The sequence below is a fragment of the Nonomuraea candida genome (assembly GCF_000725485.1).
GTDB classification, from domain to species: domain Bacteria; phylum Actinomycetota; class Actinomycetes; order Streptosporangiales; family Streptosporangiaceae; genus Nonomuraea; species Nonomuraea candida.
Genome location: NZ_JOAG01000007.1, coordinates 170,742 through 225,060, shown reverse-complemented (window position 1 = coordinate 225,060; position 54,319 = coordinate 170,742). Strand labels below are relative to the sequence as shown.

Sequence of the window (54,319 nt, the reverse complement as noted above, 5' to 3'; positions counted from 1 at the left end):
AGCGGCACCAATGCCGGCGGCCTCCCCTTCCTCGGCAGCCAGATCATCGGCACCGGCTGGCAGGGCCTCACCATCGCCTCCGCCAGCACCTGAACCACCAAACCCCAGACGATCGAGCGCCACCCCGAACGGTGCCTCCCTGGTTTCCAGGGAGGCACCGTTCGGCGTTTCCGTGGGTCCGTGTGGGATGGGAACGCGGCCGGTCGGTCTCTGTCACGGCACGTTCTGGCCGTAGCGCTTCTGTTACGGCGAGGTCAGGCTGTAGCGCTTGGCTTCGACCCTGGTCGGGAGGGAGGCCAGGACGTTGCCGCCGGCGTCCAGCGCCGTACCGGTGCCCGTCGCGGTGAAGGTGTCGCTCGCGGTGACCTGGCCCTCGTTGACGCTGCGCAGCTCCCACTCGAACGCGCCCTTGAACCGGTCCGGGTTTCTTGGAGGCCCTGAAGCCAGCATGATCGTGCTGGCGGAAGGGAGAATCACACGCGATGCCAGCCCCGAGGAAGTACCCGCAGGAACTGCGCGAGCGCGCGGTGCGGATGGTGTTCGAGATCCGCGAGCAGAGCGGCAATGCGCCCGGCGCGATCGCCCGTGTGACCCAGCAGCTCGGCGTGCATCGTGAGGCGCTGCGCGGCTGGGTCCGCCAGGCCGAGGTCGACGGCGGGCAACGGCCGGGCACCTCAACCGCCGATGCGCAGCGGATCGCCGAGCTGGAGCGGGAGGTCCGTGAGCTGCGCCGGGCCAACGAGATCCTCAAGTCCGCGGCCGCTTTTTTCGCCCGGGAACTCGACCCCCGACCGCCCAGATAGTCGCCTTCATCGACGCCCACCGCGACCGGTTCGGCATCGAGCCGATCTGCCAGGTCCTGCAGGTGGCGCCGTCGACCTACTATGCCGCCAGGAGCCGGCCCCCGTCGGAGCGGCAGCGGCGCGACGAGCAGCTGACGGCCGAGATCCTGCGGCTGTGGCACGACAACTTCGAGGTGTATGGCGTGCGCAAGATGTGGAAGGCGCTCAACCGGCACGGTGTGCGGGCGGCCCGCTGCACGGTCGCCCGGCTGATGCGCCGCTCAGGACTGTCCGGCGCTGTCCGCGGTGATCACAAACGGCGCACCACCGTCGCCGAGCCGCTGAGCCCGCGCCCGGCCGACCTGGTCGAGCGCGACTTCGCCGCGCCGGCACCGAACCGGCTCTGGGTGAGCGACCTGACCTACATCCCCACCTGGTCCGGGTTCGTGTACGCGGCGTTCGTCATCGACGTCTACTCCCGGATGATCGTCGGCTGGCGGCTGACCGACCACCTGCGTACCGACCTGCCGCTGGACGCGCTGGAGATGGCCATCTGGCGCCGCGGCGGCCGGATCGACACGCTGGACGGGCTGGTGCATCACTCCGACCGCGGCTGCCAGCTGTACCTGTCCATCCGCTACACCGAGCGGCTGGCCGGCATCGGCGCGGTCAGCTCGGTCGGCCTCCACAGCGCCTGCCAGAACCTGCCGCCCGCCGAATACGAAGCCCTCTACCGAACAGAGATCAACCCAGCTACTCTCACCCCAGCCAGATAATCCGGCCTCCATCAAACTCGGCGCGGTTCACCGGTTGATCTCGATCTTTCGAAGCAACGGAACCAGTAACGGCACCAGCATCGCCACCGCTGCCACCCCGCCGCCGGTGACGGCCACCGCCGTCGTTCCGAACGCCGCGGCCAGGAAGGGGGTGGACAACTGTCCGATGGGGATGGACACAAAGGACCAGAACTCGTCGTGGGCGCCGACCCGGGAAAGCAGCCGCTCCGGGATGTGGGTGTTATGAACGGTCTCCCACACGACGGTGAAGAACCCGGCGACCACGCCCGCCACGAATGCCGCCGCAGCCAGCCAGAAGGTGCTCGCACCGGCGCCGAGCAGGATCAGCGGGACGGCGGCCAGCGACATCGAGGCCAGTGCCGGCCCCATCGGCCGCCGCACCGTCAACTTCACCATGACCGCACTGGCCAGTAGTGCCCCGACACCGCGGGCGCTCAGCACCACTCCCCAACCCGCAGCGCCGATCGTGCCCTTGGCAATCACCGGGCCCAGGATCTGCCAGACACCCATGTTGAAGCCGTTGAACACGGCAAAGGCCAACGTCACCGTCCAGATCCACGGCTGTGAGCTGAAGTAGTCCCAGCCCTCCCGCAGTTCGCCGAGCATCGTCGAGCCGCTCTCGCTGCGCGGCGGCGGCAGGTCCGGCAACGACATCCGGGCGAAGCACGCGGCCGCCAGGAGGAAGGACACCGCGTCCACGGCAATCGCCCAGCCGCCGCCCACAGAAGCGGTCAACAGGCCGGCTGCCGTCGGCCCGATGATCTGCGTGGCGTTCCTGACGGAGGCCAGCAGGGAACTAGCCGACTGAATGCCGCGTCCTGCCGTCAGATTCGCGATGATGCCGCGCAGCGCCGGCTTGGTCAGTCCCTGAAAGATGCCGTTGAGGGCGGACAGCGGCAGCAGAAACGCCGGGTGCTGGTGGGTCAGGAGGAGGAGCGCGACGCCGACCTGAGTGAGGCCGGCGCCCAGGCTGGTGAGGCACAATACGGTGTCGCGCCGATAGCGGTCGGCGATACCGCCGCCGAGTAGGAGCGCCCCGACCATCGGGACCAAGGCCGCAGTGATGACCGCCGACAGCCAGGCCGCACTGTCGGTGACCTCCAGGACGCCGAAGGCCAGGGCCACAGGCGACATGGCACTGCCAACCGTAGAGATCGACTGGCCGCCCAAAAACCACCGGAAGGCGGCTGAGCGGAGCGGCCGCCCGGACGCGGGGCCAGTATGAGATACCGGTAACGCGTCCCTTTCAGATGGTTCACGATCTCGGCTCTCTGGCGCATCTGGTGCAGGCACAAGCGGCCACCGTGCCAGCGTATGCAGGAAACCTCAAGTGGTTTTCGCAGAGCGGCCGTGCTGCTCCGAGGCGCGACCACCACTCAAACTTCGATGAGAAACGCTCAACCTTCACTGCGGAGAGATCACACACCATGACCCCGCTCAGCACATCCGGCGGGGTCATTTCACGCGACTGATAGACCTCTCGACGGTCCATTGGCGCGGCGGCTGCGGGCAGCATACTTGCCTGACGTGACTGACAGGCCTTCAAGCCGCTGACCAGCTAGAACGCTTCACAACCCCAGATAATGATGGTGCCGCCGGGCGGCGTGTAGTGCGAGCCGGTCGGGCGGTCGCGGCGGATCAGCGCGACATCGTGGCCACAGAACACCAGGGCGCCGGTGCGGATCTTGACGCGGGGGAAGGGCGTGGTCGGGTCCGTCATGGAGGCAAGCCTTGCCGAGTGCGGGTCCGGACGCCCGGTGAATGGGTGAGCGTCTGTGGAGAGGCGAGCCATGTCGTCGGTCGCGCCAGCGACCCTGGTTCAGTCGATCGCGCCCACCTGCACGCCGAACAGCTCCAGGCACTCCTGCACGCCCTCGACGGCGATACCGGGCAGCCGGTTCGACTCCCAGGCCGCCGTGTCCAGCAGCAGGCAACGCTCGACAACCCGCATGCCGTCCTGGGCGTAGACGCGACGGCCGTTGTCGACATAGCCAAGTTTGCGCGAGACCCGCTCCGAGGCCCCGTTGCCCTCCACGAAACTGGTGCGCGCCTCCAGCGCGTGCAGGTGGGCGAACGCCAGCTCCAGCACGGCAGCCCGCGCCTCGGTCCCGTACCCGCGCCCCTGGCAGTCCTGCGTGATCCAAGACCCCGTCTCGACCGACCTGACGATCGCGAAGTCGCCCGCCCACATGTTCTGCACACCGACCGCGAGGCCATCGACGCGGACGGCGAGCTGCAGGTTCCAGCTTTCCGGCCGCCAGTGGGCCAGCGCCCGCCAGTGCAACTGCAGCAGGCGCCGCTCTCGCTGCGGCGAGGGCTCATACAGGAACGCCTGCTGAAAGCGGGGCTCGCCGGCGGGTTGGAGGTCGCCGGAGGCGCGAGCCAGGTGGAGCAGATCCCGGGTGTCGGGAATGGCCAGCTCCACGCGCGGGGTCGTGATGCGGAGCCCGAGCAGCGGCCACAGGCCGGCCAGGTCGTCGCTCATGGCAGCCCGGCTACGCCGTCAGATCCAGGAAGGTGCTGACCACCGGCGTGTCTCGGTGGTCGAGCAGTCCGCCGCGCAGCTCGCGCAGGGCGCTGCTCCCGCGGGCTGAGTCGACGCCGCCCATCAGCTGCAGGACCTGCTCGGCGACCTGCACCGCGGCGTCCAACTCGCCGAGCGCCAGGTACGCCTCCGCCCGGCGGGCCAGGTAGATGGCGGCGCCGCGCGCCTCCTGGCCGCTGTCATAGGCGTCCTCGCCGTGTACGGCGGCGTCGAAGTGGTGCAGCGCCCGGCCGGCTTCGCCCAGGGTCAGGGCGGTGCTGCCGGCGAACTGGTGCAGCTCTCCGGTGTTGAGCCAGTAGAGTGCGGCCAGGTCGCCCTGGGCGGGGCCGGCCTTGCTGAAGGCGGAGAACGCCGCCTCGAGTGCCCGGTACGCCTGCAGTGGCTCGCCCATCAGGGAGAAGGCCCTGGCGCGGCGGGCGTGCAGCAGCGCCAGCACGCGCGGTGAGCTGATCCGGCGGGCGGCGAGTGCGCCGTCCAGTAGGGCGAGGGCGCCGCGCGGGTCGCCGCAGGCGTAGCGCTGGTTGGCCCAGAAGGTGAGGGTGAGCGCGCCGATCGTGTCGTCCGCGGCCGAGGCTGCGGAGCGCAGCGCGGCGATGAAGTGGCATTCGGCGTCGGCGTGGTGGCCGCTGTCGTAGGCGCACCAGCCCGCCAGGCGGCACGCCTCGGCCGCCGCGCCGTGCAGGCGGCGGCCGACCTGCTCGCTGTGGGAGGTGTCGGCGAGCAGACGGCGGATGAGCCGGATCTCGGTGGTGGCCGCGTCGTACACCCCAGTGGAGCCGATCTTGTCGTCCAGGCGGCGCAGCGCGGCCAGCCGGGCATCGAGTTCGGTGGCGACCTCGGCGCCGATCCGGCGGCCCGCCGTGGCGGCGGGCGCGGGGGCGGCCGTCGACCACTGGGCGACCAGGGCGGCGAGCGTGCCAGTGGATGTGATCAGAAAGCCTCGTCGATCCACCGGCCCTCCTACCTCGCCCAGTACTGTGAGGCTACCCGCCGGGGTCCACGGCGACTCCATAACGGCGCAATCGTCGCGAAAGGCCAGCTAGAGCCAGTCGGGCCAGCCACGTGCGTCCACCTCCTGCCGGGAGATCTGCAGTACCTCGGCCATGGCGTACTGGGTAGTACCCTCCGGCCTGTTCGCCCCGGAGACCCACCGGGACACTTTCTCCCGCCGGACGGCCATCCCGCCGAACCCCAGCGCGCGGTGCCGGTCAGCCACCAGGCGCAAGAACGTCCCGGCTGTCCAGCGCCTTCGCTTCAGAAGCGCTGCCAGCGGATGCTGCTGCGTCGCGGTGTCCACCGGGGTCGAGGCTCCCCTGGTCGAGTCGCCACCAGTGTGGTCCGCCTGGACGGCTTCGAAAAGCCCCGCCTGCCGAAAGGCAACTAAAAGCAACTAGAAGGCAACCCAAGGCAACGCTGCGGCTATTCCAGCGGCGCCGCTTCGGGGTGACCGTGAGGAGTGAGCCCGCCCCCACCGGCGCCCACCACGACGTCGGTGGGGCGGGGAGGCCCACAACCCCCAGGAGGTCCTCATGACCGTCCCCTCGGCAGCCGAGCGGTACCAGCCCCCGGCCGGCGGATGGCGCGACCCCCGCACGTTCGTCGACCCCGACGTCTGGGAGCGGCAGATCAAGCTCCTCGTCCGCGACCACCCGTGGGACGAGGTCATGGCCGAGCGGTGCTTCGGCCAGGCCATCGCCTACCTCATCACCGCGATGGAGAAGTGGGGCCAGCGCCTGGAGATCGGCTGCGGCCCGCTGATCGACCGCGCGGTGCACGCCTTCATCCTCGACACCCGCAACTATGCCGCCTTCTGCGCCAAGTACTTCAACGGCGAGTTCCTGCACCACGTCCCCGAGATCGAGTTCAAGGTCGACGGCTCGGTCGAGAAGACCGCGCACATCGTCGCCGGTAACGGCTTCGAGGTGGACTGGTCGCTGTGGGCGGCGACTTCGCCAAGTGCACCCCGTGTGCGCCGGGCACCGATTGCCACTAGGACACCAGTCGGCCAAGGGGGGCCGGACTCCACAGGGAGCCCGGCCCCCTTTCTGGTGTCGAGGTCCGGTCAATCCCCGGTGATCATCGCGCTACCCGGAGTACCGTAACGCGGGTCCTGTCACCCCCGCCCCAAGGTGCCCACCATGCCGCCTGCCGTCACCGATCGCATCGCCTACTGGGACCGCTACGCCCTCGGCATCCGCAAGAACCACGACACCGCCGAGGAGGCCCTCAAGGACGCCTTCGGCTGGACCCAGTACAGCGGCCACGGCCCTGGAGACGAGCTCCTCGGCGACCCCGCGACCGCGCTGGAACTGGGCTGCAGCCGCGGGCACGCGGTCGCCGCGCTGGCCACCAAGGGCATCTCCGCCACCGGTGTGGACCTGTCACCTGTGCAGGTCGACGGCGCCCGCCAGCAGTGGGGGCACCTGCCGAACGCGCACTCCATCTTCGGCGCGCTCTGGTTCACCGACCCCGAGCAGTGGATGCCGCTGGTGCACCAGCGCCTGGCCGCCGGCGGGCGGCTGGCGTTCTCGTGCGCCCCGGCCGTCCCGGGCAGCTACGGCATCCAGGGCATGTACGGCGCGGGCTTCACCGGCCCCCGCACGTGGATCTACCGCTGGGCCTACGAACCCGAGACGTGGGCTCAGATGCTCGTCGAGCACGGCTTCAGGGACGTCGACGCGCGCGTGGAGCCTGCACCTGATCCGGCGAATGTGGGGACGCTGCTCGTCGTGGCCAGCAGGTGAATGTGGATGGCGGACATACGGGACATCCCCGACGTCCGGCAGCCAATCACGGCGCGCACACCAGTTGACGAATCTGCAGCCGAGTCTCTACACCCTTGATCACTTGCTGCCCTTGGGGCGGCCGCGCTCGGCGGCGCGCAGCTGCTCCAGCTCGGCGCGCAACTCGATGAGCTGCGTGCTCAGCGCGGCCTGCTTGGCGCTCGCCTCCTGCAGCGCGGTGCGAGTGGCGCGGAGCTGCGTGTCCAGGTCCTCACGGGCGGCGCGCTCTCGGTCGGCCTCCTGCTCGGCGGCGTCGGCTCGGCGAGTGTGCGCGTCGCCGGCGGCGGTCAGCGCGGTGATTTCGGCCTGGTGCGACCTGAGCAGCGTCTCCCGTTCCCGTTCGGCGGCCTGCTCGGCGCGTTCGAGTGCCCGCCGGGCGTCGGCCGCGCTCTGCTCGGCGCGGGCCTGGGCGAGCTGGGCGGCCTGGATGTCGCGGGCGGCCTCGTCCCGGACGGCGCGTACCGTGTCGGCGGCCGTCGTCTTGGCCTGCTCGGCGTCGGCCCGGGCGGCTTCGGCGTCGGCGCGGGCCTGACGCACGTCGTCCTCGGCCTGGTCCTCGGCGTCCCTGGCGAGTTGGGTGGCGTGCTCGATCTTCCGCTCGGCCTCCCGCCGAATGGCGTCGATCTCCTGCTGGGCGGCGGCGCGAGCCTGCGTGGATCATGACCGAGCCGCCAGAGATCTTCCAGCGGGACGTCCTGCGCCGCCACGCGCTGCCGGACCAGTGCGCCGAGCAGGGGCCGCGCCCCGGCGACCCGACGCCGGCTATGGAGCGGGCCTGGCTGGCCCGGATCGTGGCCGCCCAGAAGGCCGCCCAGGTCGCACCCGAGGACGAAAACCTCCTGCGGCGACGAAAGATCGGCCGTTTCGCCGCAGGTGACTTCGTTGGATTCTTCGCCCTTACTACCGGGACCCCATCCCGGGGGCGCCTTCTGGCGATCCACAGGCAGACCGAACCGCTGTGTTAAGCTACACGCCGACTTCTCACCGTTGGGCTTTCCGCCTCGCCAACCAGCTTCACCCGGGTCCCGATGACGCGGGGAAGGTGGAAGTCACTCACCACATCCTGGAAAAGGGTGTTCTGTGATGGTGGCGACTCGCGTCGACCCTTGTGGTCCTTTCCGAGCTCCCGGAGATCTGCCGGGGACCGTGTCCTGGCGTTAGCGCTGCTTTGGCCTCAGTGGCTGGGCCCGTGTCACCACCTAGCAGACGCTTCCCTCAGGGAGGTTCCGGAGTGCCGGAAGTCAAATCCGCTGCACTACCGGCCACGCAGCATCCGTGGCTGGTCCTCGCGATCATGTGCGTCGGCTTCTTCATGTCGTTGCTCGACGGATCCATCGTCAACGTTGCCATCCCCACGCTGATCCACAGCATCAACGCCTCCTACGACCAGGTGCTGTGGGTCATCGACGGCTACCTGCTCGTCTTCTCGGTGCTGCTGATCACCACCGGGCGGCTGGGGGACATCTTCGGATACCGCCGGCTGTACGTGATCGGCATCATCACCTTCACCGTCGCCTCGGCGCTTTGCGGGCTGGCCGGCTCACCGCCCCAGCTGCTGACCGCCCGGCTGCTGCAGGGGCTGGGCGGAGCGCTGCTGTTCCCGCAGGTCATCTCGTCGATCCTGACGATCTTCCCGCCGCATTTGCGGGGCCGCGCGTTCGGCCTGTTCGGCGCGATTGTCGGCTTCGCTCCGATCGTTGGCCCGGTCCTCGGCGGCTTCCTGCTCACCCATCTCAGCTGGCGCTGGATCTTCTTCATCAACGTGCCCATCGGGATCATCACAGCCGTGCTGGCGCTGACCTTCGCGCCGCCCATCCGCCCGGGTCGGCAGCATCGGCTCGATGTGGTTGGCGTCGCGCTGGCCACCACTGGGCTGGGCGGCATCGTGTTCGGCCTGATCGAGGGAGAACGCTACGACTGGGGTGCCATCACCGGGCCGATCAGCATCACCTCGGTCATCGTCGTGGGCGTCGTGCTGCTGGCGGGGTTCGTTCTCTGGCAGCACCGGCAGCGGGAGGAGCCCCTGATGCCGCTGGCCCTGTTCAGCACGCGTAACTTCGCGGTCGGTAACGGGGTCGGTTTCGTCTTCCAGCTCGGCATGATCGGCATTATGTTCGTGCTGGTGCTGTACCTGCAGATGGCGCGCGGGTACTCGGCGCTGGAGACCGGCCTGGTGGTGCTGCCAAACGCCGTGCTCACCGCGGTCGGCTCGGCGTACGCCGGGCGGCTGTCGGACAGGTTCGGTGGCAAGTACATCCTGATGATGGGGATGACCCTGCTGGCCGTCGGCCTGCTGATGCTGGTTCTCATGGCCGGTTCCGTCAGCACCGTGTGGAGCCTGCTGCCCGGTTTGGCTGTCATCGGGATCGCCAGTGGTGCCGTTCGCACCACTGCAGCAGGCCACTATGGACGACATCGATCCTCGGCTGGCCGGGGCGGCCTCCGGCGTCTCCAGTACCACTCGGCAAGTCGGCGGCGTTCTCGGCACGGCCGTGCTGGGCGCCCTGCTGTCGGCCCGCCTCACCTCGAGCCTGCGGAGTGAGGCCGAGAAGCGCGCCGGTCAGCTACCGGAGAGTCTGCGCGCCCAGTTCATCGACGACAGCACCGCCGCCGCGCAAAACTACAGCCCGCCCACGCCGCCAGGCGGCCTGAACCCCGCCACGACCAGCCTGTACGAACGCGTTACCGCCGATACGTTCGCCACCGGCTTCGTCATCGCGATGCAGACCGCCTTCGTGGCGTGTGCCGTGGTCCTGGTAGCCGCCGCCCTGCTCTGCTTTCTGTTCAGCCCGCACAAGAAGTCGACGACCGAGCCCACTGGAAGGCAGGGCAAAACCGCACCGCAGGACTGACCCAGCAATGACCATGGTCGCGGCTTGATGGCCGCGACCATGGTGAGCTCCCGATCGGCGAACGCATCGCCACCGTCATCTGCCGCAACGCGCAGGACTTCGGCGGCCTCCCCGAAATGGCCACCTCTGATCAAGGCGTGAGCTCGGGTGACCGCACCCGGTGGCGTTGCCACGGTTTCCTCCTGGTAGTCGCGAGGTGATCAAACATAGTTGGGGAGCCTCTTGCGTAGCGGTCGCTAGCACATCCGGCTCCAGCCGGGCCTCCGAGCCGTTCGGCGCCGCGTACGCGAGGTCGAAGTCACTCGCTAAGACGGGCTCGTCAACGGCCGGCAGGACGGTCATAGCTGTCATCCTGACGCAGGCCGGGCGGCGATGGCCAAGACGGCCACGCTCGTGGGCCCAGCAGTGCCGGAGAGTCCGGCGCAATCGAGCAAGCTCACCCGCATCCTCGAACGGCTGAACCTCATCCACCCGGCCCGGCCGACGTGCGGTGGTTCCTGCAGCGAGCGGCAGAGTGCGGGCTGCTGGAGCACCACGGGGACCCGGGGGCCGCAAAGGCCAGGCGTCAGCACAACCGGGCCTACGGTGCGCCACTCCGCCATACCCGGCTGGCCCGGGCCAAGGCCCTGCGGCAGGAGTTGGTGGATTCGGGTAGTTGATCATCTCGCGTGACCGGACTCATGCGTCTCCTCCTCGACAAACGAGGCGACACGATAGCGACCGATCACGACGTTTTCCGATCGAACGCCCGATAGAACCACCCGCCCCACAGCCGCCTGGGGACTCATGATCCACAGGTCTTGACTCTTGCTCGCACGCCGGCCGTTCTTCACCCTGCATTTCGACGGACGGCAGCATACGCACGAAGGCCCGGCCCTTTGGGCCATGTGACGATTACCTCCAGATGCAGGGCACTGCGGACACGATCAGAGGGGATCCGTCAGCTTCAGTCCAGCCGCTTCACGAACGGCCCAAGTGTTCCTGGGGGATCTGCGGGAAGGGCCGTGGGGCAGCGTGCCGATCACATGGCTCTCTTGCGGCGGGCGGTCGGCAGTACGCGGGGACGCAGCTGGGTGCGCACATCGTCCATGATGTCGGCGAGCTGGGCGATCTGCTCGTCGGTCAGGAGGTCGACCAGGCCGTCGCGGACCGCTTGCACATGTCCGGGCGCGGTCTTCTCCAGCAGCCGCCGGCCGTCGTCGGTGATGACGACCATGGCCCTGCGCTCGTCGTCGGCGTCGGTTTCGCGGCGCAGCAGGCCGGCTTTCTCCAGCTGGGCCACCTGGTAGCTCAGGCCGCTGCGGGAGGTGATCATCAGGTCGGCGAGGTCGGTGATGCACCGGCGCTGGGGGGCGCACTCGTTGGCCCAGTGCAGGATCTCGTACTGGATCATGGTGAGCCCGGCATCCTGTCGAAGCTGCCGCTCCACGTGGCGCTGGATCAGGCCCGAGGCTTCCAGGAAGCCGGTCCAGGCGCGCATCTGCGTCTCGTTCAACCACCGCGGTTCACTCATGGGGAGAGCCTACCGGAGTTGCGTCGAATTCGACGCAACCGTACGATCATCGCTGTTGCCCAGGTGCGTCGAATTCGACGCATATGGGTGTCATCGCATCCCATCGCGAAGGGCTCTCTCATGAAGATCAGCATCATCGGCCAGGGCAACGTCGGCTCCGCTCTGGCGCGCCGTCTTGTCGCGGCCGGGCACACGGTCACCACGGCGAACTCCTCCACCGCCGCCGACCAGGTCGCGGCGCAGGCCGCCGAGGCCGAGGTCACCGTGCTCGCCGTGCCGTTCACCGCCATCGCCCAGCTCGACGCTCAGGTCAAGACCGCCCTGCGGGACAAGGTCGTGATCGACGCCACCAACCCGCTGGCGGCCGACTTCATGTCGCTGACCATCGGGCACACCACCTCGGCGGGCGAGCAGGTCGCCGCCGCCCTGCCCGGCGCCCGGGTGGTCAAGGCGTTCAACACCGTGTTCGCCGCCACCCTGGACACCCCCGGCTTGTTCCTGCCAGTGGCCTCCGACGACGAGGCCGCCAGGAAGACCGTGCTGGAGCTGGGCACCCAGCTCGGCTTCGACGCCGTGGACGCCGGCCCGCTGGCCAACGCCCGCTACCTGGAACCGGCCGTGGAGCTGCTGATCCAGCTCGCGTACGGGCGCGGGATGGGTGCGGGCATCGGCTTCACCCTGGCACGGGCGTGACGATCCCGACGGGGACGATGGGATTCCGCTCGGCGGGCGCCAGCCCGTACGAGCGGATCTCGTCCCGCGCCTGCGGCGAGAAGGCCACCCGTACGACCGAGAAGTGCGCGGGAAAGGACGAACAATGAACGATCACGACCTGTCCAGCAGGGTGGCCCTGCTCACTGGAGCCTCAGGCGGCATCGGCCAGGCACTGGGCCGGCACCTCATCGCCGCCGGCGTGAAGACCGCCTTCGTCTACGGTTCGCACGCCGGCCCGGCCCACGAACTGGTCACCCAGGCCCAGAACGCGGGAGTCGGCGCGGTCGCGCTCGCCGGCGACCTCGCCGACCCGCACGTCCCGGCCAGGCTGCTGGACCAGGCCGCCGACGCGCTCGGCGGCCCCGTGGACCTTCTGATCCCCAACGCGGGTCGCGCGCTCCAGCAGGACTACACCACGCTCGACGTGCAGGCGTGGGACCGCACGCTCGCGGTCAACCTGCGCGCCCCCTTCCTGCTGGCCCAGCACGCACTGCCGGGCATGGCCGCGCGCGGGTACGGGCGCGTGCTGTTCATGTCCTCGGTCGCCGCCTTCACCGGCGGCGTGATCGGCCCGGACTACGCCGCCTCCAAGGCCGGGCTGCACGGCCTGACCCACTTCCTGGCCGCCCGCGTCGCCTCACGCGGCGTGACGGTCAACGCCCTGGCGCCCGCTCTGATCGCCGACACGCGCATGCTGCCCGGCGACGCCGATCCCCGCGCCCTGCCCGTCGGCCGGTTCGGCCGGCCCGAGGAGGTCGCCGACCTGGCGCTGGCCGTCCTGCGCAACGGATGAACAGGGCCTGGTAGATCGCCTCGTGCGAGATGCGCATGGACTCATCATCGGGGAAGTCCACCTTGAGCCGGTTGGAGATCTGCTCAGGACTCCACGACAGCGCCCACCGGCGGTCTCGACGCCGGGGCTTGTTCCGGCCCTTCCAGAGTGAGGACCGCGGGCCGGCCACCGGTTTGCCGTCCGGCCCCTGGAGCGGACCGGCCAGCCGGGCCTGCACGTATTCCCGGAGCCGGTCATTGGCCACCAGTTTCGGCATCTTGGGGCGCCGCGCCATCAACTCGGCTTTCCACTGCGCGATCGATGCCCGGTAGTCCAGGCGGCCACCTCGCGTGGCGGCGTTACGCCGCAGTTCGCGCGAGATGGTCGAGCCGCCCGACCCCGCTTTGGGTCCGGCCTTCTTCCCGGCGAAGACCAGGTCGGTCTTCTTGGTCACCGACACGGTGACCGCCGCACCGAGCGCTTCGAGCCCCGACCGTGGCCGTCTCGAAGGACAGAGACTCGAACTCCCCCGCGAGCGCGATGCTCGTGTCGTTGACGCCCCTGGTCCTCACCACACCTCGATGTCCGTGCCGGTCGTAATGATCCGCAGGGCGCTCAGCGCGTGCCGGTGCGGATCCTCGAGCTGGGAGAGCAGCGACAGCACGGCGCTGACGTTGCCGTGCGCCGCCGCTTGAAGGGTCAGGTCGCCAAGCGCGCGGTCGCGCTGGGCACGCGGCACGTCCCGCAGGGCTGCATGCGCCGTGGCCAGCTGGTCGTCGGTCTGCTCGTCCGGGGAAAGCAGGTCATCCACCGACCGGTGGACCTGGCCCCAGAGCCGCAGCAGGTCCTCCTCGCCCAACGCGGCGATGATCTCGGGCGCATCGTGGGTGTCGAACCACCTCAGCCGGGACGGGAAGGCACCACGACTGTTGATCAGCAGCTTTCTCACCAATTGCGTGCGGCCGGTGCGGAGCAGGTAGGCCAGCCACGGATTCACCTCGAACGGCGACGTCGGGACATCTTCCCCGGCGTCTAGCAGCGCGCGGGCCTCGTCGTCCCGACGTCGTTCGAGCAAGGTCCAGACGTGCCAGAGGCGTGCGGTCCAGCCCTCGTCCTCGCGGGCTCGCGCTTTCCACCGAACGGCGTCGACGCGGCGGCCGAGAAGTTCGCAGGCGGCCGCGACCACCGTCGCGAAGCCCGGTTCCTGTTCAGCGTCGGCGAGGGCGGAGTCGTCGTAGTGGAAGATCGCGGCAGCCTCCGAGCGATGTCCGGCCGCGCCGAACGCGACGGCGAGCTTCGCGGCGTGGAACGGACGGCGGTCGCTCTCCGGGATCATCGCGGCCAGATCGCGGGCCGCGGCCGCTTCGCCGCGCCTCAGCCAGATCATCGCGGCCTGCTGGAGTGCCTCGTCGTAGCGCTCGGGATGAGCCTTGGCGGCGCGCATCGCGCGAATGAGGTCGTCGATCGTCGCGGTATTGGGCGGCGGCCATGTCCCCGGTGTGAGCGGCTGAGCGCCGCGTCCGCGGAAGGGCTCGAACGGTCCGCCAATGTGCTCGGCCGCGCTGGTGGCGTCGGGATGGACCTCCAGGTCACCCCAGTGGGCGGGCCAGGCGAAGCGCCGGTCGATCGTCCAGGCCAGCAGGCGCGACAGGTCGCCTTCCCGGCCGGGCGGGACGATCACGGTGCCGTCCTCGAACGCGGCGGCCCAGGTGTCGGCGTCCAGCGCGAGCGTCGCTTCGGGGAAGCGGTCCCTGCCATCCAGCTCGAACGGGCGAGGTACGACGGGTTCGTGGTGGAAGGCGAAGTCTCCGATGATCTCGCCGGTCTCGGCGCGGACGAAGCGCACCGCCTCCCCGCCCACCATCACGAGCACGTTGTCCGGAGTCCATTCGAGACCGAAGTAGGGGAGGTGCCCGCCGGTCTCGGGGAGTCCGTCGATGACGCGCAGGCGTTCCGGCAGCCCGCCCAGCTCCCAGATCTCGACGCGGCCTTCGCCGTTGACGAGTGCTGCGCTGCGGCCGTCCGGAGACCAAGCCCAGGGAAGCGGGTCCCAGCCGCGCGGGTGGGCGCGGTGCACGCCGATGTCCAGGTCGTGGAGCCGTTCGCCGGTCGTCCCGTCGAGGACCGTCACCCGGTCGGACGTCACGACGGCGAGCCGGCCCTCCGGTCCCCAGCGCAGGAACTCGGCCTGGGAGGGGGCGGGACGTTCGGTCAGCGTCTGGCCGGTGCCGGCATCGGCGATGACCAGCTTTCCGTCATGCTGGTAGGCGAGCAGGCGATCGTCGAGGCTCCATTCGGGCGGATCGCCGTTATGGTCGGCTCCCGTCTCCAGGATCCAGACGACCTTCCGTTCGTCGGCGTCGAGGCAGACGATCCAGCCGCCGCGCATTTCGCCGTAGATGCGGGAGCCGTCGCGCGACCAGAAGATACGGCGGAGCAGAAGTTCCGGTTCCTCGCCCCACTCGTCCTCGTAATCGCCCGGCAGGGGGCCGGTGAACTCCAGCGGCTCGGGCCCCATCTCCTCGCCGTCCGGCGGCCCGGACACCGACCCCTGTTCCATCGAGACGATGACCTGCCACATGAAGTCCGACTCGCCGCCGTAGACGAGCGCGCGCATGCCATCAGGCGCGAGCGCCATCCCCAGCGGCCTGCCGCCGCCAAAGAAGAACGCGTCGGCGATCGGCTTGTTGCCGGCGCCGAACGGGTCCCACACGCCGGTCGCGTTGGTGTTGAACTCCAGCGCGATGCGCGTGCCGTCCGCCGACCATTGCAGGCTGCGCGTGTAATCGGGGAAGCCGACGCCGCCCGCGATGCCGTCGATGGCGTTGACGCAGCGGCCGGTGGCGACCTCGAAGATCTGCAGGACGCCACCGGCGTCGTAGTTTCCTCCGGTGCCGCTGCCGACGGCGAGATATCGGCCGCACGGGCTGAGCGCGTAGCCGTTCAGCCCGCCATGGTGCACGTCGGGATGCCGCAGCCAGGCACCCGCCGCGCGGATGCGGGCGGTCGCGAAGCGGTGCGCCTCGGTGACGCCATGGACGCGCTCGAGTTCAGCGAGCGCGTCCCGCAGGGTCACGGTGTCGCGCGCGGGGTCGTAGCGGGACCAGTCGGTGGCCCGCAGGGCGGCGAGCGCCGCGGCGAGGCCGCCCGCCGGGTCCAGGGAATCGATCATGCTGGCCGACGATAACGAAGATCTCCGACATTCGCCCCCAAAGGGGGATACTGGCAGAAACGCGTCATGATCCCCCACGCACGTGGCTGGCCCAGGCGTCACCATCACGACCTCGTCGGGGTCGAACCCTTTGAGGTCCGTTGAGGCACTGCTGCGATCTTGTACGGAATCGAACGTTTCTCGACGAGATCACCAAGGCGGCTCCGATCTCATGATCAACGCCGCCGGAGTGTCGAAAAACGTGTCGAATCCGTTGATGAGGGTGGATGCCCTCCAAAAGCTTTCGGTCATGAACACTTTGATCGAGCTGATCAAGTACGCATCTGCGAACACGACCGGTTGCCTCGTAGGCTCCGCACCTCTCATCGAGTATGGCGGGCAAGAGTGACGGCGCTCCATCTCACGAAGCCCTCAGCGAGCCTGCGCGCGCCGTGTATCGGGTAACAAGTGCAGCCTCGACGGCTCCGATCTGTACGGGCAGGCTCAATTGTTCAGGGTCTTCTGGGTGTCCCTGGAGCGGCACCCGGAGAACCCCGAGCTTGCGCGGGCGTCTCTCAGGTTTCGGGTGCGGACCGGGCCCGGCCCGCGCCGGCGGCCGGTGGCCCTTGCGGGCGTCTGTCCCGCTATCGTCGTACTGGATCGGCGACGACTGCGCCAAGGACACGACCGCGGAGGATGGCTGATGGTGTGCCGTACGGACAAGGAGACCGGATGACCACCGCGCTCATCGTCGGCGACCTTCAGGCGGGGATCGTGGACAACCACCCCTTCGCCGCCGGCGTGCTCCCCGTCGTGGAGAAGGCCCTCTCCGCCGCCAGGGCCTCCGGAATCCCCGTGATCTTCATCCGGTTCGGGCTCCGGGCCTCCGGCCTGGACGTGGCCGAGGGGAACCGGCTGATCCGTGGCCTGCACGGGGCGGGGACGCTGTTCCACGAGGAGTCGCCCGAGACGCTCGTGCATCCGCGGATCGAGCCGTTGCCGGGCGAGGCCGTCGTCCTGAAGCGCCGCGCCAGCGCGTTCGCGGCGACCGACCTCGATCGGCTGCTGCGCGCCCAGCGCGTCGACTCGATCGTGCTGACCGGGGTAGCGACCGGGGCGATGGTCGCCGCCACCCTCTACGACGCCTCCGACCGCGACTACCACGTGACCGTGCTCAGCGACGCCTGCGCCGACGGTGAGCCGGACGTGCACGACTTCCTGGTGAACCGCGTCTTCCCGGCCAGGGGCGCCGACGTCCTCACGGGCGAGGAGTGGATCGCCCGCCTGTGACCGGCCGTCGGCCGTGAAGAGGTGACGTCGGCGTCGGCGGTCGGCGACGGTGTCGAAGGCGGGCGGTGTCGAAGGCGGGCGGTGTCGAAGGTGGGCGGTGTCGAAGGTGGGCGGCGTGGTGCGGCGCGGGGTCAGGCGTCCCAGGTGACCGGGAGGCTCTTGACGCCGTAGATGTCGGCGATCTCCGGGCGCAGGGCGACCTCTTCCGCCGGTACGGCCAGGCGCAGCGTGGGGAAACGGTTGAACAGCGCGGGGAAGGCGACCCGCATCTCGACGCGGGCGAGCTGCTGGCCCAGGCACTGGTGGATGCCGTGGCTGAAGGCCAGGTGGCCGCCGTCCTGGCGGTGGATGTCGAGCGCGTGCGGGTTCCGGAAGCGCTCGGGGTCGCGGTTGGCGGTGTTGAGGGCCAGGACGACCGTCGTGCCGGCCTCGATGGTGTGGCCGGCCAGCTCGACGTCCTCCAGCGCGACCCGGAAGAACTGCTTGGCGACGGTCAGGTAGCGCAGCAGCTCCTCCACGGCCTGGTCGGTGAGGGAGGGGTCGGCGCGCAGGGCGGCCAGCTGGTCCGGGTTCCGCAGCAGGGCGAAAGTGCCCAGGGCGAGCATGTTGGCCGTGGTGTCGAACCCGGCCGACAGCAGGATCAGGGCCATGCCCTGCAGCTCCTCGTCGGTCAGGTCGCTGTCGAGCAGGTCGCTGAGCACGTCGTCGGTGGGGTTGGCCCGCTTGGCGGCCACCAGCTCGGCGAGGTACTGCTGGGTCTCGACGTAGGCGGTGCCGATCTCCTCGTCGCTGGCCTCGCCGCCGAGGAAGAGGTCGATGTTGTGCTGGAAGCGGCCCCGGTCCTCGTACGGCACCCCGAGCAGCTCGCAGATCACGATGGCGGGGATGGGCTTGGCGAACGCGGTCACCAGGTCGGCGGCGGGACCGGCCTGCTCCATGGCGTCCAGGTGCTCGGCGGTGATCTGCTCGACGCGCTCGGTGAGCAGCCGCATCCGGCGGACGGTGAACTTGCCGACCAGCGGCTTGCGGTAGCGGCCGTGCTGGGGCTCGTCCATCAGCAGGAACTCGCCGGGCGGTGCCGGGGGCACCTCGATGTCGCCGTAGTCGATGACCGGGTGGTGCTTCATGAGCTCCCGGCGGGAGCTGAAGCGCGGGTCGGCCAGGATGGCCCGGGTCAGGTCGTAGCCGGTGACCACCCAGCCTTGGTGGCCGTCGGGGAAGGTGAAGCGGCTGATCGGGGCGTGCTCGCGGGCCTCGATCAGCTCCTTGGGCGGGTCGAAGGGGCAGCCGGCCTGCCGCTGGGTCGGCATCGTGGCGAGGGTGTGGAGGGAGTCGGTCATGAGAGGTTCCTTCTAGGAGATCTTGCGGCGGTAGGTGTTCATGGCGAAGGCGTAGGCGACGACGAGGATGCCGGCGCACCAGGCCAGGGCGATCCAGATGTCGGAGCCGACCGGCTGCTCGGCGAACAGGGCGCGGATGGCGTTGACGATGGAGGTCACCGGCTGGTTCTCGGCGAAGACGCGCAGCGGGCCGGGCATGGTGTCGGTGGGCACGAACGCCGAGCTGAGGAAGGGCAGGAAGATGAGCGGATAGGAGAACGCGCTCGCACCCTCCATGGTCCTGGCCGACAGGCCCGGAATGACGGCGATCCAGGTCAGCGCCAGGGTGAACAGCACCAGGACGCCGGCGACCGACAGCCAGGCCAGCACGCCGGCGCCGGAGCGGAAGCCCATGAGCAGGGCCACCAGCATCACGACCACGAGCGAGACCAGGTTGGCGACCAGCGAGGTCAGCACGTGCGCCCAGAGCACCGACGACCGCGCGGTCGGCATCGACTGGAAGCGCTCGAAGATGCCGCCCTGCATGTCCATGAACAGCCGGTAGGCGGTGTAGGCGATGCCCGAGGCGACCGTGATGAGCAGGATGCCGGGCAGCATGTAGTTGACGTACGACGAGTCCGAGCCCGTCCTGATCGCGCCGCCGAACACGTAGACGAACATCAGCATCATCGCGATCGGCATGATCGCGGTCGTGATGATGGTGTCGGGGCTGCGGGTGATGTGGCGCAGGGACCGCCCCAGCAGGACGGTGGTGTCACCGAGGAAATGCTTGCTCATCGTGGGTTCCTTCTAGGCTTTCGCGCCGACGAGGGAGAGGAAGACGTCCTCCAGGGTCGGCTGCTTCTCGATGTACTCGACCTTGGCGGGCGGCAGCAGCCGCTTGAGCTCGGCCAGGGTGCCGTTGACGATGATCCGGCCCTCGTGCAGGATCGCGATCCGGTCGGCGAGCTGCTCGGCCTCGTCCAGGTACTGGGTGGTGAGCAGCACCGTGGTGCCGCTCTCGGCCAGCTCCTTGACGGCCTGCCAGACCTCGATGCGGGCCTGGGGGTCGAGCCCGGTGGTGGGCTCGTCGAGGAAGATGGCCGGCGGGTCGCCGATGAGGCTCATCGCGATGTCGAGCCGGCGGCGCATGCCGCCGGAGTACGTCGACACCTTCCGCCCGCCCGCCTCCGTCAGCGAGAACCGGCGCAGCAGGTCGTCGGCGACCTTGCCCGGATGGGCGAGGTGGCGCAGCCGGGCGACCAGCACGAGGTTCTCCCGCCCGCTGAGGATCTCGTCCACGGCGGCGAACTGGCCGGTCAGGCTGATCGACTCGCGTACCTTCGCGGCCTGCGTGGCCACGTCGAAGCCGTTGACGCGGGCGGTGCCGGCGTCCGGCCTGAGCAGCGTGGACAGGATCTTCACGGCGGTGGTCTTGCCCGCCCCGTTGGAGCCGAGCAGGGCGAAGATGCTGCCCCGCGCCACCTCGAAGTCCACGCCGCGCAGCACGCGCAGCTCCTTGTACGACTTCTCCATGCCACGCACCTGGATCGCCGGAGCCTGCTGGGTCGTCATCACTTTGTCCTGTCCTGTTCTGCGGCGGCGCGCTCGACGGCGCTGACGAAGCGGTTGCGCTCCCGGGCCCGGTACTGGCCGAGGGGGTAGTTGGCCATGAAGGCCTCGACGAACGCGACGGGGTCTTCCCCGAAGATGTCGCGGATGGGGGTCGCGTCGGCCGCACTCTGCTCGAACAGGTCGGCCAGGTCCTCGTACATCTCCATCGCGCCCGCGCCGTCGGCCGGCCCGAAGTGCACCAGGTAGCGCTCCAGCGCCTCGACCGCGATGCGGTGGCTCTCGGGCAGCCCCTTGACGCGCGCCTTGTACTGCCGCCAGCGCTTCTTCTCCTCCAGCGAGCCGGTGACGATCTCCAGGTACTGCAGGTAGCGGCTCTTCGGCTCGCTCGGCTCTGCGCTCACGTCTGCTCTCCTCCTTGGTGGAGCCGCCCGAGTCTCCCGGCGAGGAAGTCCCAGGTCCTCCAGAACTCTTCGAGGCATTCCCGTCCCTGAGCGTTCAGGGAGTACACCTTGCGCGGCGGCCCCTTCCCGGACGGGACCTTCTCCACGTCCACGAGGCCGCGCTGCTCGATCCGGACCAGCAGCGCGTAGACGGTGCCCTCGGCGATGTCGGAGAAGCCCCGCTCGCGCAGCGATGCGGTGATCTCGTAGCCGTACGCGGGCCGGCCGGACAGGATCGCCAGCACGACCCCTTCCAGCGTCCCCTTGAGCATCTCCGTCAACTGCTTGCCCATGGAACACCCCCTTCCAGCTACTTGGTGTCGCTGACTACCGGTACAAAGTAACACTGACTACCGGTACTTAGCAACGGCGAGTAGTTCGGGCGGTCGCCGGCGGCGGAATGTCCTTGACGCGAGGAAGGTTGAGGCGTGTATGAAAAAGATCGGTTTCCTGAGCTTCGGGCATTGGTCGTCGTCGCCGCATTCGCAGGCCCGCAGCGCGTCCGACACCCTGCTGCAGTCGATCGAGCTGGCGGTGGCCGCCGAGGAGCTGGGGGCCGACGGCGCCTACTTCCGGGTCCACCACTTCGCCCGGCAGCTCGCCAGCCCGTTCCCGCTGCTGGCGGCCGTCGGCGCGCGGACGAGCCGGATCGAGATCGGCACCGGCGTGATCGACATGCGCTACGAGAACCCGCTCTACATGGCCGAGGACGCCGGCGCGGCCGATCTCATCGCGGGCGGGCGGCTCCAGCTCGGCATCAGCCGCGGATCACCCGAGCAGGTCATCGACGGCTGGCGCTACTTCGGCTATCAGCCGGCCGAGGGCGAGACCGAGGCGGACATGGCCCGCCGGCACGCGGAGGCGTTCCTCACGGTGCTGGAGGGCGAGGGCTTCGCGCGGCCGAACCCGCGGCCGATGTTCCCCAACCCGCCGGGGCTGCTGCGCATCGAGCCGCACTCGGAGGGGCTGCGGCGGCGGATCTGGTGGGGTTCCAGCTCGAACGCCACCGCGAAGTGGGCCGCGGGGCTGGGCATGCACCTGATGAGCTCGACGCTCAAGGACGACGAGAACGGCAAGCCGTTCCACGTGCAGCAGGCCGAGCAGATCGCGGCCTACCGGGAGGCGTGGAAGGAGGCCGGGCACGAGGGCGAGCCGCGGGTGTCGGTGAGCCGCTCGATCATGCCGATCGTCAGCGACCTGGACCGCGCGTACTTCGGTCACGAGCGCGCCAGCTCCGACCAGGTCGGCTTCATCGACGCCACCACCAGGGCCATCTTCGGGCGCACGTACGCGGCCGAGCCCGACGTGCTCGTCAAGGAGCTGGCCGGGGACGAGGCGATCGCCGCGGCGGACACGCTGCTGCTCACGGTGCCCAGCCAGCTCGGCGTGGACTACAACGCCCACCTGCTCTCATCGGTCCTGACCCACGTCGCCCCCGCCCTCGGCTGGCGCTGACGCGCGCCGCGCGCCCGCCCGGTGGTGGTTCTACGCCGGCGCGGGCCGGTCGCCGGTGACGAAGGCCGCGATGTCCTCGATGCGGACGATCTCCCCGCCCGCTCCCCAGTTGCCCTCGGGGACCTCGTTGATGTGCACCCACGCGGCGGTGGCCCGGGTGAACCGCTCCGGCTCCGGGTCGGCGTCCGCGAGGACCCGCGTGACGCGGCGCACGATGTCGCGGCGCTTGTCGTCGTTCATCGAGCCGGCCGGCACGCCCACGCGTACCACGTATGCCGGCTTCTCCCCGGCGGCGAGCGGCCGGCCGCCGACGAACCAGGCGTCGATCTCGTTGACCACCAGCCACGAGATGGACCGGGCGGCCTCGGTGTCGGGGGCGCCCTCGGCGATCATCACCTCCGAGACCAGCCGCCCGCCGATCTTCTCGCGCTGCTCCGGGTCGAGTGAGCCCTTGCGGACGAACAGCTCCACGAACGGCATGAGTTAGTCCTTTCATTGAACTTGCTGGGAATTCGCAAGCTACAGCAGTGAGTTCAATCAATCAACCCTCTAGACTGAGGGCCATGCAACGGACCAGCTTCGCGGAGATGCACTGCTCGATCGGACAGTCACTGGAACGGATCGGCGAGTGGTGGACGCCGCTGATCGTGCGTGACATCCACCTCGGCCTGCACCGGTTCGACGACATCGCCGAGAACCTCGGCATCTCCCGCAACCTGCTCACCCGGCGGCTCGAGTCGCTGGTCGCCGACGGCATCGTGGAGCGCCGGGCCTACCAGGAGCGGCCGCCGCGCCACGAGTACCACCTCACCGAGGCCGGCCGGGAGTTCGTGCCGGTGCTGATGGCGCTGATGGCCTGGGGCGACAAGTGGGCCACGCCGCCCGGCGGCCCGCCCGTGCGCCTGGTGCACGACGCGTGCGGCGCGGAGTTCACGCCGCGGGTCTGCTGCTCGGCGTGCGGCGAGCCGGTGAACACCGCCACGGTGACCGCGCTGCCCGGCCCGGGCGCCGCCGCCGGCCCCGGCACCACCGTCCTCGCCCGGCGCAGCGGCCTCGCCCCCTGACCGGCCCGGCCCGCGGGTGAGGCGCCCTCGCGCCCCGACCGGCCCGGCCTGCGGGTCCCGCGCCCCGACCGGCCCGGCCTGCGGGTCCCGCGCCCCGACCGGCCCGGCTCGCGGGTCCCGCGCCCGCGGGCGCGGCCCCTCACGGGCCGTGGCAGATTGCGGCCACCTGCCTTGTCAGGGCCGGTGCGCGAGCGCACAGTCGAAGCACATCGACCGGCCCTGGAGGACGGATGAACGAAAAGGGCGCACCACGATTCCGCGCAAGAATCACGTTGAGACGCCTCTTATCCGCTGGCCTCGTGATTCTGGCCGCCGCCTACCTCGTCGCGCCGCCCGCGGCGGCCCTGGCCCCGCCGACGCCGCGGGAGTTCGTGTCGAACCTCGACCTCGAGTGCTTCAAGACCACCACCTACCAGCCGCCGGCCACCACGCTGACGCTGCGCCACCTCAACCCCGTCCTCGGCAACCAGCCGCCGGTGCAGGTCACGCTCGGCCCGCGCGAGCAGCTCTGCGTCCCGGTGGCCAAGAACGAGGTCATGCCCCCGCCGGGCGTGCTCGACTACCTCAGGTTCGTCGACCTGTCGTGCTACCGGGTGACGGGGCCCGCGATCAACCAGAACCTGGGGCTGCGCCACCTCAACCCGGTCCTGCAGAACGTGCCGGGCATCAGCGTCACGCTGAACGCGCCCCAGCAGCTGTGCGTGCCGGTCGCCAAGAACGGCCTGGTCCCCGCTCCGGACATCCTGCGGGTCATCTCGCACATCGACCTGCTGTGCTACGCGCACCTGCCGAACCCGCTGATGAACCGGCGCCTGGCCCTCACCCAGCTCAACCCCGTGCTGACCGGCCAGATCCCCGCCAGGACCGTCCTGGTCGACGCCGCCCGCCAGCTCTGCGTGCCGGTGCACAAGGCCGGTGACGAGATCCCGCCGGACGCCGTCGACATCGTGCGCTGGATCGACCTGGAGAAGTTCGACCTGACGGGCCCGGCCATCTCGCCGGTGCCGCTGACGCTGAGACACCTGAACCGGGTCCTGGGCCACCTGCCCCCCGAGGAGCTCCGGCTCACCGGCTCCGCCCAGCTGGCCGTCCCCGTCGCCAAGAACGGCGTCGTCCCGCCCGGCTGACCCACCCCCGCGAACCGGCCCGGCCCGAGCCCACGAAGCCGGGCCGGTCCGCCCACGCGTCACGACGCATTTCACCGATACGGGGGGTGCGGACCGGACGGGGCCTGACCCGCAGGCGGCGGAGATGCGACCGTGACGAGGGTGTCGAAGGGGCGGCCCGCCGACAGCCGGGCGACGAGTGTCCGCAGGCCCGCCTCGCCGCCGTTCGCCGCCGCCCAGCGGCTCACCTGGCAGGCGGCCTCGGCGTAGAGCCGGGCGTCCGCCGAGGCCCCGCGCAGCCACGCGCCGAGCGTGACCGGAAGGGGCCGGCGGGGCTCGGCCAGGCAGCGGTCCCCGTCCGGCGCGAGGTAGCGGGGGTCCCCGCTGACCAGCACGGCCAGCCCTTCGTCGAACCACTGCGGCACGTCGGCGCCCGCCAGCCGGGCGTGCAGCTCCACGTGGGCCAGCTCGTGGGAGGCGATCACGGGGTCGACGCCGCGCGGGGACAACATGACCGACCGGTTCAGCACCGCGATGCCGCGTTCCCGCCCGCCGCCGATCCGGCGGTAGCAGTCCTCCGACAGGCACACCAGGACGTCGGGAGAGCCGGCCCGCCCGCCGAAGAAGGCGCGGACGCGCTCGCCGGCCTGGTCGGCGACCGCGACGACGTGCCGGCGCCGCTCCTGCGACAGTCCGGGCTCGGCGTACAGGCCGGGCCTGATCCGCTCCAGGCCGTAACAGCCGGGGCAGGTGATGGCCGCGACGGAGGGGAAGGCGATCGCCGTCAGCGCCACGGCGGCGGCCAGGAGGGCCGTGGCGGCGACGCCCGCGATCCACCAGCGGCGTCGGCGGCGGGACATGGGCAGGCGGGTCTTGGGCTGGCGGGTCTTGGGCCGGCGGGTCTTGGGCCGGCGGGTCATGGGCAGGTCGTCCCGCGCGGCGGCAGGCGGCGTTCGGTGACGTACGCGCTGACGTGGCCGATGACGCACGGATCGGCCATGGCGCCGAAGAGGTTGTGGCCCGGCCCGTCGTGGCGGATCGTGCGGCTGCCGGGGACCTGCTCGACCACCCGGCGGGTGGAGCCGTAGTCCTGCCAGGTGCCCGCGCCCAGGAGCGGCGGCAGCGTACGGGGCAGCGGCCTGGGCGGGTTGGTCACCGGCGCCGGCCACCCGGCGCAGGTCAGCGGCAGGTGCCAGGCCAGGGGGAAGACGGCGCCGGTGTTCGGCGCGATCGCGCGCAGCCGCGCGGCCGTGCGGGCCAGCTCCCGCCGGCTGTCGGGCCGCGGGAAGTCCAGGCACTCCTTGACCCCGCCGCCCGGCGCGCCGGGATAAGGCTGGCTCTGCGCCAACGCGAAGCCGGAGGCGTCGCCGCCCTCGGCCGCCGTGATGGCCGACACCAGCTCGCCCCAGCGCGCGGGTCCGGGACGCAGCTTGAGGAAGGCGAGGCTCTGCAGGTGCGCACGGTCGTAGCGGGCGCCGGCCCCGGGCGCGGGGATCGGCTCGCGGTCGGCCGTGGCCAGCAGCGCCCGCCAGCGCCGCTCGGTGCCGGCGGGCGCCCAGGCGAAGAACCGCTCCATGAGCCGCTCGTGCTCGCGGGCCAGGTCCCGCAGCTCCCGGTCCCACTGTCGCGGGCCGTGGTTGCCGGTGCCGTCGACGTACATCGTGCGGACGCGCTGGGGGAACAGCCGGGCGTAGGACTGCGCGATCGTGCCCCCGTACGACAGGCCGAGGAAGTTCATCTTCTCCTCGCCGAGCGCCGCGCGGACGGCGTCGGCGTCGCGGGCGTCGGCGGCGGAGTCCATGTGGTCGAAGAGCCCGGGATCGGTGGCGCGGCACTTGTCGCCCCTGGCCCGGTTGGCCGCGGCCAGCCGGTCGAACCCGGCCTCGTCGCCGGGCGGCGACGGGGTGCGCACGAATCCCCAGTCGCACGCCAGCACCGCGTCGCTGAGACCGGGGTAGCCGCGCGGGTCCCAGGTCACGACGTCCATGGACGTACGGATGCGGTCGAAGATCCGGGCCCGTGAGCCGAGCGCGGCGATCTGGTGTCCCTGGGGGCCGCCGAAGTTGACCAGCACGGAGCCCTGCTTCCGGCCGGTGGCCGGCAGGCGGGCCACCTTCAGCGTGATCCTGCGGTCGCTGCCGGGCGACAGGGCGACGGGCAGGTCCGCGCACTGCAGCGCGGGCGCGCCCGCGATGGGGCAGTCGCCCCACGCAAGCGCGGGTTGCGGGGTCGGGGCGCCGAACGGCGTCGCGAGGACGGTCAGCGCCAGGAGCGTGTTGAGCATGAAGGAACGCTACGAGCCGCGGGCGGCCGGGGTCTGCCGCCGAAAGTCAGCGAAGAGTGTTCACCAAAGTGGACTATGAGGTGGCCGAGGCGCCATGAGTAGGGTGAGGCATATGTCCAGGTATGCCGTCATCGCCGCGGTCGTGGCCGCGGACACGGCGCTGCTGTGGTTGGACGGGACGCGGGGCTGGACGCTCGCCGCGTACGCCGTGGCGGTGGCGCTCACCATGGCGGCGACGAACCGCCTGCCGTTCGCGGCCTTCCTCGCCGCGCTGGCGCTGGCGGTGCTCACCGGCGGATCGCTGGCCCTGCTGGTCTGCACCGGCTTCCAGGCCGGGCACCGCATCTCCGCCCGCCGGGACGTGGTGGTGACGGCCGGCGCGCTGACCGCGTACGTGTGCGTCCTGCTGCTGGCCGTGGAACGCGCCCCGGGCGCGGCGGAACCGTGGGTCGCCCTGGCCCGCGTCGTCGTGCTGACCGCGCTGCCGCTGCTGGCCGGCCGCTACCTCGCCCAGGAGCGCGAGCACCTGCGCAGGGAGGGCGCCCTCGTCGCCGAGCAGGAGCGGCTGCGCGAGCGGCTGCGCATCGCCCACGACATGCACGACTCGCTCGGCCACCTGCTCAGCCTGGTCTCGGTGCAGGCCGCCGCGCTGGAGGTGGGGACGCTGCCTCCCGACCGGCGGCAGGCGGTGCGCGGCCTGGCGGACGCCGCCCGCGCCGCCGCGGCCGAGCTGCACGAGGTGGTCGGCGCGCTGCGCGAGCACGACGCCCCCGGCCTGGACGACATCGGCGGCCTCGTCGCCCGGTCCCGCGCCGCGGGGGCCGCGGTGACGATCGAGTCGTCCGGCCAGGCCGTCCCGCTCACCGACCCGCCGGCGTCCCGGGCCGCCTACCGGGTCGTCCAGGAAGGGCTCACGAACGCGGTCAAGCACGCGCCCGGCGCGCCCGTCACCGTGTCGCTCGACTGGCAGCCCGACGCGCTGCTGGTCTCGGTGCGCAACCCGCTGCCCCGCCGCCCCTCCCCGTCCCCGTCACCCGGGAACGGCCTGGACGGGCTCACCGAACGGGTCGCCGCGGCGGGCGGCCTGCTGCACGTCCACGCGGGCCCGCGCGAGTTCCGGCTCGTCGCGATGCTCCCGCTGGCCCCGGCGCTCTCCGGAGCCGCCACGTGATCAGGACCCTGATCGCCGACGACGAGCCCCTCATCGTCTCGGGCATCCGCACCGTCCTGGAGTCGGCCGGGGACATCGAGGTGGCGGCCGTCGCGCACGACGGGCGCGAGGCGGTCCTGGCCGCCCGGCGGCACCGGATCGACGTCGCGCTCCTGGACATCGCGATGCCGGTCATGGACGGCCTGGCCGCCGCGGCCGAGCTGGCGGGGACGCGGGTGGTGCTGCTCACCGCCTTCGGCGGCGCGGACAACGTACGCGGCGCGGTACGGCGGGGCGTGTCCGGGTTCGTGCTGAAGACCTGCACCCCCGACGAGCTGATCCGCGCGGTCCGCGCCGCCCACGCCGGGCACGCCTACCTGTCGCCGGCCGTGGCCCGCCAGGTGCTCGACCTGGCCGCGCCGGGCGACGACGAGCGCGGGCGCGACGCCGCCCGCCGGCTGGCCGCGCTCACCGCCCGCGAGGCCGACATCCTCGCCCTGGTGGCGCAGGGCCTGTCGAACGCCCAGGTGGCGCGGCGCGTCCACATGACCGAGGCCAGCGTCAAGACCTACGTCAGCCGCGTGCTGGCCAAACTGGGCTGCGCCAACCGGGTGCAGGCGGCCCTGCTCCTGCGCGACGCCACCTCACCCCGCTGACCCCGGCCGGCCGTGTCACGAGCGGGGGAGGGCGGCGCTCGGTGGCGGGCGGCCGTCACGGGGCGCACGCCGCGCAGACGCCGTACACCTCCTCGGCCCTGAACCCCTCCACCAGGTTCTCCTCCTGGCGTTCGGCCACCAGCCCGCAGACGCGGCAGACGAGGTGCTGGTGGCTGCCGGTGACGCACAACCGGTAGACGGCCTCCCCGCCGTGGGTGAAGGCGTGGAGGAGGCCGGCCGCGGTCATGGAGGAGAGCGCGCGGTAGACGGTGGTGAGGCCGGTGCAGGCGCCGCGCTCGTGCAGCTCGGCGTGGACCTGCCGGGCCGACAGCGGCAGCCGGTGGCCCGCCAGGACGTCGAGCACCCGCATCCGCTGAGCCGTCGCCCGGATGCCGGACCTCTCCAGCATCGGAGCCCATCGCCCTGGGTCCACCCTGCCTCCCTTCGCCACGAGGCGGCCCGCGGTCAGGCCGTGACGTCTTCCGCCCGGGTGACGAGCCACAACCCGAGCTCGCCGGGACCGGTGGGCGAGGCCCGCAGCCCGTGCTCGGCGACCTCGGCCCGGAGCCGGTCCCGGTCCAGCACCCACCAGGCGTAGGAGACCTCCGCCTGCTCGGCCGGCGCTCCGTCGGCGAGAGTGCGGTAGGTCATGTGCCAGGTGATCCGCCCGGGGCCGGCGGGCTCGGCGCGGCCCCAGCCCTCATAGCGGCGGTGGCCGACGCGCAGCTCGCCGAAGCGGGTCCGCGGCACCGCCGTGGCCTGCGCCGGAGGCTGGAGGTTGAGCACGGCGCGCCCGCCGGGCAGGAGGCGCTCGCCGAGCAGGCGCCAGATCGCCCGGCGGCCGCCGGGGTCGAAATGGCCGATGACGTTCATGGCGACGACGGCGCCCAGGCGGGGCGGCAGCGTGACGTCGAGCAGGCCGCCGGGCAGGACGGTCACCCGCCCGCGCAGCTCGGGACTCTCGTACGCCCTGGCCATCAGCACCGCCCGCAGCCCCGCGGAGGGCTCCACGGCGTAGACGTCGCACCCGGGCACCGCCTGGGCGATCACCCGGGTGCCGTGCCCGCCGCCCGCGCCGACGTCCACGACGGGCCCGGGAGCGCCGCGCAGGGCCTCGGTGACGGCGGGGGCCAGCGCCGTCCAGGCGGCCGCGAGCATCGGGTCCACGAACTCGGCGGAACGCTCGTACTCGTCGGTCATGCCCGCACCGCCCCCCGGGCCGTCGCGGCTCTCCACGGGCGAGGTGTCGTCACGCTCTCTCCTTCAGATCCAGTACGGGGGCGAACGGGTCGTGCCGGCCGGCCCACTCGGCGGATCCGGGCAGGATGTCGTCCGGGCCGATCAGGCACGAGTCGAGCAGGGAGACGATGCGGCCGCGGTCGAGGCCGGGGCCGGTGAAGACGAGGTGCTGGACCCGGTCGCCGATGATCGGGTTCCAGTCCAGCGCGGCGGCCGCGCGCCGGGCCGGTCGCGCGAGCTCCCAGGCGGCCCCGGGCAACGCGGCCAGCCACGGCCCGGCGTCCGAGACGGAGACCTCGCCGGCCGCCGCCTCCCAGGCCAGCATCCGGTGCGGCCGGTTGGCCAGCCAGAACCGGCCCCGCGAGCGCACCGTCGAGGCCGCCAGCTCGTCCATGGCCGCGAACAGCCGGACCGGATGCAGCGGGCGCAGCCGGTGCCACACCACCGTGGTGACCTCCCCGGTCTGCGCGTCGGCGGGCAGCTGCGCGGTGCCCGGATCGACGCGTTCGGCCAGCTCGCGCACGCACAGCGCACCGCCGGCCAGGCGGGGGCGGGGGACGATCGGGGTGTGCGGGGCCAGGTGCGCGAGCACGGCGGCCGCCAGCTCGGCGTCCTCGGGGTCGCCGCCGTGCAGGGACAGGCTGGTGGCGTACTCGATCTGCCGGGCCAGCACCTCGGCCAGGAAACGCCGGTCGCCGGGGATCGCCCGGCCGGTCTCGCACAGGCGGTCGCCCCGGCAGATGTCCACGGGCAGGTGACCGGCGTGCAGCGCGGTGTGCACGCACGCCAGGCGCAGCCGCCCGGCCGCCTCCGGCGCGGCGACCGCCTCGGCCACCGCCCGCGGCTCGACCGCGTCCCACAGCTCGACGACCAGCAGGGACGCCGCCGGGGAGCGGCGCAGCAGCTCGGGCAGCAGGTCGTCACGGACGGCGCGGGTCACGCGGTCGTCGCGGTCGTCGCGGTCGTCGCGGGCGGCGTGCGCGGCGTGGCCCGCGCGGTCGTGCGCGGCGTGGTCGTCGTGGGCGGCGTGGCCCGGGCGGCCATGCGCGGGGCGCACGGAGGTCCGGCCCAGGACGCCGGAGACGTCGCGCACCACCCGCTCGACCAGGGCCTCGCCGCCGGGGCGGACGTGGTGGTGGATCGCGACGGCGCCCGGGTGACGGCGCAGCAGCCGGTCCACCGCGGCGGCGCGGGCGGCGCGGTGCAGGCCCGCGACCAGTGCGACGGGGGTGCGCACGGAGCCCTCCTTCCGACGGGACGGAACTGCCGGGAAGATCAGCATAGGAACGTAAAAATGATAATGGATTTCATTATGGGAGGATAGTGGAAGCCAGGAATCGCAGGCCGGGACGGCCCGTGCCGGAGAGGCCGATCCCGGCGGGCACGCGGGAGGGGCGGGTGTGATCGTCCGGCCTTGCGGCATGGTTCTCGTGGTCCGGCCAGCCGGAACCGATCCGGGCGTCAGGGGAGGGGGGCGGTGTCCCGGGTCTCCTCCTGGAGCCTCTCGTGCCGGCGCCGCGCGAGATGTTGCTGCAGCTCGATGTGCCGGAACTGGTAGTACGGCCCCTCGGTGCGCAGCAGGCCGAGACGGTGGGCGTCGTCCAAGAAGTCCATGGCGCGCAGGGGCAGCCGTCCCTTGGTGGCCAGGCGGGGGACCGTCAGGTTGTAGGCCAGCCAGGCGTGGTGGCTGCCGAGCAGGAGCCCGAACAGCAGCCCCAGCAGCAGCCCGCCGCCGATCGCCACGCTCGGGCTGAGCCGGGCCTCCAGCCCGATGGCGCCGCCCATGAGGCCGACCACGAGCCCGCTGATGACCCGGATCACGGTCAGCCTCCTGTCGGCCTGCCAGGTCGAGCGGGGCGAGCGCGCGGTCGCGCTGGTGGTGGGGTGCTCGACCCAGCGGATCAGGCCGAGTACGACGACGAACCCGATCCCGGACAGCAGGCCGACGTTGCGCGCGGCGATCAGGCCGACCCCCGTGCCCCACATCGGACCGGCCATGAGCCAGCCGATGAGAGCGCCGAGGGCGCCGACGAGCACCCCGTCCCTGAGGACCGGAACGAGCTCGGCGAGCCTGCCGCGCAGCCGGAAGTCGGCGTGGCCGGGCGACTCGGTGAACCAGGAGCCGGTCACGATCACGACCGCGAGCGCGGACAGCAGGCCGAGCGCCGCGCCGGCCAGGGGCACCCCGGTCAGCAGCGCGAAGACGGCCCCGACCACCACCCCGATCACGATGCCGGCCCACAGCCGGACCGGACGGCTGGGCGAGTGCCTGGCCAGGTGCCACCACGCCATGTCACGCGGGTCCTCCTCCCGGAGGATGAGCTGCTGCGACAGGTACGTGAGCCAGCGCCCGACCTGCTCCGGACTCCACGCGTGCCGCGGCCGGAACGGCTGGGCCGGGCCGTCGGTGGGCGGCCGGGCGTTCACCAGGGCGGGGATGAGCTGGTCGCACAGGTGGTCGTGCAGCTCCGTCGCGCTGCCGCGCCCGAGCTCCAGCAGCGGCGCCGGATCCACCCGGGGCGCGATGTAGGTGGCCCGGATGAGCCACAGGCCCAGGGACGTCGAGGAGACCTCGGCCAGGGCCGGGGCGGCGCCCGAGCGCAGGGCGTCCAGGACCCGGGGCCAGGCGGGGTGCGGCACGGGCGGCAGGCACGCCTCCAGGTAGTCGGCGGCGGCGCGGGGGGTCATCGGCTGCGGCTCGATGACCGCGGTCGCCTTGAGGACGTCGCCGAGCTGCTCGACGGACTCCGCGAACTGCTCGGTGCGGCAGGTGAGGATGAGGTCGTCGGTCTCGCACAGCGAGCGGTTGAGCGCGGTGAGCATCTTGGCGCGGGCGTGCTCGGGCAACTCGTCGAGCCCGTCGATGACGGGCAGCACCTCCCCGCGGGCCACGAGCGTCTCCGGGATGCCGGGGCCGAGGTCCTCCGCGCGCAGGGCGGGATAGTCGGTGGCCAGGCAGGCGGCCAGCCAGTCCTGCAGCCGCGGGTACAGGCGGTCGTCCCAGCGGGAGGCCGACAGCAGCACCGGGACGTGCTCCTCGGGCCGCCGCGTGCGCAGCAGTTCGAGGACCAGCTGCACGGCCAGGGTCGTCTTGCCCGTGCCCGGCCCGCCGAGCAGGACGAGCCGGCGGCAGCGCAGGGCGCGGAAGTTGCGCGCCAGGTCCTCGATGTGCACGTCGGTGCCGGGAAAGGCGACGGTGCCCTTGGCGATGATCTCGGGATGGTCGACGAGCTCGCGGCGCTCGGTCGAGCGCCAGGGCAGCGGCATCGGCTCCGGGTCCGACACCGAGCGCAGCAGCGTCTCCTCGCGCCACTGCTGGGTCACCAGGCCGGCGAGGATGTCCTTGGCCGTGCCGATGGTGGCGGACGTGGGCGCGGGAGCGGGCGTGGCCCGTCTGCGCCACCAGGACAGGAACTGCATCAGGCTGTTGCCCAGCGTCACCACGCTGCCCACGGCCGTCAGGAGCGAGGCGGTGCCGATCGTCCGCCCCACGCCCCCGCCGAACCGGGGGGCCCAGAGCAGGAATGCGGTGGACAGGGCCAGGAGCAATATGCCCAGCACCACTGACATCCTGGCTTTGCTATTCTTCCGCCAGTATTGTCCAGACATATAACCAGTGTGCGCTTATGTCGCGCGGAAATAGGACTTATAGCGTCATAGGCGGCGTCCGTGAATCGGCAAATCGGGCCGCCGTTCCCGATGCGACGGTCAATCGCGCGGTGCCGGTTCGGAAACTCCGCCGCGCGCGGAGACCTTGCCAGGTGGGGAGCCCCTGCCGGGCGCGGAGCCCCCGGCCTCGCGGCCCGTCACGAGGGCCTGTCCCCGCCGTCCGGGCAGGACGAGGTTGCCGTCGGTGACCAGCATGAACCGCTCCAGGCCCGGTACGAGCACGTGCACGGCCACGACCCCGCAGGGCAGGGTGCGCACCGTGCGGTGATAGGCCGTGAAGCCGCGCGCGGCCAGCATCGCGGCCACCCGCCGGAGCTGGCCGCCGGGGGTCCCGTCCGTCCCGCCGAACTCGCCGGTCCCGCCGGTCTCGCCGGTCTCGCCGGAGGGTTCGCCCGGATGGCCACCGCGCGGGAAGGGGACCGTCCTGGCCGCGCGCAGCCGGCCGGTGAGGTCGAACCGCCCGCAGGCGCGCAGCGCGGGGTGGGCCGCCAGCCCGGCCAGGTCGTAGCGTCCGCGAGCTCCCGGGCGGGACAGGCGCTCGCCGAGGGTGGTCTGTACCAGCTCGGTGAGGGCCCGCCAGGCGGCGTGCGACGGGCTCAGCGAGGTCCCGGCGCCGCGACGGTGCGGGCGCGCGGGCGTGGGCGGGGTGTAGGCGAGCATGGTGGGCACGCCGACGTCACTGGTGATGTCCAGCAGCCGCACGGGCGATCCGGTCAGCTCCTCCGCCGTCGCGTACGCCCGCCGCGGGCCCGGAGGAAGCGTGCGCGGGTCGATCAGCCGGAGCGGGGGAGGGTCGCGGCTCAGGAAGGCGCGTACCAGGAGCAGGGAAAGGGCGTCCCGTTCGATGGTCTCGTTGAGGGCGTGCAGCAGGGCCTCGGCGGTCGTGACGCCCACGGCGGAGCCGCTGTTGCAGCTGTAGCGCATGAGGTGGGTGTAGTCGCAGTCGTCCCCGGCCGCCGCGTGCCACCGTGCGGTTCCGGCGTACCAGGGGGCGGAGAGGAAGAACGGCACCGGCGTCTCGGCTCCTCCGCCGAGGGCGCGGTAAGGCAGGCAGGCCATCGCCCGGCCGGGCGTCGCGGCCAGCAGCGGCGCGCACGCCTCCGCTCGCAGCGGACCGGCGGCGACCTCGGCGGGCGCCGCCCGCTCCACCTGGGCGGGGTCGAACCCGGCCGGGCCGGTCAGGTGGTGCTCGATCGCCTCGAACAGGGCGCCCACCCGGGCCTCCAGGGGACGCCCCTTGCCCATGCCGCAAGCCGCGAGGACGCCGTCACCCGTTCCGGCGGCCGGGTCGCGGTCGCTCGTCCCGGGGGTCGGGTCGCGGTCGCTCGTCCCGGGGGTCGGGTCGCACGAGCAGGCGGTCGAGCCGCGGTCGCTCGTCCCCGGGGTCAGGCCGCACCACCAGGCGGTCGGGTCGCGGCCTTCGCCCAGGTCCACCAGGCGTGCCCGCAGGTTCAGCGCGGTCAGTGCCGCCTCCGCCCGCCTCCCGGCCTCGGCGAGCGGCACGTCCCGCTCCACCGCCCGCCGGGCCGGCCCGACGGCCGGCAAGCCGGCGGACGGGCCGGACTGCCGATCGGCCGGCGGGCCGAGCTGCGGGCCGGATGGCGGGCCGGGTGGCGGGGTGTGCGGTTCACCGGTCCTGGTCATCGGGCGGGGCGGGTGACAGCTCCGCGAGGCGGTCCAGCTCGGTCTGGGTGAGCCGCTGGTTCGGCCGGTCCAGGGATTCGACGACGACATAGTCCACGACATTTCCCATGGCTTTCGCCTTTCTCTGTCCTGCCCATCGTAGCTCTGCCCGGATAAAACGCCCGAAAAGCCGATGCAAGCTTCGAAAGGCCGCCTCGCGGCATTCCTGGAAAGGGTGAAGGATGAATGATAAGTCGGTAAAGGGCAATGGATGGCGCGGTCAGCGGCCCAGGCGGCTGAGGGACTGCATGGCCTCGCGTTCCACGCGGGCGAGGTCGCGCAGGAGGCCGGCGGCGCGCGTGAGACACTCCGCGTCGGCCGACTCGCCGGCCTTGGCGATCAGCGCCGCGGTCTCTGTCCACAGGACGGCCGCCTCCGCGTAGAGCCGGTGGCCGGTGCGCAGGCGGTCGTCGTCGAGCAGGCCGGCGCACTCGGCGAGGAAGTCTCGGTAGAGGTTGCGGAACAGCGCGCCGCCGGTGCCGGCCCGCTCCATCAGGAGGGCGGCGTGCGGCAGGTCACGCCCCGGGTCGGCGGCGCGCCGGAGCCAGGTGGGCGCCAGCTCGGCGGCCTTCGCCACGCCCCGGTGGCCGAGGTTGGCGATGGGCGGGGCGAGGAAGGCGTCGGCGCACGCGGTGATGGCCGGGACGAGCCGCTCCTCGACGGCGGGCGGGGCGGCCGGCGCGGTGAGGGTGAAGGAGCGGTGCCTGGCCGTCATCGGGCCGCGCTCGGCCCTGGCCCGGGCGAGGCTGTCCAGGCCGGTGGTGACCGCGCCGCCCTGCTGGGCGGTGTCCACCAGGTGGGCGTCGTGGTCGTCGTAGCCGTACATGGCGACGATGTGGCCGCCGAAGTGCACCTTCGCGGTGAAGTAGTCCAGGTGGTAGCTGTCGAGCTGGAGCCCGACGGGGCGGCCCGCGTCGATGAGGGCCGCCACGTTCTCCCAGGCCCGGCGGGGTGAGGTGGTCTCCTGGACGGCGAGGTCCAGGCCGAGCCGGGCGGCCAGGTTCCTGGTGAGCTCGAAGGGCTTGACCCGGCCGCCGAGGAAGGGGAAGTCCATCGCCTTGCCGTCCCAGTAGACGAAGGACAGGCCGGAGCCGAGGCCGAAGAGCATGGGCTCGGACAGGTCGATCCCCTGGTGCCGCAGCAGCACGCCCAGGGCCGTCGTCTCGCAGTGCTGACCGCCGCGGGTGTCGACGTTCGGCGCCATGCTCATGCTGGGGGTCATGCGGTGCTCTCCTGAGCGGGGGTGATCGGGGGACGTGCGGCCGGAGGTCCGGGGAGCGCGGGAGGTTCGTCGTGCACGCCATCAGGGTGGACTCTCCCACCGGGGGAGAGTCCACCCGCCGGGGGCGCCGGCAGGCCGGGCGGCCCGCCGAAGGGCGTCGCCGGTCGCTCGGGCCGCGCGGCAAAGAGCCTCGTCAGACGGCCAGGCCGCCCGCGAAGGGGGTCGTCCGCCACTGCTCCAGGGCCGGCTTCAGGTAGTCGAGCAGCACCGGCAGCTGCGGCACGAGCGGGAGGCAGGCCACGACCCGCAGCATGCCGATGGCGTTGACGAAGCGCATGACGTCCTCGTCCAGCGGCCGCAGCCCGTTGCGCAGCGCGCCCCGGTCGTAGGCGGACTCGTGGTCCGGGCCGAGGCCCGCCAGGTCCCACTCGACGGGGCCCAGCGAGACCAGCTCGAAGTCGGAGTAGAGGTCGCCGCGCGTTCCGGAGAAGATGTTCGCGGGCGGGGAGTCACCGTGGATGGGCTGCAGGTCGATCCCGGGGAACCTGGCCTCGAACGCCGCGCGGGAGCGTACGAAGGGCTCCAGGGCCCGCCACTCGCGGCGGGCGCGGTCGAGGTCGGCCGGCTCGATGAGGTCGGGGCGGTCGCCGAGCCGGGCGAGGCTGTCGGCGACGAACCCCGGCTCGGCCGCGGACAGGAACTCCAGCCGGCCCGGGTAGGCGCGCATCGCGGCGTGCAGGTCGGCGACGCTCTCGGAGTTGGCCACGTAGTCGGGCTCCTTGTCCCGGTCCTCCTCCACGAACTGCCAGAACGTCATCGAGAACCCGTCACGCGACACCGGTTCCCGTGGCACCAGCGGGCTGGGCGGGATCACGGGAACGCCCTGGCCGGCCAGCCACTGTGTCACGTCCAGCTCCGCCCGCTGGCGCTCGGCGGGGGAGTCGAAGCCCGCGTGGCGCGGCAGGACGGTCGGCACCCGGACCACCACCGGCGCCGGCGCGAGGTGGACGACGACGGAGAACAGGTCGTGCAGCACCTTGGCGTCGGTCACGGTGAGCCCGAGGTCACGCCCTGCCGCGACGGCCGCGTCCAGCGCGGCCGAGGTGCGGCGGGCGAGGTCCTGCGGGGTCAGGAAATCGTTCATGTCCCGATCGTTTCACGCCTGCGAGCGGGGGCGGGACGGCCGCTCACGCGACCGGAGCCCGCGTCCTCGCGAGGGGGGCTCCGGTCGTTCGGGACCTGGTCAGTACGTCTCCAGGACCGCGCTGTTGTCGGCGTAGTCGCGCTCGGGCACCGACGTGGTGGCCACGGCCCTCAGGTGGAACGGCCCGCGGGCGGACTCCTGCCGCTTGACCGTCACCTCGAAGTACTGCGGGAAAGACCCCTGGCTCAGGGTGCAGGTCGCCGCGAAGGAGCCGTACTGGCACAGCGACGTGCCGTTGCGCACCCCGGTGATGACCTGCCCGGCCGAGACATAGAGGTCGAGCTTCACCAGGCCGGCGGGGCTCTGGGCGCCGACGCCCACGATGTAGGTGTCATAGGCGGCGGAGCCGGTCACCCAGACGTTCCCCGTCGCCGCCGCCTGGGCGGGGGCGCCGAGCATCGTCCCGGTGGCGAGGGCGGCAAAGGTGGCGAGGGCGGCGGTGGCGATGCGTCTCATGACGGCTCCCTGTAGTGATCTCTGCAAAAGCGACATGGGTGAGGATGTCGCGACGCGGGTAGGACGCACAATTACGTCACGGGTAATAGGGGAGCGCGATCGGCCGCGGGCCGGCGCCGATGTACGTTTCATTCGCCCGGTGGCGGGCCCCTCGGGACGGTTTGCGGATCTTCCCCGGTCAGAGGGCGGAACGGACCAGGCACGGCGCGGCGGCCTCGCACCCGGCGGGCGCGGGCCTGGCTGGGGCGGCGGGCGAGCGGATACCGTCCGGTCCGGGTGACCCCCGACCTCCGACGTCCCGACGAAGCCCTGCCACTGGAGCCCCGAATGCCAGGAAGACGCTGGGCGGCCCCCGTGCTGCTCGCCTTGTCCCTGCCCCTGCTCGCCCCCGTGAACGCCCTCACCCCATCGGCCGCCGCGGCGGCCGCCACCAGCGGCTCCGCGGCCACGGTGCCGCTGGAGGAGATTCACGCGACCACCACGCAGGTCGCCTTCGGGCTGCGCCGTCCCACCGCCATCGCCGCCCCCGACGACGGGACCGAGCGGCTGTTCATCACCGAGAAGCGCGGCACCGTGCGCGTCTACCACCCCGACACCGGGCTGGCGCAGGCCCCGATCATCGACATCACGGCGTCGGTGGACGAGTCCGGCAACGAGCGGGGCCTGCTCGGCATCGCCCTGGCGCCCGACTTCGCCCGGAGCCAGGACCTCTACCTCGCCTACACCGCGCTGCCCGACGGCGCGGTGACCCTGGCCCGGTACCGGCTGGACGACGCCCGCCTGGAGCCCCTGCTCTCCCAGGAGCACCCCGAGCACAGCAACCACAACGGCGGCCAGATCACCTTCGGCAAGGACGGCCTCCTCTACATGAGCATCGGCGACGGCGGCGGCTCGGGAGACCCCTTCGACACCGGGCAGCGGCTGGACACCCTGCTGGGCAAGATCCTGCGCATCGACGTCAGCCGGAGCTGCGGCGACCTGGCCTACTGCGTGCCGCAGGACAACCCGTTCGTCGGCGAGGACGGCCTGGACGAGATCTGGATGTACGGCGGCCGCAACCCCTGGCGCTTCTCCGTGGACCACGCGGACGGCTCGCTGTGGATCGCCGACGTCGGCCAGGGCCGGTGGGAGGAGATCAACCACGTCAAGCCCGGCGGGCAGGCCGGGGCGAACCTCGGCTGGTCCTGCTACGAAGGGCTGGAGGTGTTCGACGAGACGCAGTGCCGGTCCGGGGCCGCGTACACCAGGCCGGTCTTCACCTACTCCCCGCACACCGGCGGCTGCGCGGTGATCGGCGGGCAGGTGTACCGCGGGCAGGAGTTCGCCCACCTGGTGGGCGGCACCTACATCGCCGCCGACTACTGCTACTCCACGGTCTGGGCGCTGCGCGAGAACGGCGCGGGCGGCTACGCGCAGGCCGAGATCGGCGAGATGCCGACGCAGGTCACCGCCTTCGGCGCGACGCCCGAGGGCGAGCTGTACGTCGTCAACGACCTCCCCGGCGGCCTGCACCGCCTCTCGTTCGCCCACGAGAAGCCGGCCTGCCGGATCGCGATCGCCACGCGGACCTGGGGCCGGGGCATGACCGTCGATCTCACCATCACCAACGCCGGCACCACGCCGATCAACGGCTGGACCCTGCGCTTCCCGCTCTCCCGCGGCCAGAGCGTCGTCTCGGACTGGAACACCGACCTCACCCAGAGCGGGGACATGATCATCGCGGGCGACGCCGGCCACAACGGTTCCATCGCCCCCGGCCAGAGCGTCACCATGGGCTACCTCGCCGACCACACCGGCGACACGTCCCTGCCGAGCCGGTTCTCCCTCAACCGGGACGCCTGCGCCGTCACCCGCTGACGGAGCGGCCCCGCGGAGGCGGCGCGCGGCCCGGCCGGGGTGCGCGCCGCCTGCTCGCCCCGGGAACTCGCCGGGAAAGCGGGCTGTACGCCTGTTACTAGTGAGATCTGTGGGTTTTGACGGGTTGTTTGGATTTAAGGAGGTAACTGAGAGTATCCGCATGGGTACGTCTGCTTCCGCCTGGGTGTCCGCCCGAAGAGTGGGCGCCAGATGCTGGCCGAAAGAGCCATGAACGGAAGCGAGAGCACGTGAATACGAAGATTCGGCAATCGCGGACGCCGCGCCTTGGGCGGTTCGCGGCACTAGCCCTGACCGGCGCGGTCGCCGGTGTCATGTTCCTTCCCTTGGGCACGGGAGTGGCCGGCGCGAGCGCGGGCTTCCCCGCCGTCCAGGCCGGCGGCCCGCCCGTCGAGTCGAAGCCGGTCCGGCACGTCTACAAGCCGAAGTACGTCCCGCGGGAGAAGCCGGTGCTGCACAACCCGCGCTGGCGTCCGCCGAAGGTGGACGTGATCGTGGACAACCACAACCACTCGCGCAACGAGAACAAGCACCGCCACCACAAGCACCACGAGAACGTCAAGCACGAGGACGTCAAGCACGACGACGTCAAGCACGACGACGTCAAGTACGAGCCGGTGAAGGACAAGTACGACGACTACGGGTACGAGTCGGGGGACCACGACCGTAACAACTGGTGGTGGCCGGGCGACTCGGACTGAGCCGCGCCGGGGAGGCGGCGTTCCCGCGCCGGCGCACGCCGCGACGCCTCCGCAAGCCGAACGAGACAACCTCGCTGCCGGCGCAGCGAACCAGGGCCGCTTCCTGCCGGGTACGAGGAGGCGGCCCCTTCCCCTGCCCGGCGGCCGTCCGGCCGCAGCCGGGCCGGGAGGCGGGCCCTGCCCCTGCCGGGGCGGCCGGGGCCGGTCAGGCGGCGTCGCCGGAGGGCCGGACGGGGCGGTAGACCAGGTAGACGACGCCCGTCGAGAACGTCTCGGACCTGATCAGCTCCAGCGCGAGCGCGGTGTCGCCCTCGTCGAACAGGCGCTCGCCCTTGCGGACGGCGATGGGGTGCACCAGCAGGTGCAGCTCGTCCAGCAGCCCGGCCGCCAGCAGTTGGCGGACCACCGAGACCGAGCCGCTGACGGCGATGCGCCCGCCCGGCTCGTTCTTCAGCGCGGTCACCGCCTCGGCCAGGTCGCCCCGGAGCAGCTCGGAGTTGCGCCAGGTGAACTCCAGCGGCTGCCGCGACACCACGATCTTGCGGGCGTCGCCCAGCGACTTCGCGAAACCGGCGTCCTCGCCGCCCTCGGCCTCCCGCTCCGGCCACGCGCCGGCGAAGCTGTCATAGGTCTTGCGCCCCAGGAGCAGGGTGTCGGCCATCTGCTCCGTCACGGCGGCGCCCATCTCGTCGTTGAAGTACGGGAAATGCCACTCCGACGGCTCCTCGACGACCCCGTCGAGCGAGATGAACAGGCTGGCGGCGATGGTCCGCATGATGCTCCTCCAGGCAGGTGGGCCGTTCGGCCCGTCGTTCCGATGTGCCTGTAGCCTCCCGGAACCGGCTTACGGTTCGCTTTAGATCCCCTCTCCGGTACGGTTACGCATCCCGCTCCGGGCGCTGGTCGGACCAGGCGGACCAGTGGGCGGCATAGCGGCCGCCGGCCGCGCGCAGCTCCCCGTGGGGGCCGCGTTCCACCACGCGCCCGTCCTCCAGCACGACCACGCTGTCGGCGGTGGCGGCCTGGGTGAGGCGGTGGGCGACGATGAGGGCGGTCCTGCCCTTGACCGCGCTGTCCACGGCGCGTTCCAGCACGCGGGCGCCGACGCTGCCCGCCTCGGCCGTGGCCTCGTCGAGCACCGCCACCGCCGGGTCGGCCAGCACCAGCCGGGCCAGCGCGAGCTGCTGGCGCTGGGCCCCGGTCAGGCGGTGCCCGCCCTCGCCGACGACGGTCGCCAGGCCGTCGGGGAGCGCCTCGACCCAGGCCAGCGCGTCCACGGTGGCCAGGGCGGCGCGCAGGTCGTCGTCGGTGGCGGCGGGCCTGGCCAGGCGCAGGTCGTCGGCGAGCGGGCCGGCGAAGACGTGCACCTCCTGGGTCACCATGGCGACGCCGGGCGGGGCCTCGACGGTGCCGGTGGTGGGCGCGTGCACGCCGGCGACGAGCTTGGCCAGCGTCGTCTTGCCCGCGCCGCTCGCGCCGACCAGCGCGACGCGCTCGCCCGGGCGGATGTCCAGGTCGACCCCGTGCAGGACGGGGCGGCCCGGCTCGTAGGCGTGGGCGAGCCCCCGCACGCTCACCCCGCCGCCACGGCTCCCGTTGCCCGGCCCGTTCCCGTTGCCCGGCGCGCTCCCCGCGGTGGTCTCGGTGGCGGGGCGGGTGTCGGCGGGGGTGTCGGCGGGGGTGTCGGCGATGCCGACGATGCGGGCGAGGCCGGCGGTCGCGGACTGGGCGTCGTCGAGCAGGGCCAGCGTGGTGTTGATCGGGCCGAAGAGGTTGTGGAAGTACAGGGCGGCGGCCGTGGCGGTGCCGATGCCGGCCGAGCCGTCGCGTACCAGCAGCACCCCGGCCGCGAGCACGGCGGCCAGCCCGATGTACTCGCCGACGTGCAGGCGGCTGTAGAAGCGCAGCATCAGCCCCACCCCGCGCATCGACAGCTCCACCGCGGCCCGCGAGCGGCGGGAGACCCGGTCCAGGTGCTCGGCCTCGGCGCGGTACGCCCGCACGGTGGACGCCCCCGCGATCGTGTCGAGCAGCTGTTGCTGCTGCTCCCCGGTCGCCACCCGTTCGGCCGCGTAGATCGGCACGGCGTTGCGCACGTACCAGCGGGCGGTGTGCACCTGGACGGGGACGGCCAGCAGCGCCGCGACCAGGAACCGCCAGTCCAGCAGCGCCAGCGCGGCCAGCGTCAGCACGATCGACAGCAGGGAGCGGGCCAGCGCGGGCAGTGCCGAGCGCACCGCCTCGGCCACTCGCGCCACGTCGCCCGTCACCCGGGAGGTCAGGTCGCCGGAGCCGGCCCGTTCCGCGCGTTCGAGGGGCAGGGAGAGCGCGCGCTCGACGAAGCGTTCGCGCAGGTCCGCCAGGGCGGTCTCGCCCAGCCTGGCCACCTGCGTCAGGCCCCAGGCGGTCAGCGCCCCCTGGACCAGGCCGGCCAGCACCAGCAGCGCCGCGGGCGTGACCAGCGCGCCGGCCGGCTGGCGGGCGGCCACCAGGTCGACGATGCGGCCCAGCAGCGGCTGGATGAGCAGGCCCACGGAGGTGGCCACGACGAGCAGGCCGAACCCGGCCACGGCGGCCCGCCGGTGCGGCCGCACGATCTGCCGGACGGCCGCCAGGGTCCGCGCCGGGCTCGCGGTGGGCAGCAGCTCCCGCGTCATGCGAGCACCGCCGCCTGGTAGCCGGGGTTGCGCCGGAGCAGGTCGGCGTGGGGCGCGGCGTCGGCGATCCGGCCCTCGTGCAGGAGCAGCACCCGGTCGGTCACGGCGAGCAGGGCGGGGCTGGTGGTCACGATCACGGTCGTGCGGTCCCGGCGCAGCCGCCTGACGCCCTGGGCGATGCGGGTCTCGGTGACGGCGTCCACGGCGGTGGTGGGGTCGTGCAGCACGAGGACGGGCCGCGCCGCCGCCAGGGCCCGGGCCAGCGCGACGCGCTGCCGCTGCCCGCCCGACAAGGAGCCGCCGCGTTCGCTGACCGGGGTGTCCGGGGGAAGGTCGCCGGCGCCGGCGGCCTCCAGCGCCGCGGCCACCACCCCGCCGCCGGGACCGGCGGCTCGCGCGTTCCCGCCGGCCGCGCCGCCACGGGCCTCGCCGGCAGCGGTGTGCCGGGCTGTCGCCGGGTCGGGGGGTGGAGTGGTGTTCGTGGTGATGGTGCCCTCGAAGAGGACCGCGTCGTGCTCGGCCACCAGCACCGCCTCGCGCACCCGGGCGGGGTCGAGGTCGCGCAGCGGGATGCCGTCGAGCTCCACGGTGCCCGACTCGGGGTCGGTCTGGCGGCCCAGGCAGCGCACCAGGCAGGCGGCGGCCGCCGGGTCGGTGGCGGCCACGCCCACCAGCTCGCCGGGCGCGATCTCCAGGTCCAGGTCCCGCAGGCGGTCGTGGGTGACCGAGCGCAGCCGGATCGCGCCGGCGACGGGCTCCGGCAGCTCCCGGTCGCCGGCGGGCACCGCGTACGGGGCCGACAGCAGCGCCGCGACCCGGGCGGCGGAGGCCCGGCCCTGCGCGAACTCGGCGTTCACCCAGGCGAACAGCTGCAGCGGCCCTTGCAGGAAGAGGGCGAGCCCGACCGCCGAGACGAGCTGGCCCAGGGTGATGGCGCCGCCGGTCGCGAAGGCGCCGCCGGCCAGCGCGATCAGCGCGATGAAGGCGCCGGTGAGCGCGAGCACGACGCCGTTCTGCAGGGCCTCGGCACGGGCGGCGCGCAGGGTGGCGGCCAGGGAGACGCGGCTGGTGCGCCGGTACCGCTCGATGGCGGCCCGCTCGGCGCCGAGGCCCTTGAGCACCCGCAGCCCGGCCACCAGGTCGGCGGCCAGGCCGGAGGCGTTGGCGGCCTGTTCCTGCTCGACGGCGCTGCGGCGCTCCAGCGGCCTGCTGAGCAGGTGCCCCAGCCACAGCAGCGCGGGCGTGCCCGCCAGTACGATCAGCCCCAGCTCGACCGAGGTGCGCAGCAGCATGGCGCCGGCCACGACCAGGCCGCTCAGGGCGGCGACCCCGGCCAGCACCGCCATCACGACCGCGCCGACGCGGCGCACGTCCTCGGTGGCGATGCCGGTCACCGCGCCGGGGAGGCGGCCGTCGTCGGCGCCGCCGCCGGGGTGCAGCACCCTGGCGACCACCTCGGCGCGCAGGTCGTGCGCCGCCTCCTCGGCCGCGCGCTCGCCCAGGCGGGCGCCGTGCCGGTAGCTGAAGGACAGGCCGACGTAGACGGCGGCGAGCACGGCCAGCCACAACGCCAGCCGTCCCCAGTCCCCGTCGGCGACGGCCTGGTCGATGGCGAGTCCGATGATCACGGGCACCAGCGCCTCACCCGCCTGGTGGCCGGCGCCGAGCAGCGAGCCGGCCGCCAGCCTGCGCGCTTGGCTCCTGATCGTGCGCAGCAGTACGTCACGCCCCGATGGCAAGCGGCGCTCCTAGAGGCTCGGCGACTGTTAGGCGAGCCTAACCTAACAGGTCCCGCCCGTCCGAGAAAGGAGGGCCGGGAAGGTCTCATCCGAAGATGAGGCGACAAACACCTTTTCCGGCTCTTGACGGTTTCACCCATTCGATGTTTCGTTGTGCGGGGACAATTTTTAGGTAAGGCTTACCTAACTTTGGAGGATGGGTGGACGTGTACGTGGAGGAGGTCGGCGCCCCGCCGATTCCCTCGTTACGCGACGGATGGCAGGTGACGGCCATCCAGCCCGGCACCGACGGCGTGGCCGTGGTCCACGACTGGATGAACCGGCCCCACGTGGCGGTTCCCTGGGACCAGGCCTGGCCGTACGAACGATGGGAGCGGGAGATCGCTCGCCAGGCCGAAGGCGAGCACTCGCGGCCGTGCCTGGCGTACCTGAACGGTGAGCCCGTCGCCTACCTGGAGCTCTACCGGGTGCTGCGGGACCGGCTGGCCCCGCTCTACCCGTACCGGCCGCACGACCTCGGCGTGCACGTCGCCATCGGCGACGAGCGCAACCTCGGCCGCGGCGTCGGCCGCCGGCTGCTGCGCGCCGTCGCCGAGGGCCTGCTGGCGGCCGACGAGAACTGCACCCGCGTCGTCGCCGAGCCGAACGTCCGCAACGAGCCCTCCATCCGGGCGTTCACCGCGGCGGGGTTCAGCCGCGTGGGGGACGTGACGATGGCGCACAAGACCGCGGCACTGATGGTGTATCCGCGAGCCCAGGAGGATCTGCCTCAGTGGTGACCCCCGTCCACGACCTCATCGGAATCGGCTTCGGCCCCTCCAACCTCGCCCTCGCCATCGCGCTGTCGGAGTCGCGCGCCCCCGCGCTGTCGGCCCTCTTCCTGGAGAAGCAGCCGTCCTTCGGCTGGCACCGGGGCATGCTGATCGAGGGCGCGACCATGCAGGTGTCCTTCCTCAAGGACCTGGTCACCATGCGCAACCCCGCCAGCCCCCACAGCTTCGTCAGCTACCTGCACGACAAGGGCCGGCTGGCCGACTTCATCAACCAGAAGACGATGTACCCGACCCGGCTGGAGTTCCACGACTACCTCGAATGGGCGGCGGCCCGCTTCGAGCACCAGGTGTGCTACGGCGCCGAGGCGGTCACCATCCAGCCCGTGCCCGACGGCGACACGATCACGCACCTCGACATCGTGGCCCAGCGCGGCGAGCTGACCACCTACCGGGCGCGCAACGTCGTCCTGGCCGCCGGCCTGCGCCCCGTCCTGCCGCCCGGGATCGTGGCCGGCGAGCGGGTCTGGCACAGCCAGGAGCTGATGCACCGGCTGGCGGACCTGCCGGTCGAGCGGCCGCGCAGGTTCGTCGTGGTCGGCGCCGGCCAGAGCGCCGCCGAGGTGGTCGAGCACCTGCACGGCCGCTTCCCGGCCGCGCAGATCTGCGCCGTCTTCTCCCGGTACGGCTACAGCCCGGCCGACGACAGCCCCTTCGCCAACAGCGTCTTCGACCCCGCCGCCGTGGACCGCTTCTACGACGCGCCCCCCGAGACCAAGCGCATGATCATGGACTACCACGCCAACACCAACTACTCCGTGGTGGACCTCGACCTGCTGCGGGAGCTGTTCGCGCGGGCGTACCGGGAGAAGGTGGCCGGCGTCGAGCGCCTGCGCGTGCTGAACCTGTCGCGCGCCGTCGGCCTGGAGACCCGGCCCGACGGGGTGAGCGTGCACGTCCGGTCGCTGGTCACCGGCGAGGTCGAGGCGCTCGGGGCGGACGTGGTCGTCTACGCCACCGGGTACCGCCCGGTGGACCCGCTGGACCTGCTCGGCGCGGCCGGGCAGTACTGCCTGCGCGACGAGCAGGGCGCGCCGCTGGTGGGGCGCGACCACCGGGTGCGCACCCGGCCCGAGCTGCGCTGCGGGATCTACCTGCAGGGCGCCACCGAGCACACCCACGGCCTGACCGCCACGCTGCTGTCCACCACCGCCGTGCGGGCCGGGGAGATCGTCGACTCGCTCGCCTCCTCGGTCCTGGAGCCGGTCCAGTGACCCTGACCGAACTGCTGGCGGCGCAGGCGGCGGCCACCCCCGGCCGGATCGCGCTGCGCTTCCGCGACCGCACGCTGACCTACGCCGAGCTGGACGCCGCCGCCTCGGAGCTGGCCGACCGGCTGCGGGAGCGGGGAGCGGGGGCCGAGCGGGTGGTCGCGGTCGTGCTGCCGCGCTCGGCCGAGCTCGTGGTGGCGCTGGTGGCCGTGCTGAAGAGCGGGGCCGCCTATCTGCCGGTCGACCCGGACTATCCGGCGGACCGGGTCGCCTTCATGCTGTCCGACGCCCGGCCGGTGGTCACGTTGCGCGAGCTGGACGTCACCTTGCCCGCCCCGTCCGACCTGTCCGGTACGCCGGCCCCGACCGGCCCGGCCGGCCCGGCCGGCCCGGCCGACCTGGCCGGCCTGTGCGGTCCGGCCGGTCGGGACGTGCCGGGCGGGGGCGCCGATCCGCGCCATCCGGCCTACGTGATCTACACCTCCGGCTCCACCGGGCGGCCCAAGGGCGTCGTGATCAGCCACGAGGCCATCGTCAACCGCCTGCGGTGGATGCAGGCCGAGTACGGCCTGACCGGCGCGGACCGGGTGCTGCAGAAGACGCCGTCCAGCTTCGACGTGTCGGTGTGGGAGTTCTTCTGGCCGCTGATCACCGGGGCCACGCTGGTGGTGGCCGAACCGGGCGGGCACCGCGACGCGGCGTACCTGGCGGGGCTGATCCGGCGCGAGCGGGTCACGACCGTGCACTTCGTGCCCTCCATGCTGCGCGCGTTCCTGGCCGACCCCGACGCCGCGCGCTGCACCGGGCTGCGGCGGGTGATCTGCAGCGGCGAGGCGCTGCCCGCCGACCTGGCCGCCGAGTTCCACGCCGCGCTGCCCGGCTGCGACCTGCACAACCTGTACGGGCCGACCGAGGCGGCGGTGGACGTCACGCACTGGGCCTGCCGGCCGGGCGAGGACGGGCCGGTGCCGATCGGCCGGCCGGTCTGGAACACCACCGTCCTGGTGCTGGACCGGGAGCTGCGGCCGGCGTCGTACGGGGAGCTCTACCTCGGCGGCGTGCAACTGGCGCGCGGCTACCTGGACCGGCCGGGACTGACCGCCGAACGCTTCGTCCCCGACCCCTTCGGCCCGCCCGGGTCCCGGATGTACCGGACCGGCGACCTGGCCCGTCGCCGGGCGGACGGGGTCGTCGAGTACGCGGGCAGAGCCGACGACCAGATCAAGATCCGCGGCTTCCGCGTGGAGCCCGGGGAGATCGAGGCGGTGCTGGCCGCCCATCCGGACGTGCGCCAGGCGGTGGTCACCGCCCAGGAACCCCGCCCCGGCGTCACCCGCCTGGTCGCCTACGTCGTCCCGGCGGAGCGGCCCGCCGGAGCGGGGGTGGACGCGGGGGTGGACGCGGGGGTGGACGCGGCAGCGTTGCGGGAGCACGTCGCCGCGCGGCTGCCCGCCCACATGGTGCCCGCCGTCTTCGTCCGCCTGGAGGCGGTTCCCCTGACCGCCAGCGGCAAGCTCGACCGCCGCGCCCTCCCGGCCCCCGACTCCGCACCTGGGCCCGGTCCCTCGGCCCCGGACCCCGCACTCGGGTCCGGTCCGCCGGGCGCGGGCCCCGCCTCGCGGCCGGGACTCCGTGAGGCGGAGCCGGTGGGGGAGCCGGTGGGGGAGCCGGTGGGGGAGCCGGTGGGGGAGGTGGAGGGGATGCTCGCCGGGCTCATGGCCGAGGTGCTGCGGCTGCCCGCCGTGAGCGCGACGGACGACTTCTTCGCCCTGGGCGGTGACAGCATCCTCGCCCTGCACCTGGTCGGCCGGGCCCGGCGCGCCGGGCTGGCGATCACCGCGGGTCAGGTGCTGGAGCTGGGCACCGCCCGCGCCCTCGCCGCCGCCGCGCGGCCGGAGGTCGCGGCCGAGCCTCCCGAGGCGGCCCTGGGTGACGTTCCCCCTACTCCGATCATGGGCTGGCTGCGGGAGCGGGGCGAGGACATCGACCACTTCGCGCAGTCGGTCACCCTCCGCCTGCCGCGCGACGTGGATCGCGCCCGCCTCATCCGGGCCCTGCAGACCGTGCTGGACCACCACGACCTGCTGCGGGCCCGGCTGACCGGCGACGGCCTCCGGGTGCCGCCGCCCGGCGCGGTGCCCGCCGGCGACCTCCTTCACCGGGTGACGGACGCCGCGCTGCTGCCCGAGGCGCTGGAGACGGCCCGCGCCGGGCTGTCCCCGCGCGACGGGGTGATGCTGCGCGCGGTCTGGCTCGACCCGGACGCCCGCACCGACGACCAGGCTCCCGGGCAGGCCGACGACCGCACCCCCGGTCAGGCCGGGGAGCAGGGGCGGTTGTGCCTGGTGGGGCATCACCTCGTGGTGGACGGCGTGTCCTGGCGCATCCTGGCCGAGGACCTGGCGCAGGCGTACGAGGGGACGCTGCCGCCGGCGCGTTCGACCTCGTTCCGTACGTGGGCGCGTGCCCTGCCCGCCCTCGACCGTCGCGCCGAGCTGCCCCACTGGACCGCCACCCTGGCGGGCGCTCCCGAGGAGGGCCGGCCGGGCGGGCAGCGGGCCGAGCCGTGGCGGCTCGACCCGGCGCGGGACACCGCCGCGACCGCCGCGCGCCGCACCCTGACCGCCCCGCTCGACGACTCCCAGGACGTCTCGCTCGAACGGGTCTTGACCGCGCTCGCGCTGGCCGTGGCCGAGCTGCGGGCGCGTCACGGTCTGCCGGGCGGGCGCGAGGTCCTCGTGGACGTCGAGGCCCACGGGCGCGAGGACCTGGTGGACGGCGCGGACCTGTCGCGCACGGTGGGCTGGTTCACCAGCATCTGGCCCGTCCGCCTCGACCCCGGCCCCGCGGGCGGCCCCGAGGGCGGCCCCGAGGGCGGCCCCGACGCGCAGGCGCGGATCTCCGCGCAGGTGCGCGCCGTCCCCGCCAAGGGCGTCGGGTACGGCCTGCTCCGCCACCTCGACCCGGACGCCGGCCCGCGCCTGGCCCGCCTGCCCCGGCCCGGTATCTGCGTCAACTTCCTGGGCCGCTTCCCCGAGGACGAGGGCGACTGGGGCCTCGTCCTGGAGCCGGAGAGCTTCCTGGACCTGGCCGACCCCGGCCTGCCGCTGGCGCACCCCCTGACCGTCGACGCGTTCGTGGCCGAGGGACCCGGCGGCGCCCGGCTGGCGGCCACCTGGACGTGGGCGGCCCGCGTACTGCCCGAGCACCTGGTGCGCGAGCTGTCCGGCCTGTGGCTCGACGCGCTGCGTGCCACCGCGCCGTCCGGCGCCTTCCTGGTCGCGCTCGACCAGACCGAACTGGACGAATTCGAGGAGACCCTGGCGTGACCGGCCCCGAGGCCAAGAAGATCAAGGACGTCTGGCCGCTCACCCCTCTCCAGGAGGGCCTGCTCTTCCACGCTTCGCACAGCGGCGAGGACGACCCGTACACCGTGCACACCACCGTGCGGCTGCGCGGCCCCCTGGACGCGGCGGCCCTGCGCGGCGCGGCCGAACGCCTGCTGGCCCGGCACGACCCGCTGCGCGCGGCCTTCCGCCGCCGCAGGAACGGGCAGCCGGTGCAGGTCATCGCGGCCCGCGCCGCCCTGAAGTGGCGGGAGGTCGACCTGACCGGCGGCGGTTCGGCCGCCGAGGTGATCGAGGAGGACCGGCGGACCCCGTTCGACCTGGCGGGGCCCGCGCTGCTGCGGTTCACGCTGGTCCGGCAGGCGCCCGAGCGGCACCTGCTGCTCGTGGCCAACCACCACCTGGTGATGGACGGCTGGTCGCTGCACCTGGTGCTGCGGGAGCTGTTCGCGCTGTACGGGGGAGCGGCGTTGCCGCCGGCGCCGCCGTTCAAGGACTATCTGGCCTGGCTGGACGGCCGGGACCGGGCCGCCGCGCGGGCCGCCTGGCGCGACTGCCTCGACGACCTCGCCGAACCCACCCTGCTGACCGGCCCCGCCGGCACCGGCACAGCCGGGGGCGAGGCCGGGGAGGTGGTCGTCGAGCTGCCCGCCGAGCTGACCGGGCGGCTGGCCGCCCTCGCCCGCGACTCGCGCGCCACCATGAGCATGGTGCTCCAGACCGCGTGGGCGCTGGTGCTCGGCGTGCTCACCGGCCGGGACGACGTGGTGTTCGGCACCACCGTCTCCGGCCGCCCGCCCGAGGTGCCGCACTCCGACCGCATGGTGGGCCTGTTCATCAACACCCTGCCGGTACGCGTGCGGCTGCGCGCGGGCGAGCCGGTCTCCGCCCACCTCGCCCGGCTCAGGGACGCCCACGCCCGCCTCGCCGACCACCAGCACCTCGGGCTGGCCGAGATCCAGCGGCTGGCGGGGCGCGGCGAGCTGTTCGACACGCTGGTGCTGTTCGAGAACCATCCGACCGGGCTGCCTGACGCGGGCGGGCCGGTCGTCGAGGGGGTCGAGGAGCGCGACGCCACCCACTACCCGATCACCGTCAGCGCCCGGCCGGGCGCGCGGCTGCGCCTGGAGGTGTCCTACCGGACGGGCGCGGTGAGCGCAGGAGAGGCGGAGCGCGTCACGGGCCGGCTGGTCGCCGCCCTGGAGCAGCTCGCCGCCGACCCCGGCCGCCCGGTCGGCCTCATCGACCTGCTCGACGCCCGCGAACGCGACCAGGTGCTCGGCGCCTGGTCCGGCACCCCCCACCCGGCCCCGGAGCTTCCCCGCACGCTGGCTGAGGTGTTCGCGGAGCGGTGTGCGGCCACGCCGGACGCGACGGCCGTGGTGGACGGCCGCGGGAACGCGCTCACCTACGCCGGACTGGCCGCCAGGGCCGGGCGGATCGCCGGGGCGCTGGCCGCGCGCGGCGCCGGCCCCGAGGACGTGGTCGCGCTGGCCCTGCCGCGCGGCCCGGACCTGGTCGCGGCCATCCTGGGGGTCTGGCAGGCCGGCGCCGCCTACCTGCCGATCGACCCCGGCTACCCGGCCGGCCGGATCGCGCTCATGCTGGGCGACGCGGACGCCGCCGTGGTGGTCACCGACGGCGCGACCGCGGCCGCCCTGCCCCCGGTGGCGGACGACCGCCTGCTCCTGCTGGACGGCCCCGCGTTCGGCGCCGCCCCCGCCGGGTCCGGCGCCGCCGCCGGCGCGTCCGATGCCGCCCGTGCCGTGCGGGCCGGGCATCCCGCGTACGTGATCTACACCTCCGGCTCCACCGGCCGCCCCAAGGGGGTGGTGGTGACCCAGGGGGCGGTGGTCAACCTGCTGGCCGCGCACCAGGCGGACGTGATCGCCGAGGCGGCGGCTGTCACGGGCCGGCGGCTGCGGGTGGCGCACAGCGCGTCGTTCTCGTTCGACGCCTCGGTCGATCCCCTGCTGTGGATGCTGGCCGGGCACGAGCTGCACGTCCTGGACGACGCCACGTACCAGGACCCCGAGCTGCTGGCCGGCTACCTGGCCGGGCACCGGATCGACTACCTGGACGTGACGCCGTCGTACCTGGCGGCGCTGATCGCGCGGCTGGAGGACGGCCCGTACCGGCCGGCCGTGGTGGCGGTCGGCGGCGAGGCGGTGCCGGGGCCGCTCTGGCGGAGGCTGTGCGCGCTGCCCGGCGTGGTCGGGCGGGACCTGTACGGGCCGACCGAGTGCACGGTGGACGCCTACCTGCGCAGGCAGGACGGCAGCGCCGGCCCCGTGCCCGGCGTCCGCGCGCTCGTGCTGGACCCGATGTTGCGCCCGGCGCCGCCCGGCGTGACCGGGGAGCTGTACCTGGCGGGCGCCGGGCTGGCCCGGGGCTACCTGGGACGGCCGGGCCTGACGGCCGAGCGGTTCGTGCCCTGCCCGTACGGCCCCGCGGGGTCGCGCATGTACCGGACCGGCGACCTGGCGCGGTGGCGGGAGGGCCGGCTGGAGTTCGCCGGGCGGGCCGACGACCAGGTCAAGATCCGGGGGTACCGCATCGAGCCGGGCGAGGTGGAGTCCGCGCTGGCCGCCTGCCCCGGCGTGGCGGAGGCCGTGGTCGCCGTGCGGGAGACCGGGGCCGGCGGGCGGCGGCTGGTGGCGTACGTACGCGGCCCGGCGGGCGAGGACGAGCTGGCCGCGCACCTGCGCAAGGTGCTGCCCCGGCACCTGGTCCCGGCGGCGTTCGTGCTCCTCGACGAGCTGCCCCGGCTGCCCAACGGCAAGGTGGACCGGCGCGCCCTGCCCGACCCCGCCCGGCAGCGCGCCGGGCGGGCGCCGCGCGGGCCGCTGGAGGAGCGGCTGTGCGGGCTGTTCGCCGAGGCGCTGGGCGTGCCGGAGGTGGGGGCCGACGACGACTTCTTCGAGCTGGGCGGCCACTCCCTGCTCGCCGCCCGGCTGGTGAGCCGGATCAGGTCGGACCTGGGCGCGGCGGCCGATGTGCGCACGCTGTTCGACGCGCCGACCGTCGCCGAGCTGGCCGGCCGGCTGGGCGTGGCGGACGGGCGGCCCCCGCTCGTCCCGCGCCCGCGCCCCGCACGGGTGCCGGCGTCGCACGCGCAGCGCGGCCTGTGGCTGCAGCAGCGGCTGGAGGGCGGCTCGGCGACCTACAACATGCCGTTCGTGCTGCGGCTGGACGGGCCGCCCGACGCCGTGGCGCTGGAGCGGGCGCTGGGCGACGTGGTGGCCAGGCACGAGGTGCTGCGCACGGTGTTCGGGGAGGAGGACGGGGAGCCGTACCAGATCGTGCTGGAGCGGGTGGAACCGCGCGTCGAGGCCGGGCCGCCGGACCTCGGGCACGTCTTCGACCTGGCCGCCGAGCCGCCGCTGCGGGCCTGGCTGGACGGCGACCGGCTCACGCTGCTGCTGCACCACATCGCGGGGGACGACCTGTCGCTGCGGCCCCTGGTCGCGGACCTGACCGCCGCCTACCGTGCCCGGCTGGCGGGGCGGGCCCCGGACTGGACGCCGCTGCCCGTGCAGTACGCCGACTACGCCCTGTGGCAGCGCGACCTGCTGGGCGACCGGGACGACCCGGCCGGCGGCCTGGCCAGAGGGCTGGCGTACTGGCGGCGGGCGCTCGACGGCCTCCCGCCCGAGCTGCCCCTGCCCGTGGACCGGCCCTTCCCCGACGAGATCGGCCGGCACGGCGCGACGATCGGCTTCGCGCTGCCGCAGGACGCGGTGGACGAGCTGGCCCGGCGCGCCGGGTGCACCCCGTTCATGGTGCTGCACGCGGCGGTCGCGGCGCTGCTGACCCGGCTCGGCGCCGGCACCGACCTCCCCGTCGGCACGCCCGTCGCCGGGCGCCCCGACGACGCCCTGGCCGAGCTGGTGGGGCTCTTCGTCAACACCGTCGTCCTGCGCGTGGACACCGGCGGCGACCCCACCTTCGCCGAGCTGCTGGAGCGGGTGCGCGCCGCCGACCTGGCCGCGTTCGACCACGCCGAGACGCCCTTCGACCTGCTGGTGGAGGAGCTGCGGCCGGCCCGCGTGCCCGGCAGGCACCCGCTGTTCCAGGTGATGGTCGCCCACGAGCGCGACTCCGGCCCGGCGGTCGAGGAGGTGGAGCTGGCGGTGGCCAAGTTCGACCTGACCTTCGCGTTCGGGACGGGCGGGGGGCGGCTGGAGTACCGGACCGACCTGTTCGACGCCGCCACCGCCGAAGGGCTCGCGGCCCGG

At 72.9% G+C, this 54,319-nt stretch carries 51 protein-coding genes, 1 pseudogene and 1 other annotated feature (1 of these 53 running past the window's edge); of the genes and pseudogenes, 22 read left to right on the top strand and 30 right to left on the bottom strand.

Going from position 1 to position 54,319, the window contains the following annotated elements:
• Window positions 1–243: 243 nt before the first annotated feature.
• Window positions 244–450 carry a hypothetical protein gene (locus IO39_RS07375; protein WP_043617982.1) on the bottom strand — a complete coding sequence of 69 codons (207 nt, stop codon included), beginning with the start codon at window positions 448–450 and terminating at the stop codon, window positions 244–246.
• Window positions 451–482: 32 nt separating this feature from the next.
• Here IO39_RS07375 and IO39_RS59865 point away from each other — a divergent pair, with 32 nt between their 5' ends.
• On the top strand, window positions 483–803 hold the full coding sequence (locus tag IO39_RS59865; protein ID WP_043617979.1) for a transposase: 321 nt from the start codon (window positions 483–485) through the stop codon (window positions 801–803).
• Window positions 761–874: a sequence feature (AL1L pseudoknot), on the top strand. It overlaps the preceding gene by 43 nt.
• Window positions 800–1,558 (top strand): IS3 family transposase, encoded by a 759-nt coding sequence (locus tag IO39_RS07365; RefSeq protein WP_063765230.1) that lies wholly within the window; start codon window positions 800–802, stop codon window positions 1,556–1,558. It overlaps the preceding feature by 75 nt. The genes IO39_RS59865 and IO39_RS07365 overlap by 4 nt, the downstream gene beginning before the upstream one ends.
• Window positions 1,559–1,585: 27 nt before the next feature.
• Here the strand turns inward: IO39_RS07365 and IO39_RS07360 are convergent, their stop codons facing one another.
• From IO39_RS07360 to IO39_RS07350, 4 genes are all read right to left on the bottom strand, one after another.
• A complete protein-coding gene (locus tag IO39_RS07360; RefSeq protein WP_245641847.1) occupies window positions 1,586–2,872 on the bottom strand; it encodes an MFS transporter in 1,287 nt (428 codons plus the stop codon).
• Between the two features lie 265 nt (window positions 2,873–3,137).
• On the bottom strand, window positions 3,138–3,299 hold the full coding sequence (locus IO39_RS52325) for an NUDIX hydrolase (RefSeq protein ID WP_245641846.1): 162 nt from the start codon (window positions 3,297–3,299) through the stop codon (window positions 3,138–3,140).
• A gap of 99 nt (window positions 3,300–3,398) precedes the next feature.
• The gene (locus tag IO39_RS07355) at window positions 3,399–4,064 is read right to left on the bottom strand and encodes a GNAT family N-acetyltransferase (RefSeq protein ID WP_043617973.1); all 666 of its coding nucleotides are present in this window, start codon (window positions 4,062–4,064) and stop codon (window positions 3,399–3,401) included.
• A gap of 10 nt (window positions 4,065–4,074) precedes the next feature.
• On the bottom strand, window positions 4,075–5,136 hold the full coding sequence (locus IO39_RS07350; RefSeq protein WP_500690321.1) for an NsdA family TPR-like regulatory protein: 1,062 nt from the start codon (window positions 5,134–5,136) through the stop codon (window positions 4,075–4,077).
• A 517-nt stretch (window positions 5,137–5,653) separates the two neighbouring features.
• Between IO39_RS07350 and IO39_RS07340 the strand changes: the two genes are divergently transcribed.
• Both IO39_RS07340 and IO39_RS07335 read left to right on the top strand, forming a co-directional pair.
• A complete protein-coding gene (locus IO39_RS07340; protein ID WP_245641845.1) occupies window positions 5,654–6,226 on the top strand; it encodes a UCP032817 domain-containing protein in 573 nt (190 codons plus the stop codon).
• A 36-nt stretch (window positions 6,227–6,262) separates the two neighbouring features.
• Complete coding sequence (locus IO39_RS07335; RefSeq protein ID WP_043617967.1) at window positions 6,263–6,868, top strand: class I SAM-dependent methyltransferase; 606 nt, start codon at window positions 6,263–6,265, stop codon at window positions 6,866–6,868.
• A gap of 99 nt (window positions 6,869–6,967) precedes the next feature.
• Here IO39_RS07335 and IO39_RS07330 read toward each other — a convergent pair whose 3' ends face one another.
• A complete protein-coding gene (locus IO39_RS07330) occupies window positions 6,968–7,444 on the bottom strand; it encodes a hypothetical protein (protein ID WP_052422557.1) in 477 nt (158 codons plus the stop codon).
• Window positions 7,445–7,566: 122 nt separating this feature from the next.
• On the opposite strand from IO39_RS07330, the gene IO39_RS07325 reads away from it, so the two are divergent.
• From IO39_RS07325 to IO39_RS55950, 3 genes are all read left to right on the top strand, one after another.
• Window positions 7,567–7,872, top strand: coding sequence for a hypothetical protein (locus tag IO39_RS07325; RefSeq protein ID WP_043617964.1), 306 nt, complete (start codon window positions 7,567–7,569; stop codon window positions 7,870–7,872).
• Between the two features lie 266 nt (window positions 7,873–8,138).
• Window positions 8,139–9,449, top strand: a complete 1,311-nt coding sequence (locus tag IO39_RS07320; protein ID WP_157547991.1) for a DHA2 family efflux MFS transporter permease subunit — start codon at window positions 8,139–8,141, stop codon at window positions 9,447–9,449.
• Window positions 9,400–9,759: a hypothetical protein gene (locus tag IO39_RS55950; protein WP_052422555.1), complete on the top strand. Its 360-nt coding sequence runs from the start codon at window positions 9,400–9,402 to the stop codon at window positions 9,757–9,759. Before IO39_RS07320 ends, IO39_RS55950 begins: the two co-directional genes overlap by 50 nt.
• A gap of 1,021 nt (window positions 9,760–10,780) precedes the next feature.
• Here IO39_RS55950 and IO39_RS07315 read toward each other — a convergent pair.
• Window positions 10,781–11,272: a MarR family winged helix-turn-helix transcriptional regulator gene (locus IO39_RS07315; RefSeq protein WP_043617961.1), complete on the bottom strand. Its 492-nt coding sequence runs from the start codon at window positions 11,270–11,272 to the stop codon at window positions 10,781–10,783.
• Window positions 11,273–11,392: 120 nt separating this feature from the next.
• Here IO39_RS07315 and IO39_RS07310 point away from each other — a divergent pair, with 120 nt between their 5' ends.
• The gene (locus IO39_RS07310) at window positions 11,393–11,965 is read left to right on the top strand and encodes an NADPH-dependent F420 reductase (RefSeq protein WP_043617958.1); all 573 of its coding nucleotides are present in this window, start codon (window positions 11,393–11,395) and stop codon (window positions 11,963–11,965) included.
• Here the strand turns inward: IO39_RS07310 and IO39_RS56665 are convergent.
• On the bottom strand, window positions 11,946–12,101 hold the full coding sequence (locus IO39_RS56665; RefSeq protein ID WP_211266922.1) for a hypothetical protein: 156 nt from the start codon (window positions 12,099–12,101) through the stop codon (window positions 11,946–11,948). The genes IO39_RS07310 and IO39_RS56665 overlap by 20 nt on opposite strands.
• On the opposite strand from IO39_RS56665, the gene IO39_RS07305 reads away from it, so the two are divergent.
• Window positions 12,090–12,779, top strand: a complete 690-nt coding sequence (locus IO39_RS07305) for an SDR family NAD(P)-dependent oxidoreductase (protein WP_043618127.1) — start codon at window positions 12,090–12,092, stop codon at window positions 12,777–12,779. The two genes, IO39_RS56665 and IO39_RS07305, sit on opposite strands and share 12 nt — an antisense overlap.
• Here IO39_RS07305 and IO39_RS52320 read toward each other — a convergent pair.
• Both IO39_RS52320 and IO39_RS07300 read right to left on the bottom strand, forming a co-directional pair.
• Window positions 12,688–13,158: pseudogene (locus tag IO39_RS52320) on the bottom strand (transposase); the annotation flags it as partial. The gene IO39_RS07305 and the pseudogene IO39_RS52320 overlap by 92 nt on opposite strands.
• Window positions 13,159–13,326: 168 nt before the next feature.
• On the bottom strand, window positions 13,327–15,930 hold the full coding sequence (locus IO39_RS07300) for a WD40 repeat domain-containing protein (protein ID WP_043617954.1): 2,604 nt from the start codon (window positions 15,928–15,930) through the stop codon (window positions 13,327–13,329).
• 211 nt (window positions 15,931–16,141) lie between these two features.
• Here IO39_RS07300 and IO39_RS54170 point away from each other — a divergent pair, with 211 nt between their 5' ends.
• Entirely contained in the window at window positions 16,142–16,318 is a 177-nt protein-coding gene (locus IO39_RS54170) for a hypothetical protein (protein ID WP_157547989.1), read from the top strand.
• Window positions 16,319–16,641: 323 nt separating this feature from the next.
• Window positions 16,642–17,199 carry a cysteine hydrolase family protein gene (locus tag IO39_RS07295; RefSeq protein ID WP_043617951.1) on the top strand — a complete coding sequence of 186 codons (558 nt, stop codon included), beginning with the start codon at window positions 16,642–16,644 and terminating at the stop codon, window positions 17,197–17,199.
• A gap of 131 nt (window positions 17,200–17,330) precedes the next feature.
• On the opposite strand, the gene IO39_RS07290 is transcribed toward IO39_RS07295, so the two are convergent.
• Genes IO39_RS07290 through IO39_RS07270 form a run of 5 tightly spaced genes read right to left on the bottom strand, consistent with a single transcriptional unit; the run spans window position 17,331 to window position 20,826 of the window.
• The gene (locus IO39_RS07290) at window positions 17,331–18,539 is read right to left on the bottom strand and encodes a cytochrome P450 (RefSeq protein WP_043617949.1); all 1,209 of its coding nucleotides are present in this window, start codon (window positions 18,537–18,539) and stop codon (window positions 17,331–17,333) included.
• Window positions 18,540–18,551: 12 nt separating this feature from the next.
• The gene (locus IO39_RS07285; RefSeq protein ID WP_043617947.1) at window positions 18,552–19,316 is read right to left on the bottom strand and encodes an ABC transporter permease; all 765 of its coding nucleotides are present in this window, start codon (window positions 19,314–19,316) and stop codon (window positions 18,552–18,554) included.
• 12 nt (window positions 19,317–19,328) lie between these two features.
• Window positions 19,329–20,093 carry an ABC transporter ATP-binding protein gene (locus IO39_RS07280; protein ID WP_043617944.1) on the bottom strand — a complete coding sequence of 255 codons (765 nt, stop codon included), beginning with the start codon at window positions 20,091–20,093 and terminating at the stop codon, window positions 19,329–19,331.
• Window positions 20,093–20,494 (bottom strand): DUF1048 domain-containing protein, encoded by a 402-nt coding sequence (locus tag IO39_RS07275; RefSeq protein WP_043617941.1) that lies wholly within the window; start codon window positions 20,492–20,494, stop codon window positions 20,093–20,095. The genes IO39_RS07280 and IO39_RS07275 overlap by 1 nt, the downstream gene beginning before the upstream one ends.
• Window positions 20,491–20,826 carry a PadR family transcriptional regulator gene (locus IO39_RS07270; protein WP_043617938.1) on the bottom strand — a complete coding sequence of 112 codons (336 nt, stop codon included), beginning with the start codon at window positions 20,824–20,826 and terminating at the stop codon, window positions 20,491–20,493. Before IO39_RS07270 ends, IO39_RS07275 begins: the two co-directional genes overlap by 4 nt.
• A 139-nt stretch (window positions 20,827–20,965) precedes the next feature.
• Here IO39_RS07270 and IO39_RS07265 point away from each other — a divergent pair, with 139 nt between their 5' ends.
• A complete protein-coding gene (locus IO39_RS07265) occupies window positions 20,966–21,988 on the top strand; it encodes an LLM class flavin-dependent oxidoreductase (protein WP_043617935.1) in 1,023 nt (340 codons plus the stop codon).
• 30 nt (window positions 21,989–22,018) lie between these two features.
• Here the strand turns inward: IO39_RS07265 and IO39_RS07260 are convergent, their stop codons facing one another.
• On the bottom strand, window positions 22,019–22,468 hold the full coding sequence (locus IO39_RS07260; protein ID WP_043617931.1) for a tautomerase family protein: 450 nt from the start codon (window positions 22,466–22,468) through the stop codon (window positions 22,019–22,021).
• An 83-nt stretch (window positions 22,469–22,551) separates the two neighbouring features.
• Here IO39_RS07260 and IO39_RS07255 point away from each other — a divergent pair, with 83 nt between their 5' ends.
• Together IO39_RS07255 and IO39_RS07250 are read left to right on the top strand one after the other, a co-directional pair.
• Complete coding sequence (locus tag IO39_RS07255) at window positions 22,552–23,052, top strand: winged helix-turn-helix transcriptional regulator (protein WP_043617928.1); 501 nt, start codon at window positions 22,552–22,554, stop codon at window positions 23,050–23,052.
• Between the two features lie 299 nt (window positions 23,053–23,351).
• Entirely contained in the window at window positions 23,352–24,179 is an 828-nt protein-coding gene (locus tag IO39_RS07250) for a hypothetical protein (protein WP_245641844.1), read from the top strand.
• Window positions 24,180–24,250: 71 nt separating this feature from the next.
• On the opposite strand, the gene IO39_RS07245 is transcribed toward IO39_RS07250, so the two are convergent.
• A complete protein-coding gene (locus IO39_RS07245) occupies window positions 24,251–25,078 on the bottom strand; it encodes a hypothetical protein (protein WP_063765228.1) in 828 nt (275 codons plus the stop codon).
• Window positions 25,075–26,442 carry an alpha/beta hydrolase gene (locus IO39_RS07240; RefSeq protein WP_052422553.1) on the bottom strand — a complete coding sequence of 456 codons (1,368 nt, stop codon included), beginning with the start codon at window positions 26,440–26,442 and terminating at the stop codon, window positions 25,075–25,077. Before IO39_RS07240 ends, IO39_RS07245 begins: the two co-directional genes overlap by 4 nt.
• Window positions 26,443–26,554: 112 nt before the next feature.
• Here IO39_RS07240 and IO39_RS07235 point away from each other — a divergent pair, with 112 nt between their 5' ends.
• Entirely contained in the window at window positions 26,555–27,613 is a 1,059-nt protein-coding gene (locus IO39_RS07235; protein WP_052422552.1) for a sensor histidine kinase, read from the top strand.
• Window positions 27,610–28,248, top strand: coding sequence for a response regulator (locus IO39_RS07230; RefSeq protein ID WP_043617923.1), 639 nt, complete (start codon window positions 27,610–27,612; stop codon window positions 28,246–28,248). Before IO39_RS07235 ends, IO39_RS07230 begins: the two co-directional genes overlap by 4 nt.
• A gap of 55 nt (window positions 28,249–28,303) precedes the next feature.
• On the opposite strand, the gene IO39_RS07225 is transcribed toward IO39_RS07230, so the two are convergent.
• From IO39_RS07225 to IO39_RS07190, 9 genes are all read right to left on the bottom strand, one after another.
• Entirely contained in the window at window positions 28,304–28,657 is a 354-nt protein-coding gene (locus tag IO39_RS07225) for a Fur family transcriptional regulator (protein WP_052422551.1), read from the bottom strand.
• 56 nt (window positions 28,658–28,713) lie between these two features.
• Window positions 28,714–29,448 (bottom strand): class I SAM-dependent methyltransferase, encoded by a 735-nt coding sequence (locus tag IO39_RS07220; RefSeq protein ID WP_043618115.1) that lies wholly within the window; start codon window positions 29,446–29,448, stop codon window positions 28,714–28,716.
• 49 nt (window positions 29,449–29,497) lie between these two features.
• Complete coding sequence (locus tag IO39_RS07215; protein WP_043618111.1) at window positions 29,498–30,724, bottom strand: GTP-binding protein; 1,227 nt, start codon at window positions 30,722–30,724, stop codon at window positions 29,498–29,500.
• Between the two features lie 224 nt (window positions 30,725–30,948).
• Entirely contained in the window at window positions 30,949–33,057 is a 2,109-nt protein-coding gene (locus tag IO39_RS07210; protein ID WP_169789029.1) for an NACHT domain-containing protein, read from the bottom strand.
• A 138-nt stretch (window positions 33,058–33,195) separates the two neighbouring features.
• Window positions 33,196–34,659, bottom strand: coding sequence for a YcaO-like family protein (locus IO39_RS07205; RefSeq protein WP_157547987.1), 1,464 nt, complete (start codon window positions 34,657–34,659; stop codon window positions 33,196–33,198).
• A gap of 124 nt (window positions 34,660–34,783) precedes the next feature.
• Window positions 34,784–34,909, bottom strand: a complete 126-nt coding sequence (locus IO39_RS58795; protein ID WP_281200057.1) for a hypothetical protein — start codon at window positions 34,907–34,909, stop codon at window positions 34,784–34,786.
• Between the two features lie 150 nt (window positions 34,910–35,059).
• Window positions 35,060–36,061, bottom strand: coding sequence for a BtrH N-terminal domain-containing protein (locus IO39_RS07200; protein WP_245641843.1), 1,002 nt, complete (start codon window positions 36,059–36,061; stop codon window positions 35,060–35,062).
• Window positions 36,062–36,254: 193 nt separating this feature from the next.
• Complete coding sequence (locus IO39_RS07195) at window positions 36,255–37,205, bottom strand: phosphotransferase (protein ID WP_043617920.1); 951 nt, start codon at window positions 37,203–37,205, stop codon at window positions 36,255–36,257.
• 99 nt (window positions 37,206–37,304) lie between these two features.
• Window positions 37,305–37,721 carry a hypothetical protein gene (locus IO39_RS07190; protein WP_043617918.1) on the bottom strand — a complete coding sequence of 139 codons (417 nt, stop codon included), beginning with the start codon at window positions 37,719–37,721 and terminating at the stop codon, window positions 37,305–37,307.
• Between the two features lie 327 nt (window positions 37,722–38,048).
• Here IO39_RS07190 and IO39_RS57505 point away from each other — a divergent pair, with 327 nt between their 5' ends.
• Together IO39_RS57505 and IO39_RS07180 are read left to right on the top strand one after the other, a co-directional pair.
• Entirely contained in the window at window positions 38,049–39,578 is a 1,530-nt protein-coding gene (locus IO39_RS57505; protein ID WP_043617916.1) for a PQQ-dependent sugar dehydrogenase, read from the top strand.
• A gap of 344 nt (window positions 39,579–39,922) precedes the next feature.
• Window positions 39,923–40,297: a hypothetical protein gene (locus IO39_RS07180; protein WP_157547985.1), complete on the top strand. Its 375-nt coding sequence runs from the start codon at window positions 39,923–39,925 to the stop codon at window positions 40,295–40,297.
• A 205-nt stretch (window positions 40,298–40,502) separates the two neighbouring features.
• Here the strand turns inward: IO39_RS07180 and IO39_RS07175 are convergent, their stop codons facing one another.
• The 3 genes from IO39_RS07175 to IO39_RS07165 form a co-directional block, all read right to left on the bottom strand.
• Window positions 40,503–41,072 carry a dihydrofolate reductase family protein gene (locus IO39_RS07175; RefSeq protein WP_211266921.1) on the bottom strand — a complete coding sequence of 190 codons (570 nt, stop codon included), beginning with the start codon at window positions 41,070–41,072 and terminating at the stop codon, window positions 40,503–40,505.
• A 103-nt stretch (window positions 41,073–41,175) separates the two neighbouring features.
• Entirely contained in the window at window positions 41,176–42,954 is a 1,779-nt protein-coding gene (locus IO39_RS07170) for an ABC transporter ATP-binding protein (RefSeq protein ID WP_043617908.1), read from the bottom strand.
• Window positions 42,951–44,693 (bottom strand): ABC transporter transmembrane domain-containing protein, encoded by a 1,743-nt coding sequence (locus IO39_RS07165; RefSeq protein WP_043617905.1) that lies wholly within the window; start codon window positions 44,691–44,693, stop codon window positions 42,951–42,953. The genes IO39_RS07170 and IO39_RS07165 overlap by 4 nt, the downstream gene beginning before the upstream one ends.
• A gap of 200 nt (window positions 44,694–44,893) precedes the next feature.
• On the opposite strand from IO39_RS07165, the gene IO39_RS07160 reads away from it, so the two are divergent.
• The 4 genes in view from IO39_RS07160 to IO39_RS50365 are tightly spaced (each overlapping or abutting the next) and all read left to right on the top strand, a layout consistent with a single transcriptional unit that may run on beyond the window.
• The gene (locus IO39_RS07160; protein ID WP_084772425.1) at window positions 44,894–45,472 is read left to right on the top strand and encodes a GNAT family N-acetyltransferase; all 579 of its coding nucleotides are present in this window, start codon (window positions 44,894–44,896) and stop codon (window positions 45,470–45,472) included.
• The gene (locus tag IO39_RS07155; protein WP_043617902.1) at window positions 45,466–46,737 is read left to right on the top strand and encodes a lysine N(6)-hydroxylase/L-ornithine N(5)-oxygenase family protein; all 1,272 of its coding nucleotides are present in this window, start codon (window positions 45,466–45,468) and stop codon (window positions 46,735–46,737) included. Before IO39_RS07160 ends, IO39_RS07155 begins: the two co-directional genes overlap by 7 nt.
• The gene (locus IO39_RS56655; protein ID WP_052422548.1) at window positions 46,734–50,063 is read left to right on the top strand and encodes a non-ribosomal peptide synthetase; all 3,330 of its coding nucleotides are present in this window, start codon (window positions 46,734–46,736) and stop codon (window positions 50,061–50,063) included. Before IO39_RS07155 ends, IO39_RS56655 begins: the two co-directional genes overlap by 4 nt.
• Window positions 50,060–54,319: the 5' end (the start) of a non-ribosomal peptide synthetase gene (locus IO39_RS50365; protein ID WP_052422547.1), read on the top strand. Its footprint extends 7,395 nt past the window's final position; 4,260 of the gene's 11,655 nt are visible here — the first part of the coding sequence; the start codon lies at window positions 50,060–50,062; the stop codon falls past the right edge of the window. Before IO39_RS56655 ends, IO39_RS50365 begins: the two co-directional genes overlap by 4 nt.

What these genes read in the sequence shown, in the direction of transcription:
- IO39_RS07220 (WP_043618115.1), bottom strand. Translation starts at nt 29,448, where the DNA reads ATGACCGACGAGTACGAGCGTTCCGCCGAGTTCGTGGACCCGATGCTC.
- IO39_RS59865 (WP_043617979.1), top strand. Translation starts at nt 483, where the DNA reads ATGCCAGCCCCGAGGAAGTACCCGCAGGAACTGCGCGAGCGCGCGGTG.
- IO39_RS07240 (WP_052422553.1), bottom strand. Translation starts at nt 26,442, where the DNA reads ATGCTCAACACGCTCCTGGCGCTGACCGTCCTCGCGACGCCGTTCGGC.
- IO39_RS57505 (WP_043617916.1), top strand. Translation starts at nt 38,049, where the DNA reads ATGCCAGGAAGACGCTGGGCGGCCCCCGTGCTGCTCGCCTTGTCCCTG.
- IO39_RS07300 (WP_043617954.1), bottom strand. Translation starts at nt 15,930, where the DNA reads ATGATCGATTCCCTGGACCCGGCGGGCGGCCTCGCCGCGGCGCTCGCC.
- IO39_RS07310 (WP_043617958.1), top strand. Translation starts at nt 11,393, where the DNA reads ATGAAGATCAGCATCATCGGCCAGGGCAACGTCGGCTCCGCTCTGGCG.
- IO39_RS07210 (WP_169789029.1), bottom strand. Translation starts at nt 33,057, where the DNA reads ATGTCAGTGGTGCTGGGCATATTGCTCCTGGCCCTGTCCACCGCATTC.
- IO39_RS07260 (WP_043617931.1), bottom strand. Translation starts at nt 22,468, where the DNA reads ATGCCGTTCGTGGAGCTGTTCGTCCGCAAGGGCTCACTCGACCCGGAG.
- IO39_RS07265 (WP_043617935.1), top strand. Translation starts at nt 20,966, where the DNA reads ATGAAAAAGATCGGTTTCCTGAGCTTCGGGCATTGGTCGTCGTCGCCG.
- IO39_RS07305 (WP_043618127.1), top strand. Translation starts at nt 12,090, where the DNA reads ATGAACGATCACGACCTGTCCAGCAGGGTGGCCCTGCTCACTGGAGCC.
- IO39_RS07315 (WP_043617961.1), bottom strand. Translation starts at nt 11,272, where the DNA reads ATGAGTGAACCGCGGTGGTTGAACGAGACGCAGATGCGCGCCTGGACC.
- IO39_RS07290 (WP_043617949.1), bottom strand. Translation starts at nt 18,539, where the DNA reads ATGACCGACTCCCTCCACACCCTCGCCACGATGCCGACCCAGCGGCAG.
- IO39_RS07195 (WP_043617920.1), bottom strand. Translation starts at nt 37,205, where the DNA reads ATGAACGATTTCCTGACCCCGCAGGACCTCGCCCGCCGCACCTCGGCC.
- IO39_RS07280 (WP_043617944.1), bottom strand. Translation starts at nt 20,093, where the DNA reads ATGACGACCCAGCAGGCTCCGGCGATCCAGGTGCGTGGCATGGAGAAG.
- IO39_RS07335 (WP_043617967.1), top strand. Translation starts at nt 6,263, where the DNA reads ATGCCGCCTGCCGTCACCGATCGCATCGCCTACTGGGACCGCTACGCC.
- IO39_RS07325 (WP_043617964.1), top strand. Translation starts at nt 7,567, where the DNA reads ATGACCGAGCCGCCAGAGATCTTCCAGCGGGACGTCCTGCGCCGCCAC.
- IO39_RS07270 (WP_043617938.1), bottom strand. Translation starts at nt 20,826, where the DNA reads ATGGGCAAGCAGTTGACGGAGATGCTCAAGGGGACGCTGGAAGGGGTC.
- IO39_RS07375 (WP_043617982.1), bottom strand. Translation starts at nt 450, where the DNA reads ATGCTGGCTTCAGGGCCTCCAAGAAACCCGGACCGGTTCAAGGGCGCG.
- IO39_RS07355 (WP_043617973.1), bottom strand. Translation starts at nt 4,064, where the DNA reads ATGAGCGACGACCTGGCCGGCCTGTGGCCGCTGCTCGGGCTCCGCATC.
- IO39_RS07245 (WP_063765228.1), bottom strand. Translation starts at nt 25,078, where the DNA reads ATGACCCGCCGGCCCAAGACCCGCCGGCCCAAGACCCGCCAGCCCAAG.
- IO39_RS07295 (WP_043617951.1), top strand. Translation starts at nt 16,642, where the DNA reads ATGACCACCGCGCTCATCGTCGGCGACCTTCAGGCGGGGATCGTGGAC.
- IO39_RS07225 (WP_052422551.1), bottom strand. Translation starts at nt 28,657, where the DNA reads ATGCTGGAGAGGTCCGGCATCCGGGCGACGGCTCAGCGGATGCGGGTG.
- IO39_RS52325 (WP_245641846.1), bottom strand. Translation starts at nt 3,299, where the DNA reads ATGACGGACCCGACCACGCCCTTCCCCCGCGTCAAGATCCGCACCGGC.
- IO39_RS07190 (WP_043617918.1), bottom strand. Translation starts at nt 37,721, where the DNA reads ATGAGACGCATCGCCACCGCCGCCCTCGCCACCTTTGCCGCCCTCGCC.
- IO39_RS07350 (WP_500690321.1), bottom strand. Translation starts at nt 5,136, where the DNA reads ATGGAGTCGCCGTGGACCCCGGCGGGTAGCCTCACAGTACTGGGCGAG.
- IO39_RS07340 (WP_245641845.1), top strand. Translation starts at nt 5,654, where the DNA reads ATGACCGTCCCCTCGGCAGCCGAGCGGTACCAGCCCCCGGCCGGCGGA.
- IO39_RS07175 (WP_211266921.1), bottom strand. Translation starts at nt 41,072, where the DNA reads ATGCGGACCATCGCCGCCAGCCTGTTCATCTCGCTCGACGGGGTCGTC.
- IO39_RS58795 (WP_281200057.1), bottom strand. Translation starts at nt 34,909, where the DNA reads ATGGGAAATGTCGTGGACTATGTCGTCGTCGAATCCCTGGACCGGCCG.
- IO39_RS54170 (WP_157547989.1), top strand. Translation starts at nt 16,142, where the DNA reads ATGATCAACGCCGCCGGAGTGTCGAAAAACGTGTCGAATCCGTTGATG.
- IO39_RS07285 (WP_043617947.1), bottom strand. Translation starts at nt 19,316, where the DNA reads ATGAGCAAGCATTTCCTCGGTGACACCACCGTCCTGCTGGGGCGGTCC.
- IO39_RS07170 (WP_043617908.1), bottom strand. Translation starts at nt 42,954, where the DNA reads ATGACGCGGGAGCTGCTGCCCACCGCGAGCCCGGCGCGGACCCTGGCG.
- IO39_RS07235 (WP_052422552.1), top strand. Translation starts at nt 26,555, where the DNA reads ATGTCCAGGTATGCCGTCATCGCCGCGGTCGTGGCCGCGGACACGGCG.
- IO39_RS07255 (WP_043617928.1), top strand. Translation starts at nt 22,552, where the DNA reads ATGCAACGGACCAGCTTCGCGGAGATGCACTGCTCGATCGGACAGTCA.
- IO39_RS07200 (WP_245641843.1), bottom strand. Translation starts at nt 36,061, where the DNA reads ATGACCCCCAGCATGAGCATGGCGCCGAACGTCGACACCCGCGGCGGT.